Consider the following 57671-nt stretch of genomic DNA (forward strand, 5'->3'; position numbering starts at 1 on the left):
GTGGCGAGGTCGTGGCCGTCGACGTGCAGCTCGCCGGCGTCGGCGGTGACGAGGGTGGAGAGGATCTTCACGGCGGTGGTCTTGCCGGCACCGTTGGGACCGAGCAGCGCGAACACGGTCCCGGTCGGCACGGCGAGGTCGATGCCGTCGAGGACCGTCTTGTCCCCGTAGGCCTTACGAAGTCCCCTGGCCGAGATGGCGAGGGAGTGCGAAGTCGTTGTCGTCATGCCGAGGAGATTGCGGCAGGGCGCATTCAGCCGGGTTTCACGACGGTTTCAGTGCCCCGGAACCGGGCGGCGGAGAGTGACGTCCTGGGGCCCTGGAGCCGAGGGGCCGGCCACTGTCGGCAAGCCCTGACATGACCCGTCCACGGTGATGTACTAGAGTTATCTCGACATCGAGATATATGCCGAAGGCGCACAGCGGGCCACCGTTCGGTAAGGGTTACCTAACTAAGCCTTACCTTAGCGGATGTCCGGCTCGCCGAAGGCGGCACCACGCGGCGCCCGCCGAAGTGAGGCGCGGCGCGGAGTTACGCGCACATTGATGAAGGAGACTGTCGTGTCGGCGAACAGCTTCGACGCCCGCAGCACGCTGCGCGTGGGCGACGAGTCGTACGAGATCTTCAAGCTGGACAAGGTCGAGGGCTCCGCGCGCCTCCCTTACAGCCTGAAGGTGCTGCTGGAGAACCTGCTCCGCACGGAGGACGGCGCGAACATCACCGCCGACCACATCCGGGCGCTCGGCGGCTGGGACTCCCAGGCCCAGCCCAGCCAGGAGATCCAGTTCACGCCGGCTCGCGTGATCATGCAGGACTTCACCGGTGTGCCCTGTGTCGTGGACCTCGCCACCATGCGTGAGGCCGTCAAGGAGCTCGGCGGCGACCCGGCGAAGATCAACCCGCTGGCCCCGGCCGAGCTGGTCATCGACCACTCCGTCATCGCCGACAAGTTCGGTACGAAGGACGCCTTCGGCCAGAACGTCGAGCTGGAGTACGGCCGCAACAAGGAGCGCTACCAGTTCCTGCGCTGGGGCCAGACCGCCTTCGACGAGTTCAAGGTCGTCCCCCCGGGCACCGGCATCGTCCACCAGGTCAACATCGAGCACCTGGCGCGCACGGTCATGGTCCGGGGCGGCCAGGCGTACCCCGACACCCTCGTCGGCACCGACTCCCACACCACCATGGTCAACGGCCTCGGTGTGCTGGGCTGGGGCGTCGGCGGCATCGAGGCCGAGGCCGCGATGCTCGGCCAGCCGGTCTCCATGCTCATCCCGCGCGTCGTCGGCTTCAAGCTGACCGGCGAGCTCCCGGCCGGCACCACCGCCACGGACCTCGTGCTGACCATCACCGAGATGCTCCGCAAGCACGGCGTCGTCGGCAAGTTCGTCGAGTTCTACGGTGAGGGCGTCGCCGCCACCTCCCTCGCGAACCGCGCCACCATCGGCAACATGTCGCCGGAGTTCGGCTCCACCGCCGCGATCTTCCCGATCGACGACGAGACGCTGAAGTACCTCCGCCTGACCGGCCGCGACGCCCAGCAGGTCGCGCTCGTCGAGGCGTACGCCAAGGAGCAGGGCCTCTGGCTCGACCCGGCCGCCGAGCCGGACTTCTCCGAGAAGCTGGAGCTCGACCTCTCCACGGTCGTCCCCTCCATCGCCGGACCGAAGCGCCCGCAGGACCGCATCGTCCTCGCGAACGCCAAGGCACAGTTCGCCCAGGACGTGCGCAACTACGTCTCGGACGACGAGGAGGCGGGCAAGGAGTCCTTCCCGGCCTCCGACGCCCCGGCCACCCACAACGGCGTCCCGTCGAACCCGGTCACCGTGACCGCCCCCGACGGCACGACGTACGAGCTGGACCACGGCGCCGTCACCGTCGCCGCGATCACCTCCTGCACCAACACCTCGAACCCCTACGTCATGGTCGCCGCGGCGCTCGTGGCGAAGAAGGCCGTCGAGAAGGGCCTGACCCGCAAGCCGTGGGTCAAGACCACCCTCGCGCCGGGCTCGAAGGTCGTCACCGACTACTTCGACAAGGCGGGTCTGACCCCCTACCTCGACAAGGTCGGCTTCAACCTCGTCGGCTACGGCTGCACCACCTGCATCGGCAACTCCGGCCCGTTGCCGGAAGAGGTCTCCAAGGCGGTCAACGAGCACGACCTGGCCGTGACCTCGGTGCTCTCCGGCAACCGTAACTTCGAGGGCCGGATCAACCCCGACGTCAAGATGAACTACCTGGCGTCCCCGCCGCTGGTCGTCGCGTACGCCATCGCCGGCTCGATGAAGGTCGACATCACCAAGGACGCCCTCGGCGTCGACCAGGACGGCAAGCCCGTCTTCCTCGCCGACATCTGGCCCACCGAGGCCGAGGTGAACGACGTCGTCGCCAACTCCATCGGCGAGGACATGTTCAACAAGTCCTACCAGGACGTCTTCGCGGGCGACGCCCAGTGGCAGGCGCTCTCGATCCCCACCGGCAACACCTTCGAGTGGGACTCCGAGTCCACCTACGTGCGCAAGCCCCCGTACTTCGAGGGCATGACGATGGAGACGACTCCGGTCGAGGACATCACCGGCGCCCGTGTCCTGGCCAAGCTCGGCGACTCGGTCACCACCGACCACATCTCCCCGGCCGGTGCGATCAAGGCCGACACCCCGGCCGGCAAGTACCTCACGGAGCACGGCATCGAGCGTCGTGACTTCAACTCCTACGGCTCGCGCCGTGGTAACCACGAGGTCATGATCCGCGGCACGTTCGCCAACATCCGCCTGCGCAACCAGATCGCGCCGGGCACCGAGGGCGGCTTCACCCGCGACTTCACCCAGGCCGACGGCCCGGTCTCCTTCATCTACGACGCCTCGCAGAACTACCAGGCGGCCGGCACTCCGCTCGTCATCCTCGCGGGCAAGGAGTACGGCTCCGGCTCGTCCCGCGACTGGGCGGCCAAGGGCACCGCGCTCCTGGGCGTCAAGGCCGTCATCGCCGAGTCCTACGAGCGCATCCACCGCTCGAACCTCATCGGCATGGGCGTCCTCCCGCTGCAGTTCCCGGAGGGCCACACCGCCGAGACCCTCGGACTCACCGGCGAGGAGACCTTCTCCTTCACCGGCGTGACCGAGCTGAACGACGGCACCACCCCGCGCACCGTCAAGGTCACCACCGACACCGGTGTGGAGTTCGACGGCGTCGTCCGCATCGACACCCCCGGTGAGGCGGACTACTACCGCAACGGCGGCATCCTGCAGTACGTGCTCCGCAGCCTGATCCGCAACTAGGCATCAGCGGCAGTACGGCGAGAGGGCCGCATCCCCGGCGACGGGGGTGCGGCCCTCCCTCATGAAGCGGGGGTGACTACCAGGCTCAGTAGAGCAGCCGGTAGGTGTTCCAGCCGCCACCGATCTTCACGCGCGCCTTGTACGGCGAGGCGGCGCTGCCGGTGCCGGAGTAGCGCCAGAGGATGCCGTCCTTGTCACGGGCAAGCAGGTCGGCCTTGCCGTCGTAGTCGAGGTCACCCGTCGAGATGAGCACGTTGTACGCGTTCCATCCCGCGCCGATCTTGGTGCGGGTGGCGAACGGGGCCTTGTAGTTGCCAGTGCCCTTGTAGAGCCACAGGACGCCGGACTTGTCCTGGGCGACGAGGTCGCTCTTGCCGTCGCCGCTCAGGTCGCCGTTGCCCGCGATCTGGTTGTACGTGTTCCAGCCGCTGCCGACCTTGTACCGGCCCGTCAGCTTGCCGTTGCCGTAGCCCAGGTAGATGTAGAGCACACCGGAGCTGTCGCGGGCCAGCAGGTCGCCGGCGCCGGCGCCGCCGAAGTTGCCCGCGGAGACCATCTTGTTGTAGATGTTCCAGCCGCCACCGACCCGGAAACCCGAGAGCTCCCACGGCATGTAGTACAGCGAACCGGAGTAGTCCCGCGCCCACAGGCCGTCGGTCTTGGTGTCAGCGGCGTTGTTGACCTGACCCAGGTCCTTGATGTCGGACCAGTTGTCATCGCTGTTCGACTTGCGGGCGAGGAAGCCGCCCTCCTGGTTCTGCGTGTAACCGTACGAGTTGCCGGCCTTGTCGATTCCGTACAGGGCGGACGACACGGTGGCAGCCGCCGCTGCCGCGGCGGGCTGCTGCGCGGAGTTGACCGCGCTCGGAGCCACCGGGCTCGGGGAGTCGGCGGCGACGGCGGAGGTGCCGGTGCCGACGAGGGCGGCGGTGACTGCCGCAGCTGCCACGCGGGCGGCTATACGTCTGTGCTTACGGCCAGTGGTTTTGGCCACGAAGTACTCCATGGATCTAGATGAATGGTGGCCCGCCCGTCCCCGGAGGGAGGGCAGGCCACGGGTTTCATCCGAATCGTGTCATGACTTCGAGTGGGAAACCTTCAATTTTGGTCAGAAGATAAGACGATAGGTGTTCCAGCCACCCGTTCCGATCTGCACGCGGCTCCCGAAGGGGGCGGCTGCGTTGCCCGTGCCCTCGTAGAGGTACAGCGCGCCCTTGGCGTCCCGGCCGACGAGGTCGGTGGTGCCGTCCAGGTCGATGTCACCGGGGGCGAAGACGGTGTTGTACGTGTTCCAGCCGCCACCGACCTTGGTCCGGGCGGCGAAGGGGGCCTTGTAGTCGCCGGTGCCCTTGTAGAGCCACAGGACGCCGGACTTGTCACGGGCGACGATGTCGTTCCTGCCGTCACCGGTCAGGTCGCCGTTGCCCGCGATCTGGGTGTACGCGTTCCAGCCGCCGCCGACCGTGTACCGCTTGGTGACGGTGCCGTCGCCGTAGCCCAGGTACAGGTAGAGGTATCCGGCGGCGTCGCGGCCCAGGAGGTCACCGGCCTCGGCGCCGCCGAGGTCGCCCGCGGACACGAGGCTGTTGTAGATGTTCCAGCCGTGGCCGACGTTCTTGAGGGCGGAGTTGTCGTTGGCGCCGTAGTGGAGGTCCCCTGCCACGTTGGTCTGCCAGCGGCCGTCGGCGAGGCTGTCCGCGTTGTTGTCCACGCGGCCGAGGAACTTGACGTCCTTCCAGCCGGTGTCGAGCGGGACGCGGGTCTCGAGGCCGCCCTCACCGTTCGGGGCGTAGTAGTACGAGGCGCCCGTGCTGTCCACGCCGGCGATGCCGTACATGGGCGCGTCGCCCACCTCCGCGGCGAAGGCGGAGGCGCCGGTGCCGACGAGGGCCGCGGTTATCGCGGCTGCGGCGAGGCGGGTGGTTGCACGGCCGGAGATCTTGGCCACGTGTGTTCTCCATGGTGGTGGGTCGAGGCGTGACGCGCCGCGGGATACGGGGACACGCCACGGAATTGAGGGTGATCCTTTCACGAGTCCCTCACGGCTCCAAGGGTTTGACGCAAAGGCGTCAAAGCGACATCTCCGCCCCGAAGTCCCGGCGTTGCGGGCATGGGCGCAGGTCAGACCCGAGCGGCAGATCCGGCCGGTGCAGCGTCGGCGTGGCCCGCTGTGGTCAGCCGGTGAATACCGTGCAGCTGCGTCATCACATCCCGCAGCGACCGGCAGTCCCGCGGACCCGGGCCAGGTGCCGGCCGGGCGGTGCGGTGGCCGTCCTCCAGGGCATCCGCCAGCACGGAGAGCGCCGTCGTCACGCGCTCCGCCTCGCCCGACGAGGGGCGCGGCACCCCGTTCCCGACCCGCAGCGCGCACGCGGTCGCCGCGTCGACGACCAGTTCGGCGGCCACCGTCACCGCCGACCAGTCGTGGCGCCGCCCGCCGAAGGGGCCCGGCAGCTCCGCCGCGACGGTCTCCGCCGCGGCCCGTGCCTCGGCCAGCGCCCGATAGGCGGCGCCGCGCAGCGCCAGGCCCCGCTCGTCACCCCGTTGCCGGTCCCCGGCCGGGTCCGGCGCGTCCAGCACATGGCGCAGATACCGCTCCGTGCAGCGCAGCGTGACGGCGAACCGGTGGCCGACGCGCACCCGGGGGTCGGCCACCAGCGGCAGATGGCCGACGAGCAGCACGATGACGCAGGCCAGGAACGTCTCCAGCAGCCGGGACGCGGCCGCCTCGGTGTCACCCGCGGTGTGCACGAACGACAGCACCAGCACGGTGATCACCGCGGTCTGGAACGCGAAGTGGCGGGTGGACAGGGGCACCAGGGCCCCGGCCACCACGACCACCGCCACGACCACCGCCGAACCGAGGCCGCCGAGCGCGGCCATGAGCGCGACGAAGGCCAGAACTCCGGCCACGGTCCCGGCGAACCGGTTCACCACCCGCGAGAACAGCGGGCCCATGTCGGGCTTCACGAGGAAGGCCGCGGTGGCGGGCAGCCAGTACCAGTGGTCCTCGTGCAGCAGCAGCGCGACAGCCGCAGTGGCCGAGACGCAGAGCGCCACCCGCAGCCCGTACTCCCGCCCGGCGGAGGTGAACAGAGCCGGGCGGAAACCGGAGCGCGGGCCTGGCGCACGGGAGGGCCCGGGGTCCTGCGGGGCGCCCGCGCCGGCCGTCGTCCGGTCGAAGACCACCGCCGCCTCCAGCACCGCCCGGTCGAAGGCGAGCCGCTCGACGGTGTCCGGCCGCGGGCTCGGCAACGTACCCGCGGGTCCGCCGGAACGGACTGCCGCGGCCAGCCGCCGGGGGCCCTCGGCCACGGCGTCCGGGACCGGACGGCCCTCCCACAGCAACGCGATGCTCGCCTCGCAGAGTGCGACCCCCGAGCCGAAGCGTTCGGCGAGGGCGTGCGTGGCCCCGCCGGACGGGCGGGGCCACGGCATCAGCCGCATCAGCCGCAGCGCCTCGTCGGCCTGCTGCTGCGCGGCGACCAGGGCGCGCCGGGCGGACGGTGCCCCCGGGCCGCCGAGCGCGCCCAGCGCGTCCGCGAGCGCGTCGAACATGGCGGCGACGGCCTCGCGTTCACCGCTCCACCGGGGTGTGCCCGGCGATCGCGGGGCGCGCAGCAGCAGTCGCAGAACGACCAGCCAGCCCGCCCCGGACAGGAACCACAACGCCTTCAGCCACGCCGGGCCGGCCAGGGGCATCCCCATGCCGATCGTCGTGGTGACCAGCATCTGGAGGGCGGCGGCCGACCACACGGCGCCCCTGGCGCTCAGCGCCCCGGAGACCCAGCCCACCAGGAACAGCACGGGGACCGCCGCCCACCGCCCCGCCGCGTCCACGACCAGCGCGCCGGCGAACAGCCCCAGCGATCCTGCCGAGGCCGGCAGCCCTATGTGGACGAGCCCCTTGCGACGCGTCCCCGGGCGGTCGTTGACCCCGGCGAGCATGGCTCCGAGCGCGGCGAGGACACCGGGCCCCGGCTGCCCGAGGACGATGCCGGCCATGAGCAGGGGGCCCGCGCCGAACGCCCCGCGCACCATCGCCGTACGGGGCACGGGTGCCCGGCGCAGCCGCAGTACGTGGGTGAGCCAGACGGGCGCACGTCGCCGCGTCCTCGTGCTGTCGTACACCGCGGACCTCCTCTTTCACCGGCCGGACCACGGGTCCGGGGGGATGGAGCGGGCAACGGCGGCCGCCTACGGCCAACGTAGCCGGGCGATGTGGCGGGGCGGCTGCGACGGTGTTTCAGGTGTGTGATCACTCGGGGGACAGGGGACAGGGGACGGGGGACAGGAGACAGGGGACGGGGGACAGCGGCCGGGCGGCCGGTGGCGGGGTCTCACCGGTCGATGAACTGGTGGTCGCTGATGATGAGGCCCGCCGAGTCGAGGACGAGAAAGTCGAAGCCCACGGAGACGGCCGCGCCTGTCGCGGTCTCCGCCATCTCCCAGTTGAAGCGGACGGCTCCGTGGTGCCCGTCGGCGTCGGGCACCGCGCGGAAACGATGCCTGCCGGGAGCGACCCACTGGGCATGGGCGTCGGTCACCCGCGTCACCATGCCCGCGCGGCCACGGACTTCGCGCGACGGAGTGAAGTGCACGCACGCGGGGGCGAACAACGCGTCGACGAGGGCACGGCGCAGGTCCGGGTCGGGCTCGTTCCACATCGCGATGTACCGGTGGGCGAGGGCGTTCAGGGCTTCGGTGTCGGCGGTGCTCATGCGGTGGCTCCTTCTCGGGCGGACGGGGTGGGGGCGCCGGGTTTACCGGCCTTGCGGGGAAGCAGTTGGACGAGGGCGGTGAGGACGAGGGCGACGACGATCAGATGGATCAGCCCGTGCCGGAAGGCGGTGGGGACCCCGTCGCCGACGCTGCCGTAGTAGACGATGCCGACCGCGCCCACCCCCAGCGCGCCGCCCACCTGCTGAGCAGTGGTGAGTGCGCCGGCTGCTGCGCCGGCGTGCTCCTGGGCGACCCCGGCCAGCACGGTGGTCATGATCGGTCCCAGCGCCAGCCCCATGCCGATCCCGTCGACGAGGAGAGCCGGTACGAGCCAGGCGACGGGGGCCTCCTGCCCCACCATGACCAGCAGCAGGGCGAGGCCGACGACCCTCGTGAGCCCGCCGATCGCGATCACCTGCCGGCCGAGACGGGCCGTCAGCCGGGGGGCGAGGAGCGAGGCGGCCAGATATCCGGCACCGATCGGCACGAAGGCGAGCCCGGCCTGCAAGGCGTCGAGGCCGCGGCCCTGCTGGACGTACAGCGCGAAGATCAGGAAGTAGGCCGCCATGCCCATGGTGAACGCGAGGTAGGTGAACAGGCCGGCGACGAAACCGCGTTGGCGGAAGAGGGCCGGGTCGATCAGGGGCGACCGCGGGAGCCGCCGCCGGCCGAAGGCGGTGAAGAGCGCCGCGGAGGCGGTGAACGACATCCAGGTCCACGCGGGCCAGCCCTGTTCACGGCCCTCGATGAGCGGCAGCAGGGTGGCGGCGAGGGCCGCGGTGACCAGAGCGGCGCCGGCCAGGTCGAGGCGCGCGGCGTCGGCGGCCCGGCTCTCCGGGATCACCCGCCGGGCGACCGCCAGTACGGTGATGCCGATCGGCACATTGAGCAGGAAGCAGGCCCGCCAGCCGAGCCCGAACAGGTCGGCATGGATGAGGACCCCGCCGATCAGCTGCCCGAACACCGCCGCGAGCCCCATCGTCAGGGCGTAGGCGTTGATGGCCCTGACCCGCGCGGCACCCGAGTACGCCGTGCGGATGATGGCGAGTACCTGTGGCGAGAGCAGCGCGGCCGCGGCGCCCTGGGCCACCCGCGCCACGACCAGTGCGGTGGCGGACGGCGCCACACCGCACGCGACCGAGGCGAGCGTGAACAGGGCAGTCCCGAGCGAGAACATCCGGCGGCGCCCATGGACGTCCCCGAGCCGCCCGCCGAGGATCAGCCCCGATCCGTAGGCCAGGGCGTAGCCGGCGACGACCCACTCGATGGCGGTCGGGCCGGCGTGCAGATCGCGCTGGGTGGACGGGACGGCCACATTGACGATGAAGAAGTCGAGAACCGTGATGAACACGCCGGCCAGCACGGTCGGCAGAGTTCCGGAACGGGGCATGGCTGCTCCTTGGAAGCAGAGGGGGCTCGTGGCGAACCGAGCGGTGAATAGAACAGTCGGTCTACATCGCTGGATCCAGTAGATAGACTGGTTGTTCTACCGTCAAGTCCGTGTCAGAATCGGTGACGTGACGAAGACGAGACCGGGTCCCCGTGAACGGCTGGTCGAGGCCGCGCGCGACCTCACCTACACCCATGGCGTGCACGTCGGCGTGGACGCGATCCTCAGACAGGCCGATGTCGCGCGACGCTCCCTCTACCAGCACTTCGGCGGCAAGGACGGGCTGATCGCCGAGGTGCTGCGCAGCCACCCGGCCCACGCCCGCTACGTCGAGGTGATGGACGGCACCGGTGACGACCCGCGGGCGCGCGTTCTCGCGGTCTTCGACGAGCTGGAGGTGATCACCCGGCGTCCGGGCTTCCACGGCTGCCGGTACACGTCAGCCGACGTGGCCCTCACGGATCCGGCGCACCCCGCCCACGCGGAGGTCCGCGCCTTCAAGGACGGTCTGCACGAGCTGTTCGCGGCGGAGCTGACCCGTCATGGACACCCTGATCCGGAGTCCGGCGCCGACCAGCTCCTGGTGCTCATCGACGGCACGCTGGCCCACGCGGTCACCCGCCCCGACGCGCATCCGGCACTCGCCGCCCGGGGCATGGCCGAGATGGTGCTCGACCGGGCGGCGGGCCCCCGGCGCTGACCGCAGGCCGTACCGCAAGAGCGGGCCGGGGCCCCGGCCACCGCGAAACCGCAGGTCGTGCGCGGGCGGAGGCGCGACATCGGCGGACGAGGCCCTACGCTCGAAGGTCTGATGACGACGATCCGACCCACCTCGCCCGCCGCCAAGGCCGGAGCCGAGTCCGTGCGACGCAACAACCTCGGCCTCGTCCTGCGTGCCGTCCTGGAGGAGGGCGAGGTGACCCGCGCCCGGGTGGCGGCCCGCGTCGGGCTGACCAGGGCAGCGGTCTCCTCGCTCGTCGAGGAGCTGCTGGCGCTCGACCACCTGACCGAGTCGGGCAAGACGTTCAGCGGAAGCGCGGGACGCCCCGGCACCGTGCTGAAGGTGTCGGAGACCGGCCCGGCGGGACTCGGGGTCGAGATCAACATCGACTACGTCTCGGTGTGCGCGGTCGGGCTCACCGGCACCGACCGGGTCCGCGTCACCGAGCACATCGACAACCGGAACACCCCGCCGGCCGAGGTCCTCGCCCACGCCGCCCGCCTCACCAACCGGGTCATCACCTCGACCGGCGAGCAGGGGCTGAGGGCCGTCGGCGTGGAACTGGCCCTGCCCGGACTCGTCTCCGGCGGCATGGTCCGCCAGGCACCCAACCTGAACTGGTACCGCGTCGCGGCCGAGGGCATCTTCGGACAGGCGCTCAGCACGCTGAGGCCGGCCGGGCGGGCACTGGCGGTCAGCTCCGACAACGAGGCCAATCTGGCGGCGCTGGCGGAGCTGTGGTTCGGCGGCCTCGGCGACGCCCACTGCTTCCTCTACCTCACCGGCGAGATCGGCGTCGGCGGTGCACTGGTGCTCCAGGGCGAGCTGCTGCGCGGCGCCCACGGATTCGCGGGGGAGGTCGGGCACGTGGTCGTCGACCCGGAGGGGCCGCTGTGCGGATGCGGCGCCCGGGGCTGCCTGGAGCAGTACGCTGGACAGGCGGCCCTGCTGCGGGCCGCGGGCATCGACCCGGCCGCGGGTGTGCGCGGACTCGGTGAGCTGGAGAAGCGTGCGAGGGAGGGCGACCCGGACACGCTGGAGGTGCTGCGGGCGGCCGGTGACCGCATGGGCGTGGTGCTGGCCGGAGCGGTCAACCTCTTCGATCTGGGGACCGTCGTCCTCGGCGGCATCTACCGCGACCTGATGCCGTGGCTCGCCGGGGCGGCCGAGGCGCAGCTCAGGGACCGGGTGGTGTCGGGCCGGTGGCGGAGCGACGGCAGCGGGCTGCGGGCCTCCTCGCTCTCCGGCGACGCGGCACGGGGCGCGGCGGCGCGGGTGGTGCGCGGGGTCCTGGCGGACCCCGCGGCGTACGCGGCGCACTGACGGCGGGTCAGGGTCCGCTTCCCCCTCCCCCCCCGCCACCCGCGGCCGGCAACGAGCGAGGAGCCGCCCCGCCCCGCCGCGGAGGGGCCCGCGCAGCAGACCGCCCCGCCCGCACCGCGGACGGGCCCGCGCAGCAGACCGCCCCGCCCGCACCGCGGACGGGCCCGGGGAGCAGACCGCCCCGCCCCGCCGCGGACGGGCCCGCGCAGCAGATCGCCCCGCCCGCCGTGGGTGCGGCGAACGGGGCGGCCGAGGGGCGTGCCGGACTACTTCCGGTGCGCGGCGATCAGTTGCTGGTACCAGCGGTAGCTGTCCTTCGGCGTGCGCTCCAGCGTGTCGTAGTCGACCCGGATGATCCCGAACCGCTTCGCGTAACCCAGCGCCCACTCGAAGTTGTCCAGCAGCGACCAGACGTAGTAGCCGCGCACGTCCACGCCCGCGTCCATCGCCGCCCGCAGCGCGGTCAGGTGCGTCTGCAGGTACTCGACCCTGTCGGCGTCGTGCACCGATCCGTCGGCGTCCACGGTGTCGAACTCCGCCGAGCCGTTCTCCGTGATGTGCACCGGCGGCAGCGCGTCGCCGTACGTCTGCTTCAGCGCGGTCAGCAGGTCCGTGAACGACTCGGGCACGACCGGCCAGTTCATCGCCGTCTTGCGGACGCCCCGGTACTCGCCCTCGCTGTACCGGTTGTCGGTGGCGACCCGCAGCGCCGGGTCGGCCTCGCGGTGCGGGGCCGCGGCGACCACGATGGGGCGGTAGTAGTTGATGCCCAGGAAGTCCATCGGCTGGGAGATCAGCTCCAGGTCGCCCTCGCGCCGGAAGTCCTGGGCGGTGATGAGCTCGCCCCAGGTCTCCTCCTCGGTGACCGGGTAACGGCCCGCCAGGATCGGCTCGGTCCACACCAGGTTGTGCTGGGTGTCCGCGCGGACCACCGCGGCGAGGTCGGCGTCCGACTCGGTGGCCGGGACGTTGCGGTCGAGGTTGAGCGTGATCCCCGCCTCGCGGACCCCCGCCGCCCGCAGTTCCTTCATCGCCAGGCCGTGGCCGACGAGCAGGTGGTGCGCGGCGGCCAGGGCTCCGCGCCCCTCCTTCGCGCCCGGAGCGTGCCGCCCGACCGAGTAGCCGAGGAACGCGCTGCACCACGGTTCGTTCAGCGTGATCCAGCGCGGCACCCGGTCGCCCAGGTGCTCGGCCATGATCGCCGTGTACTCCCCGAAGCGTTCGGCGGTCTCGCGTACCCGCCAGCCGCCCTTGTCCTCCAGGGCCTGCGGGAGGTCCCAGTGGTAGAGGGTGGCGGCCGGCTCGATGCCCGCTTCGAGGAGCTCGTCGACCAGCCGGGAGTAGAAGTCCAGTCCCTTGAGGTTCACCGCCCCGCTGCCCTCGGGCTGGATGCGCGACCAGGCTATCGAGAAGCGGTACGAGTCCACGCCGAGGCCGCGCAGCAGGGCCACGTCCTCGGGATAGCGGTGGTAGTGGTCGCACGCCACGTCACCCGTGTCACCCCCGTCGGTCTTCCCCGGCGTGTGGCTGTAGGTGTCCCAGATGGACGGGCCGCGGCCGTCTTCGTCCACGCCGCCCTCGATCTGGTACGAGGCCGTGGCCGCGCCGAAGACGAAGCCGGGCGGGAACACCGGGAAGTCACTCATGGAAACCCTTACTTGACCGAGCCGCCGGTGATCCCGGCGGCGATGTATTTCTGGGACAGGACGAGCAGGACCGCGGCGGGCACGGCCGACAGGACCGAAGCGGCCATGACCGAACCCCAGTCACCGACGTGGGCGCCGATGTACTGGTAGATGCCCAGTGTGACGGGCTTCACGTCGTCCGTGGTGTTCAGGGTCAGCGCGAACATGAAGTCGCTCCACGCGTACAGGAACGAGAACAGGCCCGCTGTGATCAGGGAGTTGCGGCTCATCGGCAGGACGACCTGGACGAACGTACGGATGCGGCCGGCGCCGTCGACCTCGGCGGCCTCGATGACCTCGCGCGGGATGGACACCATGAACGAGCGCATCAGCACGATCGCGAAGGGGATGCCGAGTGAGGCGTCCGCCAGCATCAGGCCGAAGTAGGAGTTGACCAGGCCGAGGTCCACGTACGCGCTGTACAGGGCGTTCGCGATGACGATGCCCGGCACCATCTGGGTGATGAGCGTGCCGAAGACGATCGTCCTGCTGCCGCGCAGTTTGAACTGCGCCAGGCCGTACGCCGCCGGTGCGGAGATCGCCAGGCAGATGGCCACGGCGCCGAGTGCCACGGCCAGCGAGGTCAGCAGGTTGCCGCCCTGCTCCGTGAGGGCGGACGTGAAGCCGGAGAAGTCCACGCCGGTCGGGACCGGGCCGACGTCGACCAGGCTCGCGTCCGGTTGCAGGGCGGTGTTGATCATCCAGTACAGCGGGAACAGCATCACCGCGAGGACGACGACGCCGAAGACGGTCGCACCCCAACGGCGCTTCGGCCGGTGGACGGCGGGAGCCGGGGCGGCGGGGATCTGGGTGGTGGTCGCCATGCCGGTCACTTCCCCTCATTGCGGTTGACGCGCAGGTAGAACACCGCGAAGACGGCGGAGATCAGGATCAGGATGTTGCCGACCACGGCACCGGCCCCGAAGTCCATCTGGACGAACGAGTTCTGGTACGTGAGCGTGCCGAGCGTCTGGGTGGAGTCGGCAGGCCCGCCGTCGGTGAGGGCGAGGACCAGGTCGAGGATCTTCACCGTCGACATGAAGCCGAGCACGAGCACCACGGTGATGACGGGCTTGAGCATGGGCAGGGTGACCGAACGGAACGTACGCCACGCGGACGCGCCGTCGAGCGAGGCGGCCTCGTTCAGCTCCTTCGGGACTTCCTGGAGGCCGCCGTAGAGGATCACCATGTTGAACGGGATGCCGATCCAGATGTTCACCAGGATCACCGAGATCAGCGCCATGCTGGTGCTCGTCAGCCACGGAGTGTCACCGGGGAGGCCGACGGTGTCCAGGAAGGAGTTGAGGACACCGGTGTCCTGGTCGAAGATGCGCCGCCACACGATGCCGGAGACCACCATCGGGACCAGCCACGGCAGCAGGATCAGCGAGCGCAGGATGCCGTTCAGCGGGAAGCGGCGGGTGAAGAAGACGGCGAGGGCCAGCCCGATGCAGAACTGGCCGAGGAGCGATCCGACGGTGAAGAGGATCGTCTGCCACAGGGCCTTGCCGAACAGCCCGTCGTCGAAGACCTTGCTCCAGTTGTCGAAGCCGTTGAACGGCGCCTCACCGGTGAAGAAGGTGGAGGGCGAGTAGTCCTGGAAGCTCATCACGATGTTGCGGACGAGCGGGTAGCCGAAGAACAGCGCCATGAAGATGACGGCGGGGGCGATGAACCCCCACTGGGCGAGCGCCCTGCGGCGCTTGGCGCTCCGCGGATTCACGGGCTTCTTGACCGCACCGGCGGCGGGCGCCTTCGGGTCGGCCGGCAGCGCGGCGGCCGAGGCTGTGGTGGATGACATGGTTCGTTACCTCAGTTCCCGCTCGTGACCTGCTGCTGGGCACGCTTGAGAGCGGCCTCGCTGGACTCACCGGTGAGCGCGGACTGGAAGGCGCTCTGCAGGGCCAGCGACACGGAGGACCACTGCGCGCCGAGCTTCGCGGTACGCGAACGGGCCGTGGCGACCTGGTCGGCGAGGGCGGCCAGTTCCGGCGCCTTCGTACGCCACACGGCGGCGGCCTTCTCGTTGGCCGGGACCATCCAGCTGTTGATCGCGTAGGTGATCTGCTCCTGCTCGCCCGACATGCAGCCGATGATCCGGGCGGACATCTTCTCCCGCTCGCTGTCCCCGGTGTTCGGCACGGTCAGCACCCCGCCGCCCAGCGGGCCCACGGAGTCGTCGCCCGCCTTCGGGACCGGGATCTGTGCGATACCCCAGTTCAGCCCCTTCTTGGAGTTGAGCGTCTCCACCTGCCAGGGGCCGTTGATCATCATGGCGGCGTTGCCGGCCATGAACTGGTCGTTCACATCGGCCTGGGTCCAGTTGACCGTGGACTTGGACAGGGAGCCGTCCTTCAGGAGGCTCTTCCAGTAGTCCAGCGCCCCGGCCACCTGCGGACTGTCGAGCTTCGTCTCGTCGCCGCCGTTGGACCACATGAACGGGGTGAACTGGAAGACGCCGTCCTCCGCACCGCCCGCGCTGAGCGCGAGGCCGTACCGCTTGCCCCGGGTGAGCTTCTTCGCGGTGTCCTGCATCTCGGCCCAGGTGGTGGGCACCTTCAGACCGGCCTTGTCGAGGGTGTCCTTGTTGTAGAACAGCGCCAGGGTGTTCACGGTGCGCGCCGCCCCGTAGTACGTCCCGTCGTACGAACCGAAGTTGACGATCCCGTCGGGGATGTCCTTCGTCGTCAGGCCGAGGTCCTTCAGCGGGATCAGCCCGCCGGCCTCGGCGAACGTCGGCATCTCCGAGGCGTCCAGCTGGAGCACGTCGGGCAGCGACTTCGAGGACGCCATCCGCAGGGCCTTCGTCATCACCTGCGCTGCGGGGACGCTCTGCTGCTCGATCTTCACCCCGAGCGCCTTGCTGCACCGGGCCAGCGTCTGGGCGTCCCAGCGGTGGTAGGACTCGTCGGTCGACGAGTTCATGACGGTGTACACGTCCGGGTCCCGCTGCTGCCCGCAGCCGGACAGGACGACGCCGCCGAGCAGCGCGGAGACGACGGTGAGCGGGACGATGACCCGCCGGTGATGGCGGCGGCGCGGCTGGCGCATGCCGTCCGGAGAAGGTGCTGTCACGATGGTGCCCTTGCGTGAGAGGGGTGCCGGCCCGGGGGGACCACTGTGTCCCGACGAGGTGGATCCGTCCGCCCGGGGCGCGGGTCCGGCAGGCCCGCGCGCGGGGAGAAGGGGTGTCCGACGGCGAAGGTCCGCGCCGGACACCCCCGGTGGGGTCAGCTGACGCCGAGCAGGTGCTCCATGGCGAGCTGGTCGAGCGCCTCGAAGGCCATCGAGCGCTCGGCGGCACCGTCCACGTCGAAGTCCTCGTACGCGGAGCGGTCCGCGAGCAGGGCCTTGACGCCGTCGGCGGCGGTGGGCTGCGCCAGCTCGTCCAGGCGGGAGGCGGTCAGCGCCTCCTGGACGGCCGGGTCGGCGCGGAACGCCAGCGCGCGCTCCTTGAGGATCAGGTAGTTGCGCATGCAGTTCTTCGCGGACTCCCAGACCCCGTCGATGCCGTCGGTGCGCACCGGCTTGAAGTCGAAGTGCAGCGGGCCCGCGTAGTCCGAGCTCTCCAGCAGGTCGACGAGCCAGAAGGCCTGGCGCAGGTCGCCGGCGCCGAAGCGGAGGTCCTGGTCGTACTTGATGCCGGACTGGCCGTTGAGGTCGATGTGGAAGAGCTTGCCCGCCCACAGCGCCTGCGCGATGCCGTGCGCGAAGTTCAGCCCGGCCATCTGCTCGTGACCGACCTCGGGGTTCACGCCGTACATCTCCGGGCGCTCCAGGCGCTCGATGAAGGCCAGTGCGTGTCCGACGGTGGGGAGCAGGATGTCGCCGCGCGGCTCGTTCGGCTTGGGCTCGATCGCGAACTTCAGGTCGTAGCCCTGGTCCACGACGTACTCGCCGAGCAGGTCGAACGCTTCCTTCATCCGGTCCAGCGCGACCCGCACGTCCTTGGCCCCGCCGGACTCGGCGCCCTCGCGGCCGCCCCAGGCGACGTACGTCTCGGCGCCCAGCTCGACGGCGAGGTCGATGTTGCGGACGACCTTGCGCAGCGCGAAGCGGCGGACGTCGCGGTCGTTGGCGGTGAAGCCGCCGTCCTTGAAGACGGGGTGCGTGAAGAGGTTGGTGGTGGCCATGGGGACCTTGAGACCGGTGCGGTCCAGGGCGGCCTTGAAACGCGTGACGATCGCGGCGCGCTCACTGTCGGAGGCGCCGAACGGGATCAGGTCGTCGTCGTGGAACGTCACACCGTGCGCGCCGAGTTCCGCGAGGCGCTCGACGGACTCGACCGGGTCCAGGGCGGGGCGGGTGGCGTCACCGAAGGGGTCGTTGCCTCGCCAGCCGACGGTCCAGAGCCCGAAGGTGAACCTGTCGGCGGGGGTGGGGGTGAAGCGGTTCGACATTCTGCTGCCTCTTGTCGACATGGCCCGGGCGGCTGCTCTGCCGTCCGACCGATTTGTTTGCTGGCAGTACTAATACGGCATCTCGGCGTTAGTTTCTAGACCATCCCAGTGACACATCCGTCACATAGGGGCAACACGGCTGCCTGTCGGCGGTCTTGAGGCCCATGTGGGGCGGGTTGTGAGCCGCTCCAGAAGCTATCGAAGCGCTTCGAAGAATTATTTGTTTTGTGTACGATCAAAATCGGGACCCACAGGAACGAGGTACGACATGCCGTCGCGACCAGCCAGCAACCCGGACACCGCACCGGTATCGGCCGTCATCGGCGTGGACAGCTCCACCCAGTCCACCAAGGCCGCCGTCGTCGACACCGCCACCGGCCGGCTCCTCGCCGTCGGCCGCGCCCCGCACACCGTGACCGGGCAGGGCGGTGCCCGTGAGAGCGACCCCGAGCAGTGGTGGCAGGCCCTGTGCGCGGCCGTCGCCGACGCCCTCACGGAATCGGGCCTGGACCCGTCCGCCGTCACCGGGATCGCCGTGGCCGGCCAGCAGCACGGACTCGTCACCCTGGACGCCGACGGCCACCCGCTGCGCCCCGCCCTCCTGTGGAACGACACCCGCTCCGCCCCGCAGGCCGCCGCCCTCACCGCCGCCCTCGGCCGGGAGGCCTGGCTGAGGCGCACCGGATCGGTCCCCGTCGCCTCGATGACCGCCGCCAAGTGGATGTGGCTGCGCGAGAACGAACCGGCCACCGCCGCCGCGACCGCCTCCGTCCGCCTCCCGCACGACTTCCTCACCGAGCGGCTGAGCGGCGCCGCGGTCACCGACCCGGGCGACGCGTCCGGCACCTTGTGGTACGACCCCGCCACCCAGGGTTACGACCCCGAGCTGCTGGCCCTCACCGGTCTCCGTGCGGACATGCTGTCCACGGTCGCCGCCACCGGAGCCACCCGCGCCGGACATCTCACCGCCGAGGCCGCCCGCGCCCTCGGCCTGCCCGCCGGCATCCCGGTCGCCGCCGGCACCGGGGACAACATGGCGGCAGCGGTCGGCCTGGGCCTGGGGGCCGAGGGACTCCTCGACCACCCCGTGGTCAGCCTCGGCACCTCGGGCACCGTCTTCGCCGCCACCCGCAACCGCCCGCACTCCGCGCTGCTCGCCGGATTCGCCGCCACCGACGGCACCCGCCTCCCGCTGGGCTGCACCCTGAACTGCACCCTCGCCGTGGACAAGGTCGCCGAGCTGCTCGGCCTGGACCGTGAGGACGCCGCCCCCGGCGGTGAGACCGTGCTGCTGCCCTTCCTGGACGGCGAACGCACCCCGGACCTCCCCGCCGCCTCCGGCCTCCTGCACGGGCTGCGGCACGACACGACCCGGCAGCAGATCCTCGGCGCCGCCTATGAGGGCGCGGTCGTCGCCGTCCTGCGCGCCCTGGACGAACTGCCGCTCGACGCGCCCGGCGCGCCGCTGCGGCTGATCGGCGGGGGAGCGCGCGGCACGATGTGGGTGGAGACCGTGCGCCGGCTGTCCGGCCGTGCGGTGATCCTCCCGGACTCCGCCGAGCTGGTCGCCCTCGGAGCGGCCGCCCTGGCCGCCGGCGCCGCCACCGGCCGCGACCCGGTGGCCCTGGCGACGGAGTGGGGCGCCGGCGAGGGCCGCGAACTGCCTGCCGTGCCCAGGGACACGGCGACCTGGGACCGGGTGACCTCGGTCCTCGACCGGGCGGCACCCGCACTCCTGACGACGCACCCCTGACGACGCACCCCGAACACCCCGAACACCCCGTACCACCGGCCAAGGAAGACCCCCCATGAAGTTCACCGACGGCTTCTGGCAGATGCGAGACGGTGTGAACGCCTCGTACGCCACCGAAATCCGCGACCTGCGCCTCGACGCCGACCGCCTCACCGCCCACGCCGCCGTCAAGCGCGTGACGCGGCGCGGGGACACCCTCAACGCCCCCCTGATCACGGTGGAGGCGTACGCCGCGGCCGAAGGCGTCATCGGCGTCCGTGTCACCCACCTCGCCGGCAGGCGCCGCCCCGGTCCGGACTTCGGCCTCCCCGGCGCCACCGGCGACACCACGGCGACCACCCGCGACGACGGCCCCACCGCCGAACTCACCAGCGGTCCGCTCACCCTGCGTCTCCCCACCGAGGGCGACTTCGGCCTGGAGTTCCTCGACGCGGACGGCCGCCTGCTGACGGCCGCCGGGCGCAAGGGCACCGCCTTCGCCACGGTCCAGGACGGCGCCCACCACATGGTCGCCCAGCTCGCCCTCGGCGTCGGCGAGACGATCCACGGCCTCGGCGAGCGGTTCACCCCGTACGTCAAGAACGGCCAGGTCGTCGACATGTGGCAGGCCGACGGCGGCACGAGCAGCGAACAGGCCTACAAGAACGTCCCGTTCTACCTCTCCTCACGCGGCTACGGCGTCTTCGTCAACCACCCCGGCAAGGTCTCCTTCGAGGTCGGCTCCGAGGCGGTCGGCCAGGTGCAGTTCAGCGTCGAGGACCAGACGATGGAGTACTTCGTCGTCGCCGGCCCCACGCCCAAGGACGTCCTCACCCGCTACACCGCCCTGACCGGCCGCCCGGCCCTGCCCCCGGCCTGGTCGTTCGGGCTCTGGCTCACCACCTCCTTCACCACGAACTACGACGAGGCCACCGTCACGTCGTTCGTCGACGGCATGGCCGAGCGCGGCATCCCGCTCTCCGTCTTCCACTTCGACTGCTTCTGGATGCGCGAGTACCAGTGGTGCGACTTCGAATGGGATCCGGACACCTTCCCCGACCCGGTCGGCATGCTCGCCCGGCTCAAGGACAAGGGCCTGAAGATCTGCGTCTGGATCAACCCGTACATCGCGCAGAAGAGCGCCCTGTACGCGGAGGGTGCGGAGAAGGGCTACTTCGTCCTCACCCCCGAGGGCGACATCTGGCAGTGGGACAAGTGGCAGGCCGGCATGGCGCTGGTGGACTTCACCAACCCCGAGGCCACCGCCTGGTTCCAGGCCAAGCTGAAGACCCTCCTCGACCAGGGCGTCGACGGCTTCAAGACGGACTTCGGCGAGCGCATCCCGACCGACGTCGTCTGGCACGACGGCTCCGACCCGGAGCGGATGCACAACTACTACACGCACCTGTACAACAAGGCCGTCTTCGAACTCCTGGAGAAGGAGCGGGGCCAGGGCGAGGCCGTCCTCTTCGCCCGCTCCGCCACCGCCGGCGGCCAGCAGTTCCCGGTCCACTGGGGCGGCGACTGCTGGTCCTCGTTCGGCGCCATGGCCGAGTCCCTGCGCGGTGGGCTCTCCCTGTCGCTGTCCGGGTTCGGCTTCTGGAGCCACGACATCGGCGGCTTCGAGGGCACGCCCGACCCGGCGGTCTTCAAGCGCTGGCTCGCCTTCGGCCTGCTCTCCTCGCACAGCCGCCTGCACGGCTCCTCGTCCTACCGGGTGCCGTGGGAGTTCGGTGACGAGGCGGTCGCGGTCGCCAAGCAGTTCACCGAACTGAAGCACCGCCTCATGCCGTACCTGTACGGTGCCGCCGTCGAGGCCCGCGACACCGGCGTCCCCACCATGCGCCCGATGCTGCTGGAGTTCCCCGACGACCCGGCTACCCGCACGGTGGACCGCCAGTACCTGCTCGGCCCGGACCTCCTTGTGGCGCCGGTCTTCAGCGAGGACGGCCAGGTCGAGTACTACGTCCCCGAGGGCACCTGGACCCACTTCCTGACCGGTGAGACCGTCGCGGGACCCGCCTGGCACCACGGCACCCACGGGTTCGACAGCCTCCCGCTGCTGGTCCGCCCCGGCGCCGTCCTGCCGCTCGGCGCGGACGCGTCCCGTCCCGACGCCGACTGGACGCAGAACCTCCAGCTGCGCGTGTACGCCCCCGAGGGCCTCGGCGACTTCACCCGCACGGTGACGGTCCCCGACCTCACGGGCGCCCCGGCCGCGACGTACGAGCTGGTCCGCGAGGGCGGCACGCTCCGCGTCACGACGGACACGGACCGGCCGTACGAGGTCGTGGTCGTCGGTGACACGTCCCTGGACGTCGTCCGGGGCTGAGGTCGCGGCCGGCCCGTCGGCCCCTTCGGTCGCAGCGCCGGGTGCGCCGGACCGAAGGGGTGACGCGCCGGAACGCGGCGGGACGGGCCGCCCCGTCCCGCTGCTCCGGCCGGGCGAGGCCGATCGGGCAAAACTGGCGAACAGTCACCCGAGGGAGCCCCTTCGGGCGCGTCGCTCCCGCACGACCACGTGACGGTGTGTCAGACAAGGCCCGTGAAAAGTGCGGTGGCGGCCTCGCCGGTGTCTGTAGCGTCTCCTGCCCAGGGGGGCGGGTTCTCGCCGGTGGCGGCGTTCCGGAACCCCTTCACGGTGCCCCACGGCGCGCCCGCGGGGTCGGGCGCGATCGAAGCGGTGTTCGTGGACGGGGCCGGGGTGCTGCGGTACCTGACCTCGAACGGCGGCGTGTGCTGGGGCGTGGAGGACCTGCCCGGCGGTCCGTACACGCTCGGCGGCGGGGCGGAGCGCTTCGGCGGGATCGTGGCCGTGACCGGGTGCTCCGGCGACCCGGCCGGGGTCAACGTGTTCTGGACCGACGGGGCCGGGACGCTCGGGCAGCTGGAACTGACTCCGCAAGGCTGGAGCGACTCGCCGCAGTGCCCGGTGGGCTCGGTCCCGATCGTCACCGGTCTCAGCGTCGCCTACTCCCCGCCGGGCGGCGACGACCCGCCGCGCCCTCTCCTGTACGGCGCACAGGACTCCTCCACCGTCGGCGTCACCGCGTTCGACGGCAACGGCTGGACCCGGTACCAGTCCTTCGGCAGTCCTGACTACGCGCCCCAGTACAACGGAATGGTGCTGGCGCCGACCGAGGCGACCGCGACGAGCTTCTGCCCGCACTTCAACGTGTTCTTCAACTGGAGTGGCACCCCCAGCGTCACGCAGCTGTCCGGCTCGGGGAACGGCAACGTCCTGACGCCGTGGCACACCCTCGCGTCTCCCGGGCTCAGCGGCGGGCCGGGCGTGGCCGGCGGCGGCTTCCCGGGCGGGCTCGTCGCGGTGATCCAGGCCTACGCCGAGAGCGGGCCGCTCATCCCTGCCTGCGTCTACGTGGACAACGAGCCGGGCGGCGAGCGGAACCTGATGGTCTGGCCGGCCGGGTTCACCGGGGCGATGGCGCTGCCGGTGCCGAATCTGGGGTGCCGGCTGGCCGTCGCCGGGCAGGCCGTGGCCGGCGTCAACACGACCCTGTACGTGATCGGCTCCGACGACAGTGTCTACGCCATCCCGCAGATCAGCACGTGCTTCAACGGCCAGACGCCGATGATGGGCCCGGCCTCGCAGATCTACGCCGGCGGATCCGGCACGGACCCCGTGCAGCTCGCCCCGGACCAGGTGCCGGGTGACGCCCCCGCACTGTTCGTGATCGGCGACGACCGGAGTCTCTGGCTCTACGAACCCTCCGACCAGCCCGGCAGCTACAGCACCACGCTCCCCGGCTGTACCGGCCAGTGGTCCGGCTACCAGGTGCTGCAGAACGTCCCGCTGCCGCCCGTCGAGCTGGTCAGCCCCATGCCCGCCGGCACGGCGCTGCCCCTCGGCTCGAGCGTCAGCACGCCTCTGAACACCAGGCTGACCGTGCAGCCGGCCGGTCTGCTGCTCACCGCGGGCGACACCCCGGTGTGGTCCGTGCCCCTCGACGGTGTCGGCGGTGCGATGCTGACCCAGAGTGCCGACCTGACCGTTGTCGACATGTCCGGCAACACGCTCTGGACGTCGGGAACCGGGACGACCGCTGGCACGGCGAGCCTCAGAATCGTCGACGCCCCGCCCAGCGTCCAGCTCGTCGGTGACGACGGCTTCCCCTTCTGGTTCTCGAACCGTACGCAGGCCCCGTGTCCGGCCGGCACCCCGATCGCCGCCGGCGCTCAGATCGCCGCCGACGGATTGGTGCTGGTCATGCAGCTCGACGGCGACCTGGTCCTGCTCGACCGGTCCGGTCAGCCGGTCTGGAACACCGGCACGGACGGGAGTGACGGCAACACCCCCGGACACTCGGCCGCTTTCACCGAGGCGGGCGCGATCGAGGTCTACGACAGCACCGGGGTGGACCTGGTGTGGAGCTCCGCCGCCTTCGGGGGCAGTCCCGGCGACACCCTCACCCTGTCCAGGGGGCCCGGGCCCTGCCTGGAGATCACGTCCACCGGTGCCCTCGTCTTCCGGGTCGGCCAGCCGCCGCCCAGCAGCGATGACGCCACCGGTTGCCCTCCCGGCTGGTGGTTCACCCCCGGCACCGGCATGACCGGCCGGGACGGCTCCCAACTGCTCATGCAGGAGCAGCAGGTGCTGTTGTGGGATCAGGTCGGAACGGACTACTGGTCGCAGCCCGGATCGGGCGCCGTGTTCACCACCGACGGCGATCTGCAACTGCTCGACGGCCAGGGCACCGCCATCTGGAAGGCGGGCGTGAACGGCGCCCAGCTCATCGTGGACAAGTCCCCCGGCACTCTCTGCATCGTCGACGACAACGGCGACAGCCTCTGGATCGTCCCCCCGTCCGGCTGACCGGCGAGCCGACCGCCGATCCGACCCGAAGTCGCCGCCAACTCCCGGAGACCGCCCGTGAGCACGCCGTACCCCAAGATGCCGTTCAGCGCACAGGTCAGCAGTGTCCTGATCCAGGACGCCATCAACACCAACACCGTCGTGGTCAGCCTCGACCAGGATCTTCCGCAGAGTGCGGCCCCCTGGGTCGGCACGTTCTGCAACCCGTTCGCGAACGGGCTGGCCGAGGCCTTCGTCATCACCGACACCGCTTCGGACGGGACCTCGAACAACGGCACGTACGCGCTGAACTACCTCGCCCAGGATCCCACCGCGGTGCACGGCTGGACCCTGACCCCGATCCCCGGCATCCCGGACGGCTGCACGCCGGTATCAGTCGTCTCGTGCATGGCCGTCGGTTTCCCGAACTTCTTCTGCACCCTGAGAAACGCCTTCGGCGCGTCGCGCATGCTCTGGCACGGCTGGCTCGACGGTGACGGCAACATCGTCACGGAGACCTTCGAGTTCATGTACCCGGTGCCGACCCTCAAGGTGGCCTACTACAACCCCGTCATCCAGGGCCGGAGCAACGGTCCTCTCCCGACCACCGGCGAGGGACCGTTCCCGATCGTCTACTCCGTCACCGACATGAACTACGTCGGTCCCGGGCTGCCCCTGTGCAGCACGCTGAGCTTCGACGGAGCCGCCTGGCATCAGGACTCCGCGCTGCTGGGCGAGCCTGGTTCGCCCTACACCGCGTCGGACTGGACGCTGTTCCCGATCGCGCAGCAGTTCGGCAACTGGGTCATGGTCTGCGCCAACAAGTCGTTGCCCGCCGGTGAGTCACTGACCTCGGTGTGGCGGATCGACGGAACCGTGGTCACCCAGTCCCCGTACTCCCGCGCCCGTCCACCGGTCTCGCCGCCACCGGTCACCGCGGCGGAGTCGTTCGCGGACGTCTGCTGGGAAGGGATGGAGTACGGCTTCCGGCCGCTGTACGTCGACACCAACGGCGTGCCCTTTCTCTACGACGCCGAGTACGGCAGCATCGTGCTGCCGGTGAACACGAGCAGCACCATCACATCGGCCCGGGCCGTCACCGACGACACGGGCATGACCTCGGTGTTCCTCGTCGACTCGGACGAGAACCTCTTCTTCCTGACCCAGACCGGGCTCTTCAGCAGCAGTGCCGCGCCCGAGAAGTACACGATCCAGTGGGCGCCGAGCGTCGCGATCTCCGGCAGCCTCACCGACAGCGGCGGAGTCAACGAGGGCTGCGCAGCCCTGTACCCGTCGCTCTTCCCCTACGACCCGCCCACGCTGTTCACGGCCAACGCGGCAGGCGAACTGCGGCTGCGCCAGCTCAACGCGGCCACCGACGCCGGTCCGGGCGGCTGGATGAACCACACGCCGGCGCTGGCCCAGGTCAACACGTACGAGTTGGCGACGTACCGTACCCAGTTCATCCTCACCGACGTCAACGGCGTGCCGGTGAGCAACCGGAAGGTCGACGTCAGCGCCTCGACGGTGACCGCCGCCGTCCTCAACGGCATCGTCCAGATGATCGGGCCCGGCGACGGCCAGTCCGCCACCGTCACCACGACGGCGGGCGGCACCGCCACCGTCGCCCTCGTCGCGAGCGACTTCGCCCCCGCCACCCTCACCTTCACCGATGCGCCGGGCCAGTCCGGCGACGACGCCGACGACGAGCCCGCGTTCGGGGCGCAGAGCGTCGCGCCGGCCGCCCCGGTGCAGGCGTACCTCGCCGGCAGTGCCGACGGCATCGCCGACGGAGGCCTCGGCACCACCGGCTCCCTCGACTACATGGGCGCCGGCAACACCACCTTCACCTCCGACACGATCTCCGGAGCGCAGAACCCCAACCCCGACCGCCCCGGCAGCCTGTTTCCCGGCGTGCAGGGCGACAACCCCGTCATGTCCGCGGACCAGGCACACACGGCTGTCCAGAGCCTCATGGCCAAGGGGACCGGGCAGTCGAACCAGGTCCCGAGGGCGGCGGACGCGGACGGCGCCCTGGCGGGATTCATCCTCAACCGCGACGTCGTCACGGGCCGGCCCCGCTACCAGGAGTTTTACGGCCGGGACGCCTACCTGCGTGAACTGGCCCTCCACAACACCTTCATCGGCGAGAGCCTCTGGGGTGACATCGAGAGCATCGCGGACAGCGTCTGGCAGGGCATCAAGTCGGCCGCGATGGCGGTCTATCACATCGGTGCGAACCTGGTCGACGGCATCGTGCAGATCGCGGTCAGGATCGGCGACGCGATCGTCAGCATCGGCAGCATCATCATCAAGGGCATCGAGGACGCGGTCAACGTCGTGATGGCCGTCTTCTCGGCCATCGAGGCGTACGTCAAGGACGTCATCGACTTCCTCAAGGCCCTGTTCGACGGCAAGGCCGTCTTCGCCTGCCAGCAGGCCCTGGCGGCGGGGCTGACCGCCACCATCGACTCCGTGGCCGAGGCCCTGGCCAACGCCCGGTCGAATCTCGGACCGCAGTCGTCGTTCTTCGCCGACCTCCAGGGTGCGATCAGGGACGGGTTCGGCAGCGCCGCGACCGGCATCGGTTCCGGCACGACGCTGGGCGACAACTCCACGTATCAGCAGTACGCCGAACCGAGCTCCGTCACGGGCAACACCAGCACGATCACGAAGACCGGCGCCGGCGGTACGGCGGTCTCGCCGGCCGACCTGGCAGCGAGCCCGCACGCCCACTACCTGACCCATCAGACCTTCGGCGCGGTCGCCCCACCGACCGGCAGCGGCGGCGCCGGCCGGGCCCCGGCCCGGCCCGCGCCCGCTCAGCGCACATGGAGCGAGTTCATCGAGGATCTCGGCCGGCAGGCCACCGGGTCCGGCAAGGGGAGTGCGACCGATGACCCCGATCCCTTCTGGGACTTCTGCTGCGAGCTGTTCGGATCGGAGGCGGCGAAGGACCTGTTCCGGGCGTTCGGCGAAGCCGTGCAGCAGGTCATCGACTGGATCAAGTCCCAGATCGACCCCTCCGACCCGGGCGAGTGGCAGAACGTCAGCATCGGAGACCTGCTCAGCACGATCGCCGAAGAGCTGATCGAGGCCTTCCTCGCCCTGCTCGACGAGGTGGTCGTCGACCTCCTCGGACTGATCGTGGACTGCATCGAGGATGTGAAGACGTTTCTGGGGACGAACCTCTCCGGACCGCTGGTGGTCCCTCTGCTCCTCGGCTGGAACTTCTTCGCCCTGCTCGCCGGTGACCCGCTCGTCGAGAGCATCACCATCCTGGAGGGGCTCACGCTCCTCGCGGCCGTGCCCGTGCACGTCATCGGCACCATCATCGAAGGAAAGTCCGCGAGCCTGAGCTGGCCCCCGGAGTCCGACGCGCAGCGCCGCCACGGCGACGGCGTCCCCGGCTCCACCGGCCCGTGGGCGTCGATCTACTACGTCGGCGGGGCTCTGGCCAGTGTCGTCGAGGGCCTCGCCCTCATGTACCTGGATCTCTGCGCGGCGGCCGGCGAGTCGTGGTCGGACAGCTGGGCGGACTACGGCGGTGTGGTCACCGCGATCGGCGTGGGCTGCAACCTGCTGTCGGTCGCGCTGACCATCCCGTTCCCCATGGACACGCTCAACGCGTGGCCGATCGCCGACTGGGCCGTCGGGGCCCTCTTCGCCTCGCTCTCCACCGTCGGCTGGCAGCTGTTCAAAATGTACTATTTGAACAACTACCTCAATGGTGCGACGCCCTCGGACGCCGAGTCGCTGAAGACTTTCGCCCTGTCCGCGTTCAACATGGTCCTCGGCCTTGTCGATCTTGTCGTAAACATCGTTGCCGACTGCGAGGAGGGTGGCGAGTGGGACGCCGACCGCGTCCTGGCCGCCGTCAGCTCGGGACTCGGCCCGCTGGCCAACATCGTCTCCCCTCTGGGCACCGGGCCCGTCCAGGAGGTGTGCCCGGAGTGGGTGGCGTGGATTCCGCCCGCCGCCGACGTCACGAGCTACGTCGTCGGCGGGCTCATCGGTCTCTTCGCCGACCTGGAGGTGTAGGGCCCGCCCCTATGCGGTTGACGAGTGCGTCCGGGCCGGGGTCGTATGTCGCCTGACCGGAAATCACCCGCTCCAGGACGGCAGGGATGAGCGTAGGCAGGCTGCACGCGGACGAGCCCGAAATCGACGACGCGCTGGTGCACCGGCTGATCGCCGCGCAGTTCCCGCACTGGTCCGGTCTCCCCGCCGAACGCGTCGGCGTCGCCGGGACCAGCAACGCGATGTTCCGGCTCGGAGAGGATCTGGTCGTCCGGCTCCCCCGTACCGCGGGCTCGGCCGACGACACCGTCAAGGAGCACCACTGGCTTCCGCGCCTCGCGCCCTCGCTCCCGGTCGCCGTCCCCGTCCCGCTGGGCGCGGGCGCGCCCGGCGAGGGCTACCCATGGCCCTGGTCCGTCTACGAGTGGATCGGCGGGAACTGCCCGACGGTCGGTGACACCACCGAAGCCGCCCCGCTCGCCCGGGACCTGGCCCGCTTCACCACGGCGCTCCAGCGCGTCGACCCCACCGACGGCCCCCGGTCCTACCGCAGCGAGACCCTGGCCGCCCGGGACTCCGCAGTCCGTGCGGCGCTCGCGGACCTGCACGCCGACATCGACACCGGGGCGGCCGCCGGAGCCTGGGAGACGGCCTTGCGCGCACCCGCACCGGCCGGCCCGCCCGTCTGGATCCACGCGGACCTGCAACCGGGCAACATGCTCACGGCCGACCGGCGGCTCACCGCCGTCATCGACTTCGGCTGCCTCGGGCTGGGCGACGCCGCCGTCGACCTGATCGTTGCCTGGTACGTGCTTCCCGCCGGGGCGCGCGACACCTTCCGTGCTGCGACGGGGGCGGACGACGCCGCCTGGGCGCGCGGCACCGGCTGGGCACTGTCCGTCGCGCTGATGGAACTTCAGCACTACCGGAGGACCAACGCGTTCATGGCGGACACCGCACGGCACGTCATCGCGGAGATCCTCGCCGAGTACCGGCACCGCGCGTAGGGCCGGTCGTTCGGATCATGCCGGGCTCGCGGGGGCCGGCACGCACATCCGCTGCGGTGTCGCCCAGCACCAACGCTCCGCGTTGTCTCGATCCTCCGCCGTGCGGCCGCACGCACCGGACCCCGCTCCCTGATCCGGCCCGATCCGACCGGCAGGCCCTAGCCGCATCAGGTCACTCCCGGGCGCGCCCGCCCGCCTCGCTCCGGCCGGAATGCAATCGTGGACCAGGGGGTTCGCACCACTGACAGCACGTGAGCGGTAACAGTACTGAGAGCGGATGGCCTTCACATGGGCGAGTTGATCCTGATCCGGCACGGCGAGACCGAGTGGTCGCGCAACGGACAGCACACGAGCCACACCGACCTGCCTCTGACGCCCCTCGGTGAGCGACAGGCCCGCGCTCTCGCCCCCCTGCTCGCCGACCGCGCCATCGCCCTCACCCTGGTCAGCCCCTCGGTACGGGCCCGGCGCACCGCCGAGCTCGCCGGACTGGCCGCGCCCCGCATCACCCCCGAGCTGCGCGAGTGGGACTACGGCGGGTACGAGGGCATCACCACCCACGACATCCATCTCGTCCGCCCCGACTGGAACCTCTGGACGGACGGCGTCTCGCCCGGCCCCGACGCGCACCCGGGCGAGACCCCGGCAGAGGTCGGGGCGCGGGCCGACCGGGTACTGGCCGAGGTCGGGGAAGCCGCCGAGCGGGCTGGTGACGAGGACATCGCGCTGGTCGCCCACTCCCACTTCCTGCGCGTTCTGACGGCCCGGTACCTCGGCCTGCCCCCGGCGGAGGGCACGCTCTTCCAGCTCGCCACGGGCGCCGTGTCCCGGCTCGGCACGGAGCACGGCCAGCCGGTCATCACGGCCTGGAACGTGACCCTGCCGGAGAGCCTGTTCCCCGCGGCCGTCCCGGACACCCCCGAGCACGTCTGAGCACGGGAACCGGCGCCGGAGCCCCGTCCGTACCGCGGCGGTGGACACGCGACCGGCCGGCACCCCGCGAGGAGGTACCGGCCGGCCGTGACGAGCGCAGGATCAGGAGATCAGCTCCACCTCCGCGAGCGTCGACTCACTGCCGAGCACCAGCCGGTAGTGCGCGTACAAGCCGGGGGCGTCGACCGTGAAGGCCCTCGTCTGCTTGTTCCAGGCGAACGACTGGCCGGACCGCCTGTCGAGGTCCTTCCAGGTCGTGCCGTCCACGGATCCCTGCAGCACCCAGCCGCTCGGGGCCTTGGCCGCCTCGCCCGACGTCAGCGTGTACTGGACCGCGTTCGTCGCCGAGGGGGCCGGCAGCTCCACCGTGGAGACGGTGGCCGTGGTGGCCGAGGTGTTGTCGAACAGTGCGCCCTCGCCCTTCAGCACGTCCTTCTTCGGCGACGGCACCTTGTCGTCCTTGGTGATCGAGACCGGGGCGGCGTCCTTGCCGGTGCCCCAGGCAGACGGCTCGGAGCCCATGTCGAACTCCAGCACCCCGCCCTTGGCCAGCAGGTCGTGCGGCAGCGAGGTGGAGGTCCACTTCTTGCCGTTGACCTTCAGGCCCTGGACGTAGATGTTCTTCGCGCTGTTCTTCGGCGCCTTGACGACCAGGTCGTGGCCGTTCTCCAGGTGCACCGTGGTCTTGGTGAACAGCGGGGAGCCGATCGCGTACTCGCCACTGCCCATGACCAGCGGGTAGAAGCCGAGGGAGGAGAAGAGGAACCAGGCCGACTGCTCGCCGTTGTCCTCGTCGCCGTGGTAGCCCTGACCGATCTCGCTGCCCGTGTACAGACGGCCGAGGACCTCGCGGACCTTCTCCTGGGTCTTGTACGGCTGCGAGGCCGCGTCGTACATGTACGTGACGTGGTGCGCGACCTGGTTGCTGTGGCCGTACTGGCCCATCCGCACGTCACGCGCCTCCGTCATCTCGTGGATGACGCCGCCGTAACTGCCGACGAACTCCGGGCCCGCCGTCTCGGGGGTGGAGAAGTACGTGTCCAGCTTCTTGGCCAGACCGTCCCGGCCGCCGTACAGGTTGGCGAGGCCCTTGCTGTCCTGCGGGGCGGTGAAGGCGTAGCCCCAGCCGTTGGTCTCCGTGTAGTCGTAGCCCCAGACCCGCGGGTCGTACTGCTCGGACGGGAGCCGCCAGTCGCCCTTGGCGTCCTTGCCCTGGAAGAAGCCCGCCTTGTCGTCGAACAGCTCGACGTAGTTGCGGGCCCGGTTCAGGAAGTACTCGGACTCGTCCTTGTAGTGCTGCTTGTGCGTCTTCTTGTAGAGCGCCTGGCCCATCTGCGCGATGCCGTAGTCGTTGAGGTAGCCCTCCAGCGACCAGGACAGGCCCTCGTGGGTCGAGGTGTTGGCGTACCCGGCGAACGGGGACGTCTCCATGCCCTTGCGGCCGACGCCCGAGGACGGCGGAACGACCGTGGCGTTCTTCAGGGCCGCGTCGTACGCCGCCTCCGCGTCGAACTTCACGCCCTTGACGTACGCGTCGGCGAACGCGACGTCCGAGGAGGTGCCGGTCATCAGGTCCGAGTAGCCGGGGGAGGACCAGCGGGAGATCCAGCCACCGTCCTTGTACTGCTGGACGAAGCCGTCGACCATCTCGCCGGCCTTCTTCGGCGTGAGGAAGGAGTACGCCGGCCATGTCGTCCGGTAGGTGTCCCAGAAGCCGTTGTTGACGTACACCTTGCCGTCGACGATCTTCGCGCCGGTCTGCGTCGGGGTGTCCGAGCCGACCTGCGGGGAGAAGGGGGAGGCGTACTTGTCCTTGCCGCCGACCTTCTCGAAGCCCGAGTTCGGGTACAGGTAGAGCCGGTACATGCTGGAGTACAGCGTGGTCAGCTGGTCGGCGGACGCGCCTTCGACCTCGACCTTGCCCAGCAGGTCGTCCCAGGCGTCCTGCGCCTTGTCCTCGACCCGGGCGAAGGAACGCGAGGCGGGGATCTCGGCGGCGAGGTTCTGCTTCGCCTGGTCGATGCTGATCAGCGAGGTGGCGAGCCGCAGGTTGACGGTGCGGTCCTTGCCCGCGTCGAAGCGCAGGTAGCCCGTGACGTCGGCACCGCCGCCGCCGGAGAGCTTGCCGCTGTCCGTGACGGGGGCGTCGAAGACGCCGTACACGAAGAGACGGGTGGCACCGGTCGAACCGCCGCTCTTCACGTCGGAGAAGCCGGTGAAGGAGCTCGTCCCCGGGTCGAGGGTGAGCCCGCCGTCGTTGGAGACGTTGTCGAAGACCATGCTCGCGTCCTTGCCCGGATACGTGAACCGCATCCGCGCCGCGTGGTCGGTCGGCGTCATCTCGGCCTCGAGGCCGTTCTCGAACGTCACCCCGTAGTAGTGGGGCCTCGCCGTCTCGTTCTCGTGCTTGAACGGCAGCGCGCGCGCCGTGCGTGAGGCGTCCGGGGTGCCGGACGCCGCCGACGGCATCAGCTGGAAGGTCTGCCGGTCGCCCATCCAGGGGCTCGGCTCATGGCTGGCGCTGAAGGCCTGCAGGGTGGGCAGGTTGTCGTCGTTGTTGCCGCGCGCGTAGTCGTACAGCCAGCTGGTCGATCCGGCGTTGGTGACCGGCGTCCAGAAGTTGAAGCCGTTGGGGACGGCGGTGGCGGGGAAGTTGTTGCCCCGGGAGAAGCCGCCGCTGGAATTGGTGCCGCGCACGGTCGAGGCGTAGTCCGAGAGGTGCTTCTTGCGCTTCTCGGGCGCCTTGGGCGCGATCTTGACGTCGTCGATCCAGCCCTGGAACTTCGACGGCCCCTTGGGGGAGTCGTACGCGACCAGGATCCGGTCGACGGTCCTGCCCGCCGCGACGGTGCCGATCCGCGCGTCGACCTTGTTCCACTGGTTGACGTACAGCCGCTTGGCGTCGGCCTGGCCCCCGGGGGTCAGCAGACCGCCGTTGCTGTCGGTGGCGTGAAGATCGCTGAGGTAGGTGCCGTCCGTGAACGCGAGGTCCACGGCGACGTGCGTGGCCGGGTAGGACAGGTCCGTCTCGCCCATCTGGGGGTACACCAGGTAGGAAAGTTCGGTGTCCTTGGTGACAGCCGTGTTGACGTCGAAGATCTTGTTGTACGAGTACGCCCTGCCGTCGGCCTTGTGCGTGCCGGCGTAACGCAGTGCCTTCTTGCCGGTGAAGCCCGCGCCCGCCTTGGCGGTGGGGGAGCCGGAGGGGCCGCGGTCGATCTGGCTGCGCATGTCGTCGGGGGCGGGGGCCGAGGTGTCGCCGTCGGAGAACTGGACGTCGGCGAGCTGGGTCGCGTCGGAGGCGCCGTTGTTCTTCGTGATGTCCAGGCGGAAGTGCTGGTAGGCCTTGTCCGTCGTGAAGTCGTACGACTTGGTCTGGAAGCGCTCGCTGAACGTCTGGCCGGTCCGGGTGTCCAGGTCCGTCCAGGTCTTGCCGTCCTCGGAGCCCTGCAGGGTCCAGTCCTTCGGGTCCCGCTCGTCGTGGTCGTCGGCCGAGGTCAGCGCGTACGTCACGACCTTGACCGGCTCCACGAGGTCGAACTCGACCCAGGCGTCGGGCTCGAACGACAGCCACTTCGTCCCGGACTGTCCGTCGACGAGGTTCTCCTTCACCTCGCCGCCGCCGGTGTTCTCGTCGCTGGCGCGGACGTCCGTGACCTTGTCGGTGACATTGCCCGGTATTCCGGCGGAGAATCCTCCATCGATACCCGATGACCGCTTCTTGCCGTCAGTGCCTTCTTCGACGGTATTGCGCCAGTCCGGCTGCTTTTCGTCAGCCTCGAAGGATGAGGTGAATGTCCGGTCGCCGGCGGCCTCTTGACCGTGTGCACCCGCTCCGGCCGAGGTGGCCGCGGCAGCGGTGGGGGCGGTCACGAGCAGGACGAGTGAGGCCGCTATCAGTGCGGCCGTGCTGCTTTGTCTCTTGCGAGAACCATGTCGGGGCTGCATGCCGAGCCATTCCTCCCGAGGAAGTGCGCTTGGACAACGTTGTCAGAGGGGGGCGCAGGAACCAGTAGGGAGTGAAGTGTCGGCTGGTGTCAAGGGTGTTGGATCAGAGCCGGTGTGCGAATCGACCGGAATGCGGAAATCGTTACATCCGAAGGAGGCCGTGTGGTGCCGAGGTATCCGCGAGGTCTCAACTCGGGAAAGACTGCCGTCCAAACCTGCATTCGATCTTGCTCAGTTGGCGACAAGTGGACTATACCTGTCGGCGTCTGCACAGCTTCTTTCCAACTGTGCGGTCAGGGGAGACACGGGGGCAGGACAACAGGGCGCCGCAGGTGCGTCCGCTGTTCGGGCTCCCCGCGCCCCCCACTGCAATGGCTAGCCTGAAATCTGTACCACCCAAGCGCAACTGACCGCGGTGGCGGGGCCCTTCGCCTGAGGCGAATATCGACGGGCGACCGGTACACACCGCCTGAGTCCTGGAGAAGGCGAGGACTTGAGCATGGGATCCACCTCCGCCCACAACAATGAGGGCCTTGGCCGTCGCGATGTGATCAAGCGGTCTGCCGCACTCGGTCTGATCACCGTCCCGACGATGAGCTTCCTGTCGGCCTGCGCGAGCAGCGACGGCGGCAGCGACGACCAGGTCGAGAAGGGCAAGACCAGCGCGAAGAACCCGCTGGGCGTCAACGAGACGGCCGCTCTCGACGTGGTCATCTTCGACGGCGGCTTCGGCCAGCAGTACGCGATCGACGCCGAGAAGAAGTACACGACGGCCTTCCCGAAGGCCAAGGTCAAGCACTCCGCGACCCAGAAGATCCAGTCGCAGCTGCAGCCCCGCTTCAACGGTGGCACCCCTCCGGACCTGATCGACAACTCCGGTGCCGAGCAGATGGACATGGGTGTCCTCGTCGGCAAGAAGCAGCTGATGGACCTGACGCCGCTGATGGACGCCCCGTCCATCGACGACCCGAGCAAGAAGGTCCGCGACACGCTGCGCCCGGGTGTCCTGGAGATGGGTCAGTTCGACGGTGACCCGGTCTGGATCATGTACTACGCGTACACCGTGTACGGCGTCTGGTACTCGCAGACCAACCTGGAGAAGCTGGACGCCGAGTATCCCGAGGACTGGGATGCCATGCTCGCGCTGTGTGCGAAGGCGAAGAAGAAGGGCATCGCCGGCTGGACGTACCCGGGCAAGTACCCGTACTACCTGCCGTTCTCGCTCTACCCGTTCATCGGCAAGATCGGTGGCCGGGAGGTTCTCGACAAGATCGACAACCTGGAGCCGAACGCCTGGAAGGACCCCGCCGTCAAGGCGGCGTTCGAGGCGTACTACGAGCTGTACCAGAAGGGGTACATCCTCAAGGGCACCCCGGGCCTGACCCACATCCAGTCGCAGACCGAGTGGACCAAGGGCAAGGCGCTCTTCATCCCGAACGGTTCGTGGGTGGAGAACGAGGCGGCCCCGACCACGCCCAAGGACTTCAAGATGATGGTCTCGGCCCCCTCCGGCCTCGACTCGTCGGACAAGCTGCCCTTCGGCACCATCTGGGCGTCCGGCGGCGAGCCCTTCGTCGTCCCGGCGAAGGCGAAGAACCCGCAGGGCGGTATGGAGCAGCTGCGCATCATGCTCTCCGAGGAGTCCTCGAAGAACTTCACCAAGCAGGTCAAGTCCCTCAGCGCCTTCAACGGCGGCACCGACGGTCTGACCCTCTCCACGGCCATGCAGGCCGGTGTCGACGCGCTGAAGAAGGCCGGCGACAACGTGGTGAACCCGCGCATGCAGGACTGGTACGTGAAGCTCCAGAAGGAGCAGATCGGCACCGCCGGCATCGGCGAGATGATGGCCGGGCGTCTGACGCCCGCCGAGGCCATCAAGAAGATCCAGGGCTACGCGGACGCCGCGGCCAAGGACCAGTCCATCAAGCACTACCAGCACTAGTGAGTAACCGTCACCAGCGGCGGCACCCGCGGAAAGATCGGGGTCGGTAAACGATGCAGCACGGCAAGTACCGGTTCATTGTGGGGTTCCTGGTAGCCCCACTGGCGTTGTACGCGGTCTTCGTCATCTGGCCGTTCATCCAGTCCATCTACTACTCGTTCACGGACTGGACCGGCCTGAGCCCGGACTTCAAGATGGTCGGCCTCGACAACTACACGAGGATGTTCAAGGACGACATTTTCTGGAAGTCGCTGCAGCACAGCGTGCTGCTCGTGCTGCTGCTGCCGCTGGTGACGCTGGGCCTCGCGCTCTTCTTCGCCTTCATGCTCAATGTCGGAGGCCGGCGGCGGAAGAACGCCGCGGTCTCCGGCGTGCGGGGCTCGGGTTTCTACAAGATCGCCTATTTCTTTCCGCAGGTGCTCTCGATCGTCATCGTCGCCCTGCTGTTCCAGTTCGCGTACAACCCGCGCAGTGGAATGCTGAATTCGGCGCTCAAGGGAGTCGGGCTCGACTCCGTCCAGCCGGACTGGCTGGGTGACCCGGATCTGGCACTCATCTGCGTCATGGTGGTGCTGGTCTGGTCGACGGTCGGATTCTTCGTCGTCCTCTTCTCCGCCGGTATGGCGTCCATCCCGAAGGACTTCTACGAGGCGGCGCTCCTGGACGGGGCCAGCCGCGTCACGACGTTCTTCAAGATCACCGTGCCGCTGCTCTGGGACACCATCCAGTCGGGCTGGGTCTACATGGGCATCCTGGCCCTCGGAGTCGAGGCGTTCACGGCCGTACAGGTCATGACCGTGGGCCCCGGCGGCCCCGACTACTCGACCTCGGTGCTGCCGCTGTACGTCTACCAGACGGCCTTCCGCGACGGTCAGGCCGGATACGCGACCACGATCGGTGTGGGGCTGCTCATCGTCACCATGGTGTTCGCCGCCATCGTGATGCGACTGGGCCGGCGCGAGCGGCTGGAGTTCTGATGCTGTGCTTCCCGGGACGCGTTGCCCGGATCCCCAGCAGGCAAGACAGCCCGGTCCCGGCGACCGGCTCGACAGTACGAGGTGAGCACACGTGAAGGCCACTGAAACCCCTCCCGTGGTCACGGTGACGGAACCGGCCCCCGTGTCCAAGTCGCCCGCCCAGGACGACAAGAAGAAGAGTGGCGAGGGCAAGATCCTCAACGTCTTCTCGCACGGTGTGCTGATCATCTGGGCGATCCTGGTGGTCATGCCGCTGCTCTGGGCGGTCATGACCTCGTTCAAGACCGATGACTCGATCCTGTCGACGCCATGGGCGCTGCCGGACAAGCTTCACTTCGAGAACTGGTCACGCGCCTGGAGCCAGGCGCACATGAGCGAATACTTCTTGAACACGATCGTGGTGGTCGGGGGTTCGCTGATCGGCACGCTGCTGCTGGGTTCGATGGCGGCCTACGTGCTGGCCCGGTTCGACTTCCCGGGCAACCGCTTCGTGTACTACCTGTTCATCGGCGGGATGAGCTTCCCGATCATCCTGGCGCTGGTCCCGCTGTTCTTCGTGATGAACAACATGGGGCTGCTGAACACGACGCACGGGCTGATCCTGGTCTACATCGCCTATTCGCTGCCGTTCACCGTCTTCTTCCTCACCGCCTTCTTCCGGACCCTGCCGGGCTCCGTGGCGGAGGCGGCGATGATCGACGGTGCCTCGCACACCCGGACGTTCTTCCAGGTGATGCTGCCCATGGCGAAGCCGGGCCTGATCAGCGTCGGCATCTTCAACTTCCTGGGGCAGTGGAACCAGTACATGCTGCCCACGGTGCTGAACAGCGACCCCGACCACCGGGTGCTCTCCCAGGGGCTGGTCGAACTGGCCAACAGCCAGGGCTACAAGGGCGACTGGTCCGGACTCTTCGCCGGTCTGGTGATGGCGATGCTCCCGGTCCTCGCGGCCTACATCGTCTTCCAGCGTCAGGTCGTGGCCGGTCTGACCGCGGGAGCGGTGAAGTAATAGCTCAAGCGCTTTCTCCACGGAACAACCGAACCGCCCGCCGGCAGACCTGCCGACGGGCGGTTCGTCTGTGTAAGGGGGAGTTCGCGGAGTGCGCGGAGCGAGGGTTCCGTGCTCATCCGAGGCTCCGACTGCTCAAGGTCTTGACGGGGCGTACCCCAAAACGGTCAGCTTAGGGTTCACATGTTGGAGAATATGGCAGGAGTGAGAGAGTCGATGGAGACTCCGGGGTCGCAGACATCTCTGCATCGCGCCAACCTTGAGCGGGTCGTGCGCGCCGTACGTATGGCGGGCTCGCTCACCCAGGCGGAGATCGCCAGGAGCACGGGCCTCTCCGCGGCCACCGTCTCCAATATCGTTCGTGAACTGAAGGAGGGCGGCACCGTCGAGGTGACCCCCACCTCGGCCGGCGGCCGCCGGGCCCGCAGTGTCTCGCTCAGCGGTGACGCGGGCATCGTCATCGGCGTCGATTTCGGGCACACGCACCTGCGGGTGGCGGTCGGCAACCTGGCTCATCAGGTGCTGGCCGAGGAGTCCGAGCCGCTGGACGTGGACGCCTCGTCCGCCGAGGGCTTCGGACGGGCGGAACAGCTGGTCAACCGGCTGATCGAGACCACCGGGATCAGTCCCGGCAAGGTCATCGGGGTGGGCCTCGGTGTTCCCGGCCCGATCGACGTCGAGTCCGGCACGCTGGGCTCCACGTCGATCCTGCCGGGCTGGACGGGCATCAACCCCAGCGAGGAGCTCGCCGGACGCCTCGGCGTGCCGGTGTACGTCGACAACGACGCCAACCTCGGGGCGCTGGGCGAGCTGGTGTGGGGGAGCGGCCGCGGGGTCCGCGACCTCGCGTACATCAAGGTCGCCAGCGGTGTCGGCGCCGGTCTGGTGATCGACGGCCACATCTACCGGGGGCCCGGCGGCACGGCCGGCGAGATCGGCCACATCACCCTCGACGAATCGGGCCCTGTCTGCCGTTGCGGCAACCGCGGGTGCCTGGAGACCTTCACGGCCGCCCGGTACGTCCTGCCCCTGCTCCAGCCCAGTCACGGGGCCGATCTCACCATGGAGCGAGTGGTCCAGCTGGCCCGCGAGGGCGACCCGGGCTGCCGCCGGGTGATCGGCGACGTCGGGCGGCACATCGGCAGCGGGGTGGCCAACCTCTGCAATCTGCTGAACCCGAGCCGCGTGGTGCTGGGCGGCTCGCTGGCGGAGGCCGGGGAGCTCGTCCTGGGGCCCATCCGGGACTCCGTGTCCCGCTATGCCATCCCCAGCGCCGCACGACAGCTCTCGGTGCTCCCCGGGGCCCTCGGCGGACGGGCGGAAGTGCTGGGTGCGCTGGCTCTCGTACTGAACGAGATGGGTGATTCGACCCTTTTGGAGAGCACCCTTCCTGCGGCGACCCCTGCCTTCACTTAGATAACGAATGGCACCGTTGTCATCTCGTTAAGGATTTACTCCTTGACGCCGCCCCCGCGGCCGAGTTGACTTCCAGCCACCTCGGCCGCAACGCTGCGGCCTCGTCAGGGAGGCACACCCGCAATGAACGCAATGACGCGACGCATCGTCATAGGCACGGCCGCCGTTTCGATGGCCGTCTCCCTCGCCGCTTGTGGCAAGGCGGGCGACGACAAGAAGGACTCGGCGGACTCGGGCAGCAAGACCAAGATCGGTCTGCTTCTCCCGGAGAACAAGACCGCTCGCTACGAGACGCTGGACAAGCCGCTGTTCATCGAAGCGGTCAAGAAGGACTGCGCGGACTGCGAGGTCGTCTACAACAACGCGGCCGGTGACGTCGGCCAGCAGAAGCAGCAGTTCGAGCAGCAGATAGCCGATGGCATCAAGGTCATCGCGATCTCCTCGGTCGACGCCGAGAAGTCCGCCTCGTGGATCGCCGCCGCACACAAGAAGGGCGTCAAGGTCGTCGCGTACGACCGCGCCATCGTCGGTGCCGACGCCTACGTGAGCCACGACAACGAGAAGATCGGCAAGCTTCAGGGCCAGGCCGTCCTCGACGCCCTCGGCTCCAAGGCGGCCGGCTCCAACCTCGTCATGATCAACGGTGACGAGAAGGACCCGAACGCCGGTCTGTTCAAGAAGGGCGCTCACGCGTCTCTCGACGGCAAGATCAAGATCGCCTACGAGGCGTCCGGCGAGTGGGACCCGAAGATCGCCGGCGAGAAGATGACCGCCGCCATCTCCTCGGTCGGCAAGGGCAAGATCAACGCCGTCTACTCCGCCAACGACGGCATGGCGGGCGGCATCATCACGTCCCTGGACAACGCCGGCATCAAGGACATCCCGGTGGGTGGCCAGGACGCCGAGCTCCCCGGTATCCAGCGGATCATCGCCGGTACGCAGACCTTCACGATCTACAAGTCGCCGAAGCAGCTCGCCCCGACGGCCGCCCAGTTCGCCGTCAACCTGCTCCAGGGCAAGGACATCGGCGCCGCGGGCGAGACGGACGGTGTTCCCTCCACGCTGCTCGAGCCGACCGTGGTGAACAAGGACAACATCCAGTCCACCGTGATCAAGGACGGCATCTACAAGGTCGCCGATGTCTGCGTCAAGGACATCGCCGCCAAGTGCACCGCACTGGGCATCAAGTAGTCCCTCCTCGCGCCAGGGCCGACAAGCCCTGGCGCGTACGGGTCTGACCCGCCCCGCACGGCGGAGTCCACCCGCCCCACGACTGTCCGGCATCCGGCCGGCCCACACCCCGCTGCCGGCCGGGTGCCGGACATTCATCCCCCAGTACTTCCAGTACGTCGACGCTGCCCTCGTGGCGCGGCGTCTCCGCCGGTCAGGCGGCACATCCCCGCCGGTCAGGCGGCGAAGGAGATGGTTCACGTGTCACAGACGCCCGTGCTGGCGTTGCGTGGAGTCTTCAAGCGATTCGGAGCGGTCCAGGTCCTCTCCGGTGTCGATCTCGAAGTCCACGCCGGAGAAGTGGTCGCCCTCGTCGGCGACAACGGTGCAGGAAAGTCCACGCTGGTCAAGACGATCGCCGGCGTGCACCCCATCGATGAGGGCGTCATCGAGTGGGAGGGCGCGAAGGTGGACATCAGCCGTCCGCACGACGCCCAGAACCTCGGCGTCGCCACCGTCTACCAGGACCTCGCGCTCTGCGACAACCTGGATGTCGTCGCCAACCTCTTCCTCGGTCGCGAGATCAAGAAGGCCGGCGTCCTCGACGAGGTCGCCATGGAGAAGCGGGCACAGGACCTCCTGTCCACGCTCTCCATCCGTATCCCCAGCGTCCGCATCCCGGTCGCCGCGCTCTCCGGCGGCCAGCGCCAGGTCGTGGCCATCGCCCGTGCCCTGGTCGGCAACCCCAAGATCGTGATCCTGGACGAGCCCACCGCGGCCCTCGGCGTCGAGCAGACCGCACAGGTCCTCGACCTGGTGGAGCGGCTGCGCGAGCAGAACCTCGGCGTCATCCTCATCAGCCACAACATGGCCGACGTGAAGGCTGTCGCCGACAAGGTCGCCGTGCTGCGACTCGGCCACAACAACGGCATCTTCCCTGTGGCGACGACCAGCCACGAAGAAATCATCGCCGCGATCACGGGCGCCACGGACAACGCCGTGACCCGCCGCAAGTCCCGCAGCGCGGAGGCATCCAAGTGAGCAAGATCAACGAGACTTCGGCCAAGGTCCCGGCCCAGGCGGAGGCCACCGAGGCTCCCGTAGCAGCGGCCGGCGCAGTCAAGGTCGTCGACCCCCGCCTGCTCGTCCGCGAACAGGGCTTCAAGGGTTACTGGACCGAGTTCAAGCGCAAGGTGCGCTCGGGCGAGATCGGCTCGCTGCCCGTCGTGGTGGGCCTGATCATCATCGGGATCGTCTTCCAGCTCGAGACCGGCAACTTCCTGACCTCGTACAACCTCGACCAGATCACGCTGTACGCGGCGGGCCCCGGCATCATGGCCGTGGGCATCGTCTTCGTCCTGCTGCTCGGCGAGATCGACCTGGCGGTCGGTTCCGTCGCGGGTCTCGCGGGTGCGGTGTGGGCCGTGCTCGGCACGGACATGCCCGACTCCCTCGCCATCGTGGTCGGCATCCTGTCCGGCACGGCCATCGGCGCCTTCCACGGCATCGTCTTCGCCAAGATCGGCGTGCCCGCGTTCGTCGTGACGCTGGCAGGCTTCCTGGGCTGGGCCGGTCTGCAGACCTGGGTGATGGGCGACAAGTCCACCATCACCACCCCGCTCGGCAGCTTCGTCCGCGACCTGACCAGCTACTACTTCGCCGACGTCGCCGCAGCCTACGGTCTCGCCGTGGTCGTGATCATCGCCTTCTACCTGGCGCAGCTGCGCGACTCGCGCCGCCGCAAGGCCGCAGATCTGCCGAACCGCCCGCAGAGCGAGATCATTCTGCGCACCGTTCTGCTCGCCGTCCTGTGCCTGCTCGCCGCGTACGCGTTCAACCAGGAGCAGGGCCTCCCGCTCTCCCTGGTGATCTTCCTCGCGATCCTGGTCATCACCGACTTCGTTCTGCGCCGCACCACCTACGGCCGTCAGATCTTCGCGGTCGGCGGTGGCATCGAGGCAGCGCGTCGTGCCGGTATCAACGTGTCCTGGATCCGCATCTCGGTGTTCATGATCTCCGGCACGCTCGGTGCGGTCGGCGGTCTCTTCCTGGCCTCCGCGACCGGCGGCGCCGACCGTTCGCTCGGTGGCGGCAACCAGCTCATGATGTGCATTGCCGCAGCCGTCATCGGTGGTACGTCCCTGTTCGGCGGACGCGGCAAGGTCTGGTCCGCGCTGCTGGGCATCCTGGTCATCCAGTCGATCGTCCAGGGCCTCAACCAGATGAACCTGTCGTCGAACGCGATCCAGTACATGATCACCGGTGGAGTCCTGCTCATCGCCGTGATCATCGACTCGATCTCGCGCAAGACCCAGAAGACCGCGGGCCGCGCCTAGGGCGTGTCGCCGGACCGGCGTCGTCGGCAGACGGCGGTCCGACGACAGGACCTGGCAACGCCCTCCTCCGGAGCGGCCACGACCGTGCCCGGCGCCCCTTCACGGGGCGCCGGGCACTGTCACGTACCGGCGCGGGGTGGGACAGCACACTCCCGCCCGATGTCCGCGGCGGCGAACGGAACATTAGACTCAGCGGATCGGCATGCTCGACAGCACAATCGCAAGGAGGCACGGTGACACAGCCGCGCGAAGCGCGTCAGGCGGTGAAGGGCGACGGATGGGATCTGCTGGCCCGCATCGGCGGACCGCGTGACCTGGACCGGCTCACCCCCGAGCAGCTGGAGCAGCTCGCCGAAGAGATCCGGACCTTCCTCGTCGACGCCGTCTCCAAGACCGGCGGACACCTCGGACCCAACCTGGGTGTGGTCGAGCTGACCATCGCCCTGCACCGGGTCTTCGACTCGCCGAAGGACAAGGTCCTCTTCGACACCGGCCACCAGAGCTATGTGCACAAGCTCCTCACCGGCCGCCAGGACTTCTCGAAGCTCAAGAGCAAGGGCGGCCTCTCCGGCTACCCGTCCCGTGCCGAGTCCGAGCACGACGTCATCGAGAACTCCCACGCCTCCACCGTGCTCGGCTGGGCCGACGGCCTCGCCAAGGCCAACGAGGTGCTGGGCAAGGACGACCACGTCGTCGCGGTCATCGGCGACGGCGCGCTCACCGGCGGCATGGCCTGGGAGGCGCTGAACAACATCGCCGCCGCCAAGGACCGCCCCCTCGTGATCGTCGTGAACGACAACGAGCGCTCCTACGCCCCGACCATCGGCGGCCTCGCCAACCACCTGGCGACCCTGCGCACCACGGACGGCTACGAGCGCTTCCTGGCCCGCGGCAAGGACCTCCTGGAGCGCACCCCCGTCGTGGGGAAGCCGCTCTACGAGACGCTGCACGGCGCGAAGAAGGGCCTCAAGGACTTCATCGCGCCGCAGGGCATGTTCGAGGACCTCGGCCTGAAGTACGTGGGCCCGATCGACGGGCACGACTTGGAGGCCCTGGAGTCCGCGCTCCAGCGTGCCAAGCGCTTCGGCGGGCCCGTCATCGTGCACTGCCTCACGGAGAAGGGCCGCGGCTACACCCCGGCACTCCTGGACGAGGCCGACCGCTTCCACGCCGTCGGCAAGATCCACCCCGACACCGGCCTGCCCGTGGCCACCTCCGGCCTGGACTGGACGTCCGTGTTCGGCGAGGAGATGGTCAAGCTTGGTCAGGAACGGGAGGACATCGTCGCGATCACCGCGGCCATGCTCCAGCCGGTCGGTCTGACCAAGTTCGAGAAGGCCTTCCCGGACCGGATCTACGACGTCGGCATCGCCGAGCAGCACGGCGCGGTCTCCGCGGCGGGCCTCGCCACCGGCGGTCTGCACCCCGTCTTCGCGGTGTACGCCACCTTCCTCAACCGCGCCTTCGACCAGGTCCTGATGGACGTCGCCCTGCACAAGTGCGGTGTGACGTTCGTCCTGGACCGGGCCGGGGTCACCGGTACGGACGGCGCCTCGCACAACGGCATGTGGGACATGTCGATCCTGCAGTGCGTGCCGTCGCTGCGGATCGCGGCCCCGCGCGACGCCGACCAGGTACGCGCCCAGCTGCGCGAGGCCGTCGACGTCGACGACGCCCCCACGGTCGTCCGCTTCTCCAAGGGCGCGGTCGGCCCGTCGGTCAAGGCCGTCGGCACCGTCGGCGGCATGGACGTGCTCCGCAAGCCGGCCGCCGCCCGCCCGGACGTCCTGCTCGTCTCCATCGGGGCGCTGGCCCCGATGTGTCTGGAGATCGCGGACCTGCTCGACGCCCAGGGCATCTCGACCACCGTCGTCGACCCGCGCTGGGTCAAGCCCGTGGACGAGGCCATGGCCCCGCTCGCGGCGAAGCACCGGGTCGTCGTCACCGTCGAGGACAACAGCAGGGCCGGCGGTGTCGGCTCCGCGGTCGCCCAGGCGCTGCGCGACGCCGACGTCGACGTACCGCTGCGCGACTTCGGCATCCCGTCGGTGTTCCTCGACCACGCCTCCCGCAAGGAGGTCATGGCCGAGATCGGGCTGACCGCACCGGACATCGCCCGCCAGGTCACCGGTCTGGTCGCCAGGCTCGACGGCCGGTACGAGACGGACGCGGAGAGCCGCTCCGTGGCGGAGCCCGTCCGGGACTGACCGGCGTACCGCCGAAACTCCGATTGGGCCGGTCGCCCACCCTGAACGGGTGGTCCGACCGGCCCATTCGCGTGAAACAGGGCCGTGCGCGGCGTGCTGCGGGCGGTCGTGGGGCCGGCGGGTCCGAATCATGGCGTACACGACGAGTGCGTGGAGGTACGCCGGTGAGCACGCAGCAGGACCTGCCCCCCAGCGGAGACGGACTGTTCAGGACCAAGACGGTCGAACAGTCCATCCGCGACACCGAGGAGCCGGAGCACGCCCTCAAGAAGTCCCTCTCCGCCCTGGACCTCACGGTCTTCGGAGTGGGCGTCATCATCGGAACCGGAATCTTCGTGCTCACCGGCAAGGTGGCCAAGGAGACGGCGGGCCCCGCCACCGCCATCGCGTTCGTGGTCGCGGGCGTCGTCTGTGCCCTGGCCGCGCTCTGCTATGCGGAATTCGCCTCCACCGTCCCGGTGGCCGGCTCGGCGTACACCTTCTCCTACGCCTCCCTCGGCGAACTCGTCGCCTGGATCATCGGCTGGGACCTGGTCCTGGAGTTCGCGCTGGGCACGGCGGTCGTGGCGGTGGGCTGGTCCGGCTACGTCCGATCACTGATGGACAACGCCGGCTGGCACCTGCCGGACGCGCTCTCCGGCCCGGACGTGGCGGACGGATTCGGCTTCGACGTCCTCGCCTTCGTCCTGGTGCTGGTGCTGACCGTGATCCTGGTGCTCGGCATGAAGCTCTCCGCCCGGGTCACGACGGTCGTGGTCGCCATCAAGGTGACCGTGGTCCTGATCGTGATCATCGCGGGGCTCTTCTTCATCGACACGGCGAACTACTCGCCCTTCATCCCCGACGCCCAGCCCCAGGCATCCGGATCGGGCCTGGACGCCCCGCTCGTCCAGCTGATCTTCGGGTACGAGCCCACGAACTTCGGCGTCATGGGCATCTTCACCGCCGCCTCGGTCGTCTTCTTCGCCTTCATCGGCTTCGACGTCGTGGCCACGGCCGCCGAGGAGACCAAGCTCCCGCAGCGCGACATGCCCCGCGGCATCATGGCCTCGCTCTTCATCTGCACCACGCTCTACGTCGCCGTATCGATCGTCGTCACCGGTATGCAGAACTACACCGAGCTGTCCGTGAGCGCGCCGCTCGCCGACGCCTTCAAGGCCGTCGGGCACCCCTTCTACGCCGGCGTCATCAGCTTCGGCGCCGCCGTCGGCCTCACCACGGTCTGCATGATCCTGCTGCTCGGCCAGACCCGCGTGTTCTTCGCGATGAGCCGGGACGGCCTGCTCCCGCGGTTCTTCTCGAAGACGCACCCGCGGTTCCGCACCCCGTACCGCCCGACCATCCTCCTCGGCGGGCTCATCGCGATCATCGCGGGCTTCACCAGCATCAACGAGCTCGCGACGCTGGTGAACATCGGCACGCTCTTCGCCTTCGTGGTCGTCGCCCTGGGCGTCATCGTGCTGCGCCGCACCCGCCCCGACCTGCACCGCGCCTTCCGCACGCCGTGGGTTCCGCTGGTCCCGATCCTGTCGGTCGCGGCCTCGGTCTGGCTGATGCTCAACCTGCCGGCGGAGACATGGCTGCGGTTCGGCATCTGGATGGTCGTCGGCGTGATCATCTACTTCGCGTACGGACGCGGGCACAGCCGCGTGAACCGCACGAAGGTGTGACGCCGACGGCCCCGCCCGCCCGTGCGGGCAGGCGGGGCCGTCGGGCCTGCCGCGGTGTCAGCCGCCGGTGGCGGGGGACTTCTTGGCGGACTCGGGGATGGCGGCGTCCGTACGGATCGCCTTCCAGAGGGTGTCGGCCTGCGGCTGCGCGGCCACCACCCGGTTCCTGTCGATCTTGTCGTAGGCGACGGGGAGCATGATGGTCTCCATCGAGGCCGGGTCCACGCCGTTCATCGAACGGGCGAAGCTGGTCAGCGATGTGAGCGAGGCAAGGCCCTCGTCCGTCGTCAGCGACTTGGTGGCGGAGTTCGCGATCTTGTACGCACTGGTCGGACTGCCCAGCAGGTCCTGCTTCTTGACCTCGCTGAGAAGGGCGAACAGGAACTGCTGCTGGAGCCCGATGCGTCCGAGGTCGCTGCCGTCGCCTATGCCGTGCCGGGTGCGTACGTAGGCGAGGGACTGGGTGCCGTCGAGCTTGTGGGGCCCGGCCGTCAGGTCGAGGCCGGAGGACGTGTCGTGGATGTCCTGGGGGACGTCGACGGTGACGCCGCCGATGGCGTCCACGAGCCCCTTGAACCCGGCGAAGTTGATCTCCAGGTAGTGGTCGATGCGCACGCCGGACATCTTCTCGACCGTCTTGACCACGCAGGCGGGGCCGACCTGGGAGTAGACGGAGTTGAACATCTTGCGCTCCGCGGCGGGCACCACGGTCCCGTCGGCCTTGGTGCACTCGGGCCGGGTCACGAGCGTGTCGCGGGGGATGGAGACGGCGACGGCCTTGCTGCGGCCCTCGGGGATGTGCACGACCATCGCGGTGTCGGAACGGGCTCCGCTGACGCCGCCCCCGCCGCCCAGTTCCTTGTTCTCGGCTCCGGCGCGCGAGTCCGAGCCCAGGACCAGCAGGTTCTGCCCGCTGGTCGGGAGCTTCTCGGGCCGGTCCTCGCCCAGCGCCTTGTTGATGTCGACGCCCTTGATGTTGCCGTCGAGCCGGCTGTAGAGCCAGTAGACGGTGCCGCCCGCCGCCAGCAGCAGGACGAGCAGCACACCGAGGGCTATCTTGAGGCCGCTGCGGCGCTTGCGAGGGCCTTCCCGGCGCTTGCGTCTGCCGCCATGAGACGCCGAACGACCTTCATGTGTGTCCTCGGACATGGAGTCGTGGCTCATCGTGGTCGGGTCCTCAAATCTCGTGGCCCGGGACGGGCCGTGGAGTGCGTGGGACTCGGGTGGGGGGTGTGGCCGGTCCGTGCGTGCATGACTGAGCGTGCACTATAGAACAGACGCTCGTGCGCATGGGTGTTCTGGCCGCATCCATCCGCGGCTCTCGGCGGAGCGGGGGTGACCCGCCGCGGGGCGAGACGGCGCTGAGCATATGATGTGGTCGGCCCCGCGCGGGCGCGATCGAGAACTGGTGAAGCGGAGAGGGCGTTACGGGTCATGCGGAGAAGAGGATCGGACTCCGCGGGCAGTGCCTCCCCTCTCGCTCCGTCGTCCGGGCACCACCGGGTCAGCGGATCGCCGCGTGGCCGCTGGATGACGCTCGGCAAGGACGGCAGGCTCACCGTCTACGCCCGCACGGACGGCGGCCTGCTGCGCTGGACGCAGCAGAGCCCGGGCGGGGACCGGTGGAGCGGCCCGGCCTTCGTGGCGGTCGCGGACCTCACGGACGTCACCGTCGTGCAGGGCGCGAACACCTACGTGCACTTCCTCGGGCGGCGCGAACGCGCCGGCTCCGACGGGCCGAGTGTGGACTTCGTGCACGCCGTCCAGTACCAGACCGGCCGTCCTGTCGCCGAGTGGCGTTCCCTCGGCAACTTCTACCGTGACGCGGAGACGGGCCGGAAGGTCGGTCCGCCGGCCGGGGCCGTCGACGCGCAGGGAGCGGTCCACGTCTTCGTGCGCAACGCCGGCCGCGGGCTGCAGATGCGCCGTGAGGGCAAGGGCGGCAAGTGGGAGGGCTGGCAGGACCTCAAGGGCGCCGGGCTCTCCGCCGGGCTCGTGCCCTCGGTGACGTCGAGCGGCCTAGTGGAGGTCCTCGCCTCCGGCGATCGCGGGGTCCAGCAGTGGCGTCAGAGTGAGCCGAACGGCAAGCTGCTGATCGCCCCCCCGGTTCCGTTCCACGCCCTGGAGGGCTCCGTGACGGCTCTGGAAACGGCGCCCGACCGGCTCACCTACTACTGGACCGATCCGGACAGGTCGGGGGTGGTCTCCTACCGTGCGGGCGCCTGGCCCGTCCCGGTGGGCGGGCAGCCGGGGGACGGCGCGGTCGTGGCCCTGCGCACCCCGCTCGACGGCTACGACTGCACAGTTCTCGCGCAGCGCGGGGCGGACGGCACGCTGCTGATCGGAGTCTGCGGAACCGAGGGCGAGCAGGGGGGTGTCTGGTGGTCGGACACCACCCAGGAGTGCGTCGGGGATCCCGCACTGGCCCTCGACGGACAGGGGCGCGTCGTCGTGGCGGTGCACGGCCGGGACGGGGCGGTGTCCGTCGCCCGCCAGGAACCCGGTCCCGGACTCACGCTCTCGCCGCGCTGGCACCGGCTGTGAGCTGACGGCGCCTTCCCGGGTGCCGGGCGACACCTGTGGTTCGCCGGGGGTTCATGTGCTGTTTTCGTGAAGTCGTAAAAGGTTGTAGCAATGCCAGGTGGGATTCATCACGAGCGTATGCCGGAATTGTCGACCTTTCTGGCTGGACGTTGATCGGTTCTTTATGTGAAGGTTCTGTGACTTGCTCGTGGGTGAGCAGGTCCGACCGCTCTGTGGGGCGGTCTCAACGGGGATGAACAGGTTTCGGTCGCATGCGGTCCGTCGCCCGGGCACGAGGGCGTGCCTGGCCGCGGCAGACGCTCGACCGCAGTGGCGTGGGTGGTGGATGCCTCGTGGTCGGTTCCGGTAATCCGGAGGCGGGATCGCTGGTTTCGGCGTACCGGTCCGTGGTTCCGGCGGGCGCGCGAAGGGGCATCGTCCGCAAGGTTCCGGCCCCCCTGCGTTCCGTCGTGAAGTCCTCGTTCACCTCCGTCGACGCCATCCGGTCGGCCACGGTCGTCTGGGCGATGGGCGGCCGCCGCAACGCGCCCCGCCACAGCGCCGCCTCCATGCGCCGGGTGGTGCGGGTCAAGGGCCGGCACATGCGCGCCCTGCTCGTCGACGGCGCCACGGCGTGGGCCGCCCGGGCCCGCAACCTGCACATCCTCATCGCCGCGCTGGAGGCCGGGGGCATCGAGTACTTCTGCATCCGCGGCGCCACGAAGGACCTTCCGACGGTCGCGGTGCCCGCCGGAATGCGCGAGGCGGCCGAGGAGATGCTCCAGATCGCCTTCGAGCAGACCCCCGGCTACGTGGGTGCGGCCACCGCGTCGGAGTCGGGCATGCGCCCCGGCGAGGACGACAGGTCCTGGCGTCAGCTGCGCAGGCACGACGTCCTGCGGGTCGCCTGGTACGTCACGGACCCCACCCAGGAGCTCGTCTTCGGCGCCGACGAGGGCTGCGACCTGGAGTTCTGGGCGGAGCGGGACGGTCGGCTGGTGGCACCCCGCCCCAACCGCGTGGTGGACGAGGTCCCGGTCGACGCGCCGCGCCACACCGTCCCGCAGGCCCTGTTCGCCCTGGTGCCGGGCGCCTACACCACCGGCACCGCGTGCACCGTGGCGGAATTCACCCAGCCCCTGGCGGAGGACCACCTCTTCCCCATCGACGTCGTCTACACGTGGGTCGACGACTCCGATCCCGTATGGAGCGCCGAGCGCGACGCCGTCCGCTCGGGGCGGAAGGGCGGCGCGCCGCAGACCCTGCACGCCCAGGCGGCCAACGACGCGCGCTTCACCAGCCGCGACGAACTGCGCTACTCCCTGCGCTCCCTGCACCAGTACGCACCCTGGGTCCGCACCGTCTACCTGGTCACCGCGGGCCAGGTGCCCCGCTGGCTGGACACCGAGGCCCCGGGCATCCGCGTCGTCGACCACCGCGAGATCTTCTCGGACGCCGATGCGCTGCCCACCTTCAACTCGCACGCCATCGAGAGCCAGCTGCACCACATCGACGGCCTGTCCGAGCACTTCCTGTACCTCAACGACGACGTGTTCCTCGGCCGCCCGGTCGGCGCCGACCGGTTCTTCCACACCAACGGCCTGACCAAGTTCTTCCAGTCCAAGGCGCTCATACCCAGCGGCCCCGCGGGCAAGGACGACCTGCCGGTGAACGCCGCGGGCAAGAACAGCCGGGCACTGATCGAGCGGTCCTTCGGCACCCGTATCGCGCAGAAGATGAAGCACACCCCGCACCCGCTGCGCCGCAGCATCCTCGCCGACATCGAGCTGGTGTACGGCGAGGAGCACCACCGCACCCAGCACTCGCGCTTCAGGTCCCCCGAGGACGTCCCCATCGCCTCGTCCCTCCACCACTACTACGGCTTCCACACGGGCCGTACGACCGCCGGGAACCTGCGCTACCAGTACGTCGACCTCGCCGCCGACCAGGCCCGGCGCCGCCTGAACAGCCTCCTCGCCCACCGGAACTTCGACACGTTCTGTCTGAACGACACCGTCGAACACCCCGACCCGGAGGCCCAGGAGCACATGGTCCGGAGCTTCCTCGACGCGTACTTCCCGGTGCCCAGCCGCTTCGAGCGGGTGGACTCGGACGAGTACCGCAACGTGAACCGGTCGGTCCGGTCGCAGAAGGCCGAACTCAGGCGGTGAGCGAACCGCTCCACCTGCCGCAGCACCCTTCCCCCGTAACGAAAGTGAACCGCGTGTTTGACACCTCCAGCCGGGAAACGGCTGGCGAGACCTCCGTGGGTACCGGCTCCCGCCCGGAGCCCGCGCCGGCGCAACTGCGCAGGGGCCGTACGGAGCGGCAGGTCATCGTGGACATGCACAAGCGGGTCGCGCTGGTGCACGAGCGCCTCACGCCGCTCGCCGCACGCGAGCTGAACAACCTGGAAGTACGTCGCGCCCTGGAAGCCGAGGGGATTGACTGGTTCGCGGTGCCGGGCCTCGACGACACGGCCTCCGCCGTGGGCGTCGACGCGCGTCAACGGCCCCGGGTCCTGGCGGCGTTGCGCACCCGCCTGTCCGGGAGCAGGGGCTACATTGCCCGCCCCAAGGCCGGCATGGCCCCCGGCGACGGTGCGTGGGAAGGCTCTTCGGCCAAGACGTGGGAGCGTGCGAGCACCCTGTCCGTCGTACGTGCCTACTGGTTCCGCACCACGGAGGAGGGGCACCTGACGCACGGGGCCGACACGGGCTGTGACGTCGAGTTCTGGGAGCCGGGCGAGAGCGTGCCGGGCCAGGGGGTCGACCGCCTCGTCGCCCCCCGCCGCAACCGCGCCAGCGAGCACGTCTCCCTCGGCCACCAGCAGCTCGTCGTCCCCGGGGAGCAGATGACCCGGCTCGTGGGCCGGGCCCACGGCTCCGAGGTGCCCCAGCTGCGCCCCACACGCACCCGCCCCGAACTGGACATCGCCTTCCCCGACGAGCACCCCTTCCCCATCGACGTCGTGTACACCTGGGTGGACGGCGACGACCCGGCCTGGCAGCGGCGCCGCGCCGAGAGCCGCGGGGAGGTCTTCCACGCGGAAGCGGCGAGCCTGGCCCGTTACGTCTCGCGCGACGAGCTGAAGTACAGCCTGCGCTCGGTGCGGATGTTCATGCCGTGGGTGCGGAACATCTACATCGTCACCGACCAGCAGACGCCGCACTGGTGGGCGCCGGGTGACGGCAGGGCCCGCGTGGTGGACCACCGGGAGATCTTCGACGACCCCTCCCACCTGCCCACCTTCAACAGCCATGCGATCGAGTCCCGGCTGCACCACATCCCCGGCCTCTCGCGCCACTTCGTCTACTTCAACGACGACATGTTCATCGGGCGCACCCTCACCCCCTCCGCCTTCTTCCACCCCAACGGCATCGCCAAGTTCTTCCCGTCCCCGGCGCAGGTCCCCTACGGCCCCCCGGAGCCGGACGAGGTGCCCACCTCGGTGGCCGCGAAGAACAACCGCCGGCTCATCCACGAGCGCTTCGGCCGCACGCTCGTGCAGAAGATGAAGCATGTGCCGTACGCGCTCAACCGGGACATCCTCGCCGCCATCGAACGGGACTTCCCCGAGGAGCACCGGCGCACCTCCGCCAGCCCCGTGCGCAGCATCACCGACCTGTCCATAGCCTCCTCGCTGCACCACTACTACAGCTACTACTCCGGGTGCAGCCTGCCCGGAGACCTCCGGTACGGCTACTTCGCACTGGACGACCCCGAGCTTCAGCACAAGCTGGAACTGCTCCTGCTGCGCCGGGACCGGGACACCTTCTGCCTCAACGACTCCGCGAGCGACCCCGCCGAGATCGAGCACCAGAGCGAGCTGCTCCACCGATTCCTCGAAGCCTTCTACCCGGTGCCGAGCCCTTACGAGAAGACGGGGGCCTGAACCGTGCACATCGAGATCCTGGTCCACACCCTGGCCACCGATTCCATCGGCGCGCGGGCGGCCGCCCGGCTCGCCCAGTCCCTCGTCCCCAGGCACCGGGTCACCGTCGTCACCGTGCGAGGTGCCGCGGCACCGCACGCGGCGCTCCGGCTCCCGGCGAACGCCGAGGTCCTGGCCCTGGCCCCCGCGGTCGCGGCCGGTGACCGCGACGACGACGAGACCTCCCAGCTCGTGATCGCCGGGGACCCCGAGTTCCGGCGCTACAACCGCGCCGACGACGGAAGGCTCCGCAAGCACCTGTCCGCGACCGGCGCCGACGTGGTGGTCGCCCTCAGCTCAGCCCTCGGCGCGGTCCTGGCCCAGTGCCGCGTCCCCCACGCGCGGCGCATCGCCCGCCAGCCGGCACCGGTCGAACGGCTCCCGGAATCGGCGCGCGCCCGCTGGGCCGAGCTCTACCGCGAACTGGACGCGGTCGTCCCCCTCACCCAGGGCGACGCCGCCGCCCCCGAGTACCGGGCCCTGCGCACGGCCGGCGTCGAGGTGCGCCCCATACCCGAGCCGGTGCTGCTCGCCCCGAGCCCCGACAAGCCGACGACGGGGGTGGTGATCAGCGCGGGGCGACTGGTCTCGCACCGGCGCGTCGAGCTGGCGCTGCACGCCTTCGCCCAGACCCGCGCGGCCCAACCGGGCTGGCAGCTGAGGGTGTTCGGCACCGGTCCGCTGCGTCGTGAGACCCGCGAACTGGTCATCGCGCTGGGGCTCCACGACCATGTGCTGCTGTTCGACCGGGAAGCCGGCGAGGAGGACTTCTACGACGCGGACATCGCCCTGGTGACCGCGGAGCGCGTGGACAGCGCGCGTCCCGTGCTGGAGGCACTCGCCCAGGCCACGCCCGTCGTCGCCACGGACGTTCCCTTCGGAGCACCCGAGGTGCTCGCCGAGGGCCGCGGCGGGCTGCTGGTGCCCGTCGGTGACGTCGATGCCGCCGCCCGCGCCCTGGAGCGCTACATGGAGGACGAGCGACTCCGTTCCGCGCACCGGGCCCACGCCCTGCGGACCGCGGAGGCCGCGGGCACGGAACAGGTCGGCGACGCGTACGAGGAACTGTTCGGGGCGGTGAGGGCCGGTGTGCGCGGACGCTGGGGCAAGGGGCGGCGCACCGGTGGCGGCGCGCCCGCCGAGGACCGCATCCCGCCCACCGCCGACTGCCGGGTACTGCCGAACGGCGCGTGGGAGATCACCCTGCGCGGGATCCCGGGCGCCCGGTCCGTGCGGGTCAAGGAGCAGGGTAAGGGCCGCGAGCAGGTCGTCGAGTTCGCCGTCGGGGGCGGCACCAGGGCCCTGATCGACGCCCGTGCGCTCACCGTGCTGGGCGAGGGCCGGGCCGATCTCTACGCTGTGGACGGCAAGGGCAAGGAGAGGCGACTGCGCTACGGGCTGTGCACACTCGGCGGCGCCCGCGACGTCGGGCACCTGAGCGACCTGGACCGTTTCCACTGGGTCCTGCCGTACGCGAGCGAGGGCGGCTACCTGCGTCTGCGCGTCTGGTCCCGGCAGAGCCACGCCGAACTGGTGACCGTCGACTACAGCGACACCAGCCTGTGGCTCACGGGCTGGCTGCAGGGGGAGTGGCGGCTCGGCGGCGAGCTCCTGCTGCTGCTCCGCCGGCGTCAGGAGCCCGCGCGCACGCTGGCGGCCGGCCGGGTGCGCTTCGAGGACGGCTGGTTCGGCGCGGAGCTGAACATGGACGAGGCCATGAGGGCCCGGCTGCTCATGCGCGAGAACTGGGACGTGCTGCTCACCGACGGCGGCGGCGGTGAGCCGGTCAGGGTGGCGCGCATCGCCGACGACCAGGTGGTGCGGCGCGACGTGCAGCGCTTCCCGGAGCTGGTGCGGGAGGAGCCGACGGACCTGTTCGGTCCCGACGTCGGCCGCGCCGTCGTCGGACTGCGCCCCTACTTCACAGCCGACAACGAACTCTCGCTCGTGTTGACCGAGCATCACTGACAGGGGCCCCAACGGACCTCGAGACTCCCGAAGGACACGTGTGCGGATTTCCTTCCTGCTCCACAGCATCGACAATTTCGGCGGCGTGCCGCGGGCGACCAGCAGCCTGGCCTCCGCCCTGGCGGTCCACCACGAGGTGGAGGTCGTCTCGGTCTTCCGTACGGCGGACCGGCCCTCCTTCCCCCCGTCCGGCAGCGTGACCGTGCGCTACCTGGCCGACCGGCGTGAGGGGGCGGTGACGGCCGGGGACGGCAAGCAGTCCCGGATCATGCCGCGGGAGGACGCGTGGGCCAAGCAGTACACGCAGGAGGTCGACGACCTGATCCTCGGTCACCTCGGCCGGTGCGGCGCCGACGTCGTCATCGCTGCCCGGCCGGGGTTCGCCGCGTACTTCATCGCCCACGGCCGGCACGGCTACGGGCGCGTGGTCATCGACCACGAGGGCTCGATGGTGCCCTCCCAGGAGCTGCGCGAGCGCACTCTGGAGCTGTACCGCGAGATGGACGGCGTCGTCTGCCTCACCCAGGCCGACATGGACAACTACCGGCGCCGGCTGGGCGACCAGGCGCCTCCGTTCGCCGCCATCGGCAACATCGTGCCGCCACCGACCCGGCACGCCCCCGTGAACGGCCTGCCGCTGATCGCCGCCGCGGGACAGCTCGTGCCGCGCAAGGCCTTCGACACGCTGATCAACGCGTTCGCCCAGGTGGTTCCCCACCACCCGCAGTGGCGGCTGCGCATCTTCGGCCGCGGGCCCGAACAGGCGCGGCTGCAGGACCTCGTGCACGCGCACGGGCTCAGCGACGCGGTCCGCCTCATGGGCGCGCTTCCCGACCTCACGGCGGAGTGGGACAAGGCGGCCTTCGCGGTCAGCGCCGCCCGCCGCGAGTCGTTCGGCCTGACCTTGGTGGAGGCCATGCACCACGGGCTTCCGGTCCTCGCGGCCGACGCGCCCTTCGGGCCCGGGGAGATCGTCGTCCCCGGGCACAACGGCATCCTGGTGCCCCTCGGTGACGAGGACGCCATGGCCCAGGCCATGCGCTACCTCATCGAACAGCCGGCCGAGCGGGAGAAGCTCTCCCAGGGCGCCTACGCGACGGCCCCGCTCTACAGCGCCGAGCGCATCGCCTTCCGCTACGACGCCTTCCTGCGGGATGTGGCGGCCGCCGTGCCGCGGCCGAGCGCCACCGCGGAGCCGCCCGCCCCTGCCTCGGGAGTCCCGGCGGAGGTACTGGTGCGCGGCGACGGCGCCATCGAGATACGCGCCGTGCCGGGCCCCGGCGCGGAGCCCCTCGCGCTGTGCATCACTCCGCGCAGGGGCGAGACCCTGATCAGACTGGCTGCACTCGGGACGTCGGTGGACGAGGCGACGGGCACACCGCGGGCCGTGTACGTCGTCCCCGCCGAGCCGGCGGTCCTCGCCGAGGGCCGGTACGACATCCACCTGGAGGCGCCCGACGGTCCGCGCCGGCCGCTCGCCGTGGAGGGCGTCCACACCGGTGGTCTGCTGGTCCGCCGGATTCCCGCGGGAGGACCCGCCTACTGGCCCGTGCCCTACCGCACCGCGGACGGCCACCTGTCGGTCTTCGTGCGTCATCGCGTGGAGCACGCCGAGGTCCAGGCCGTGCTGGTGGGGCAGGACGGCTGGCTCGTGCGCGGCACCCTGATCGCCCCGCCGGGCACCGATCTGTCCGGGCTGCGGCTCGGGGCCGTACCCCGCAAGGGGAACGCCGCGTCCACCGTCGCGGGCCAGGTGTCCGCGGGGCACGACGGCGCCTTCGAGGCCCATCTGCCCTTCGCCGGAGTGGTGGCCGCCTCGTCCGGCGGCCACGACGACTGGGACCTGTGGCTGGAGCGTGCACCCGGCCGGCCGCGGATCAGGCTCGCGCGCTTCTTCGACGACATCCTGGAGCGCAAGCGGATCGACGTCTATCCCACGCAGCGCTGGCACCACCCCACGCAGGGCCCGGCGCGCGGAAGGGTCTTCTTCACGCCCGGCAACGAGCTGTCCTTCACCGTCAGCCCCGACAAGGCCTGATCCCTCTTCGTCCGGAGTGCACACCTTCAAGCGCGCTGCGGCGGCCGCCACTCGACCCCGCGATCGGCGGCCCCGTGCACGCCGTGGTCCTCGGCGGCCGCCGCTACGACACCGGGGACCGCGGCGACCACCTGCGCGCCGTCGTCCGGCCGGCCGGCGAGCGCGAGGACCTGGGCCCGGACTTCCGTGCCTGGCTCGGCGAGTTCGTCCGGGAAGAGGGCATCCGGTAGCACGGCGGCCCATGACACGGAGCGGCGGCCCGGGCAGCGGGCCGTCGCCGCGTGGTCGCGGGCACGGGGCTGAGCCCCGCCGGGCCGTATCGCGGGTATCACCGAGCCGGTGAGCGCCGAGGGCCGGAGCACGACGCGGGTGAGGGCCGTACGGAGTGATCCGTACGGCCCTCACCCGCATGAGAGAGCGGTGCTACGCCGGAACGCTCGCCACGCCCTGCGCCAGGAACGGCTTCCCGTTGACGCGCTCCGAGACGCCCTCGCGGTCCAGGTACGGCGTG

Annotated in this window: 37 protein-coding genes and 1 pseudogene (1 of these 38 running past the window's edge); 24 read left to right on the top strand and 14 right to left on the bottom strand. The window is 70.0% G+C overall.

Going from position 1 to position 57671, the window contains the following annotated elements; translation table 11 throughout:
• Window positions 1-227: ATP-binding cassette domain-containing protein (locus ABZ434_RS18340; RefSeq protein WP_359137345.1), on the bottom strand; the 227-nt coding region annotated here is incomplete at its 3' end.
• Window positions 228-561: 334 nt separating this feature from the next.
• Here ABZ434_RS18340 and acnA point away from each other — a divergent pair.
• Window positions 562-3276 (top strand): aconitate hydratase AcnA, encoded by a 2715-nt coding sequence (gene acnA / locus ABZ434_RS18345; protein ID WP_359137348.1) that lies wholly within the window; start codon window positions 562-564, stop codon window positions 3274-3276.
• An 85-nt stretch (window positions 3277-3361) separates the two neighbouring features.
• Here the strand turns inward: acnA and ABZ434_RS18350 are convergent, their stop codons facing one another.
• From ABZ434_RS18350 to ABZ434_RS18370, 5 genes are all read right to left on the bottom strand, one after another.
• Complete coding sequence (locus ABZ434_RS18350) at window positions 3362-4225, bottom strand: VCBS repeat-containing protein (protein ID WP_359137351.1); 864 nt, start codon at window positions 4223-4225, stop codon at window positions 3362-3364.
• 159 nt (window positions 4226-4384) lie between these two features.
• Entirely contained in the window at window positions 4385-5224 is an 840-nt protein-coding gene (locus ABZ434_RS18355; protein ID WP_359137354.1) for a VCBS repeat-containing protein, read from the bottom strand.
• Between the two features lie 173 nt (window positions 5225-5397).
• Window positions 5398-7407 (bottom strand): FUSC family protein, encoded by a 2010-nt coding sequence (locus tag ABZ434_RS18360; protein WP_359137357.1) that lies wholly within the window; start codon window positions 7405-7407, stop codon window positions 5398-5400.
• Between the two features lie 209 nt (window positions 7408-7616).
• On the bottom strand, window positions 7617-7997 hold the full coding sequence (locus ABZ434_RS18365; RefSeq protein WP_359137360.1) for a nuclear transport factor 2 family protein: 381 nt from the start codon (window positions 7995-7997) through the stop codon (window positions 7617-7619).
• Window positions 7994-9388 (bottom strand): MFS transporter, encoded by a 1395-nt coding sequence (locus ABZ434_RS18370; protein ID WP_359137363.1) that lies wholly within the window; start codon window positions 9386-9388, stop codon window positions 7994-7996. The genes ABZ434_RS18365 and ABZ434_RS18370 overlap by 4 nt, the downstream gene beginning before the upstream one ends.
• A 127-nt stretch (window positions 9389-9515) precedes the next feature.
• Between ABZ434_RS18370 and ABZ434_RS18375 the strand changes: the two genes are divergently transcribed.
• Window positions 9516-10088, top strand: coding sequence for a TetR/AcrR family transcriptional regulator (locus tag ABZ434_RS18375; protein WP_359137366.1), 573 nt, complete (start codon window positions 9516-9518; stop codon window positions 10086-10088).
• A 111-nt stretch (window positions 10089-10199) separates the two neighbouring features.
• Window positions 10200-11432 carry an ROK family transcriptional regulator gene (locus ABZ434_RS18380; RefSeq protein ID WP_359137369.1) on the top strand — a complete coding sequence of 411 codons (1233 nt, stop codon included), beginning with the start codon at window positions 10200-10202 and terminating at the stop codon, window positions 11430-11432.
• A 266-nt stretch (window positions 11433-11698) separates the two neighbouring features.
• Here ABZ434_RS18380 and ABZ434_RS18385 read toward each other — a convergent pair whose 3' ends face one another.
• The 5 genes from ABZ434_RS18385 to xylA all read right to left on the bottom strand — a co-directional run bounded on the left by ABZ434_RS18385 (window position 11699) and on the right by xylA (window position 17517).
• The gene (locus tag ABZ434_RS18385) at window positions 11699-13078 is read right to left on the bottom strand and encodes a GH1 family beta-glucosidase (protein ID WP_359137372.1); all 1380 of its coding nucleotides are present in this window, start codon (window positions 13076-13078) and stop codon (window positions 11699-11701) included.
• A gap of 8 nt (window positions 13079-13086) precedes the next feature.
• Window positions 13087-13941, bottom strand: coding sequence for a carbohydrate ABC transporter permease (locus tag ABZ434_RS18390; RefSeq protein WP_359137375.1), 855 nt, complete (start codon window positions 13939-13941; stop codon window positions 13087-13089).
• A 5-nt stretch (window positions 13942-13946) separates the two neighbouring features.
• Complete coding sequence (locus ABZ434_RS18395; RefSeq protein WP_359137378.1) at window positions 13947-14918, bottom strand: sugar ABC transporter permease; 972 nt, start codon at window positions 14916-14918, stop codon at window positions 13947-13949.
• 11 nt (window positions 14919-14929) lie between these two features.
• The gene (locus ABZ434_RS18400) at window positions 14930-16168 is read right to left on the bottom strand and encodes a sugar ABC transporter substrate-binding protein (RefSeq protein WP_359137664.1); all 1239 of its coding nucleotides are present in this window, start codon (window positions 16166-16168) and stop codon (window positions 14930-14932) included.
• A gap of 179 nt (window positions 16169-16347) precedes the next feature.
• On the bottom strand, window positions 16348-17517 hold the full coding sequence (gene xylA, locus ABZ434_RS18405; protein ID WP_359137382.1) for a xylose isomerase: 1170 nt from the start codon (window positions 17515-17517) through the stop codon (window positions 16348-16350).
• A gap of 268 nt (window positions 17518-17785) precedes the next feature.
• Here xylA and xylB point away from each other — a divergent pair, with 268 nt between their 5' ends.
• The 6 genes from xylB (at window position 17786) to ABZ434_RS18435 (ending at window position 30022) form a co-directional block, all read left to right on the top strand.
• Complete coding sequence (gene xylB / locus ABZ434_RS18410; protein ID WP_359137385.1) at window positions 17786-19270, top strand: xylulokinase; 1485 nt, start codon at window positions 17786-17788, stop codon at window positions 19268-19270.
• Between the two features lie 55 nt (window positions 19271-19325).
• Window positions 19326-21581: an alpha-xylosidase gene (yicI, locus tag ABZ434_RS18415; protein ID WP_359137388.1), complete on the top strand. Its 2256-nt coding sequence runs from the start codon at window positions 19326-19328 to the stop codon at window positions 21579-21581.
• 282 nt (window positions 21582-21863) lie between these two features.
• Window positions 21864-24083, top strand: a complete 2220-nt coding sequence (locus ABZ434_RS18420; RefSeq protein ID WP_359137391.1) for a hypothetical protein — start codon at window positions 21864-21866, stop codon at window positions 24081-24083.
• Between the two features lie 57 nt (window positions 24084-24140).
• A complete protein-coding gene (locus ABZ434_RS18425; RefSeq protein WP_359137394.1) occupies window positions 24141-28103 on the top strand; it encodes a hypothetical protein in 3963 nt (1320 codons plus the stop codon).
• Between the two features lie 86 nt (window positions 28104-28189).
• Window positions 28190-29089: an aminoglycoside phosphotransferase family protein gene (locus ABZ434_RS18430; protein WP_359137399.1), complete on the top strand. Its 900-nt coding sequence runs from the start codon at window positions 28190-28192 to the stop codon at window positions 29087-29089.
• A 288-nt stretch (window positions 29090-29377) separates the two neighbouring features.
• On the top strand, window positions 29378-30022 hold the full coding sequence (locus tag ABZ434_RS18435; RefSeq protein WP_359137402.1) for a histidine phosphatase family protein: 645 nt from the start codon (window positions 29378-29380) through the stop codon (window positions 30020-30022).
• A gap of 102 nt (window positions 30023-30124) precedes the next feature.
• Here the strand turns inward: ABZ434_RS18435 and ABZ434_RS18440 are convergent, their stop codons facing one another.
• Window positions 30125-33970: a GH92 family glycosyl hydrolase gene (locus tag ABZ434_RS18440; RefSeq protein ID WP_359137405.1), complete on the bottom strand. Its 3846-nt coding sequence runs from the start codon at window positions 33968-33970 to the stop codon at window positions 30125-30127.
• 499 nt (window positions 33971-34469) lie between these two features.
• On the opposite strand from ABZ434_RS18440, the gene ngcE reads away from it, so the two are divergent.
• The 9 genes from ngcE (at window position 34470) to ABZ434_RS18485 (ending at window position 46697) form a co-directional block, all read left to right on the top strand.
• Window positions 34470-35912: an N-acetylglucosamine/diacetylchitobiose ABC transporter substrate-binding protein gene (gene ngcE / locus ABZ434_RS18445; RefSeq protein ID WP_359137409.1), complete on the top strand. Its 1443-nt coding sequence runs from the start codon at window positions 34470-34472 to the stop codon at window positions 35910-35912.
• 53 nt (window positions 35913-35965) lie between these two features.
• On the top strand, window positions 35966-36889 hold the full coding sequence (locus tag ABZ434_RS18450) for a sugar ABC transporter permease (RefSeq protein WP_359137412.1): 924 nt from the start codon (window positions 35966-35968) through the stop codon (window positions 36887-36889).
• A 91-nt stretch (window positions 36890-36980) separates the two neighbouring features.
• On the top strand, window positions 36981-37898 hold the full coding sequence (locus ABZ434_RS18455; protein ID WP_359084432.1) for a carbohydrate ABC transporter permease: 918 nt from the start codon (window positions 36981-36983) through the stop codon (window positions 37896-37898).
• 216 nt (window positions 37899-38114) lie between these two features.
• On the top strand, window positions 38115-39314 hold the full coding sequence (locus tag ABZ434_RS18460) for an ROK family transcriptional regulator (protein WP_359137667.1): 1200 nt from the start codon (window positions 38115-38117) through the stop codon (window positions 39312-39314).
• 132 nt (window positions 39315-39446) lie between these two features.
• On the top strand, window positions 39447-40505 hold the full coding sequence (locus tag ABZ434_RS18465) for a substrate-binding domain-containing protein (RefSeq protein ID WP_359137670.1): 1059 nt from the start codon (window positions 39447-39449) through the stop codon (window positions 40503-40505).
• Window positions 40506-40736: 231 nt separating this feature from the next.
• The gene (locus tag ABZ434_RS18470) at window positions 40737-41525 is read left to right on the top strand and encodes an ATP-binding cassette domain-containing protein (RefSeq protein WP_359137415.1); all 789 of its coding nucleotides are present in this window, start codon (window positions 40737-40739) and stop codon (window positions 41523-41525) included.
• Window positions 41522-42820 carry a sugar ABC transporter permease gene (locus ABZ434_RS18475; protein WP_359137418.1) on the top strand — a complete coding sequence of 433 codons (1299 nt, stop codon included), beginning with the start codon at window positions 41522-41524 and terminating at the stop codon, window positions 42818-42820. Before ABZ434_RS18470 ends, ABZ434_RS18475 begins: the two co-directional genes overlap by 4 nt.
• A 284-nt stretch (window positions 42821-43104) precedes the next feature.
• A complete protein-coding gene (gene dxs / locus ABZ434_RS18480; RefSeq protein ID WP_359137672.1) occupies window positions 43105-45027 on the top strand; it encodes a 1-deoxy-D-xylulose-5-phosphate synthase in 1923 nt (640 codons plus the stop codon).
• A gap of 164 nt (window positions 45028-45191) precedes the next feature.
• On the top strand, window positions 45192-46697 hold the full coding sequence (locus ABZ434_RS18485) for an amino acid permease (RefSeq protein WP_359137421.1): 1506 nt from the start codon (window positions 45192-45194) through the stop codon (window positions 46695-46697).
• Window positions 46698-46754: 57 nt separating this feature from the next.
• Here ABZ434_RS18485 and ABZ434_RS18490 read toward each other — a convergent pair whose 3' ends face one another.
• Entirely contained in the window at window positions 46755-47861 is a 1107-nt protein-coding gene (locus ABZ434_RS18490; protein ID WP_359137423.1) for an LCP family protein, read from the bottom strand.
• A 366-nt stretch (window positions 47862-48227) separates the two neighbouring features.
• On the opposite strand from ABZ434_RS18490, the gene ABZ434_RS18495 reads away from it, so the two are divergent.
• From ABZ434_RS18495 to ABZ434_RS18520, 6 genes and pseudogenes are all read left to right on the top strand, one after another.
• Complete coding sequence (locus tag ABZ434_RS18495) at window positions 48228-49241, top strand: hypothetical protein (RefSeq protein ID WP_359137426.1); 1014 nt, start codon at window positions 48228-48230, stop codon at window positions 49239-49241.
• 332 nt (window positions 49242-49573) lie between these two features.
• Window positions 49574-51391, top strand: a complete 1818-nt coding sequence (locus ABZ434_RS18500; protein WP_359137429.1) for a stealth family protein — start codon at window positions 49574-49576, stop codon at window positions 51389-51391.
• A gap of 53 nt (window positions 51392-51444) precedes the next feature.
• Window positions 51445-53115, top strand: coding sequence for a stealth family protein (locus tag ABZ434_RS18505; RefSeq protein ID WP_359137432.1), 1671 nt, complete (start codon window positions 51445-51447; stop codon window positions 53113-53115).
• Between the two features lie 3 nt (window positions 53116-53118).
• On the top strand, window positions 53119-55122 hold the full coding sequence (locus ABZ434_RS18510; RefSeq protein ID WP_359137435.1) for a glycosyltransferase: 2004 nt from the start codon (window positions 53119-53121) through the stop codon (window positions 55120-55122).
• 40 nt (window positions 55123-55162) lie between these two features.
• Window positions 55163-57160 (top strand): glycosyltransferase, encoded by a 1998-nt coding sequence (locus ABZ434_RS18515; protein WP_359137438.1) that lies wholly within the window; start codon window positions 55163-55165, stop codon window positions 57158-57160.
• Between the two features lie 26 nt (window positions 57161-57186).
• A pseudogene (locus ABZ434_RS18520) lies at window positions 57187-57390 on the top strand (UTP--glucose-1-phosphate uridylyltransferase); the annotation flags it as partial.
• A 193-nt stretch (window positions 57391-57583) separates the two neighbouring features.
• On the opposite strand, the gene ABZ434_RS18525 reads toward ABZ434_RS18520, so the two are convergent.
• Window positions 57584-57671, bottom strand: partial view of a 3-hydroxyacyl-CoA dehydrogenase NAD-binding domain-containing protein gene (locus ABZ434_RS18525; protein ID WP_359137441.1) — the end only. It continues 2042 nt past the right edge of the window; the window shows 88 of its 2130 coding nt (coding positions 2043-2130); its start codon lies beyond the right edge, outside the window; the stop codon is at window positions 57584-57586.

The organism is Streptomyces sp. NPDC005761 (genome assembly GCF_040630635.1).
Classification (GTDB): Bacteria; Actinomycetota; Actinomycetes; order Streptomycetales; family Streptomycetaceae; genus Streptomyces.

Coding starts and splice junctions, on each gene's coding strand:
- xylB (WP_359137385.1), top strand. CDS start 17,786: ATGCCGTCGCGACCAGCCAGCAACCCGGACACCGCACCGGTATCGGCC.
- ABZ434_RS18400 (WP_359137664.1), bottom strand. CDS start 16,168: ATGCGCCAGCCGCGCCGCCGCCATCACCGGCGGGTCATCGTCCCGCTC.
- ABZ434_RS18365 (WP_359137360.1), bottom strand. CDS start 7,997: ATGAGCACCGCCGACACCGAAGCCCTGAACGCCCTCGCCCACCGGTAC.
- ABZ434_RS18440 (WP_359137405.1), bottom strand. CDS start 33,970: ATGCAGCCCCGACATGGTTCTCGCAAGAGACAAAGCAGCACGGCCGCA.
- ABZ434_RS18465 (WP_359137670.1), top strand. CDS start 39,447: ATGACGCGACGCATCGTCATAGGCACGGCCGCCGTTTCGATGGCCGTC.
- ABZ434_RS18385 (WP_359137372.1), bottom strand. CDS start 13,078: ATGAGTGACTTCCCGGTGTTCCCGCCCGGCTTCGTCTTCGGCGCGGCC.
- ABZ434_RS18470 (WP_359137415.1), top strand. CDS start 40,737: ATGGTTCACGTGTCACAGACGCCCGTGCTGGCGTTGCGTGGAGTCTTC.
- ABZ434_RS18435 (WP_359137402.1), top strand. CDS start 29,378: ATGGGCGAGTTGATCCTGATCCGGCACGGCGAGACCGAGTGGTCGCGC.
- ABZ434_RS18370 (WP_359137363.1), bottom strand. CDS start 9,388: ATGCCCCGTTCCGGAACTCTGCCGACCGTGCTGGCCGGCGTGTTCATC.
- ABZ434_RS18495 (WP_359137426.1), top strand. CDS start 48,228: ATGACGCTCGGCAAGGACGGCAGGCTCACCGTCTACGCCCGCACGGAC.
- ABZ434_RS18390 (WP_359137375.1), bottom strand. CDS start 13,941: ATGGCGACCACCACCCAGATCCCCGCCGCCCCGGCTCCCGCCGTCCAC.
- ABZ434_RS18460 (WP_359137667.1), top strand. CDS start 38,115: ATGGAGACTCCGGGGTCGCAGACATCTCTGCATCGCGCCAACCTTGAG.
- yicI (WP_359137388.1), top strand. CDS start 19,326: ATGAAGTTCACCGACGGCTTCTGGCAGATGCGAGACGGTGTGAACGCC.
- ABZ434_RS18490 (WP_359137423.1), bottom strand. CDS start 47,861: ATGAGCCACGACTCCATGTCCGAGGACACACATGAAGGTCGTTCGGCG.
- ABZ434_RS18430 (WP_359137399.1), top strand. CDS start 28,190: ATGAGCGTAGGCAGGCTGCACGCGGACGAGCCCGAAATCGACGACGCG.
- ngcE (WP_359137409.1), top strand. CDS start 34,470: ATGGGATCCACCTCCGCCCACAACAATGAGGGCCTTGGCCGTCGCGAT.
- ABZ434_RS18395 (WP_359137378.1), bottom strand. CDS start 14,918: ATGTCATCCACCACAGCCTCGGCCGCCGCGCTGCCGGCCGACCCGAAG.
- ABZ434_RS18380 (WP_359137369.1), top strand. CDS start 10,200: ATGACGACGATCCGACCCACCTCGCCCGCCGCCAAGGCCGGAGCCGAG.
- ABZ434_RS18450 (WP_359137412.1), top strand. CDS start 35,966: ATGCAGCACGGCAAGTACCGGTTCATTGTGGGGTTCCTGGTAGCCCCA.
- xylA (WP_359137382.1), bottom strand. CDS start 17,517: ATGTCGAACCGCTTCACCCCCACCCCCGCCGACAGGTTCACCTTCGGG.